Source organism: Puia sp., assembly GCF_035546395.1.
Lineage (GTDB): Bacteria > Bacteroidota > Bacteroidia > Chitinophagales > Chitinophagaceae > Puia.
Genome location: NZ_DASZXR010000015.1, coordinates 288358 through 343933 on the forward strand (window position 1 = coordinate 288358; position 55576 = coordinate 343933).

At 54.8% G+C, this 55576-nt stretch carries 59 protein-coding genes and 1 tRNA gene (1 of these 60 cut by a window edge); 25 read left to right on the plus strand and 35 right to left on the minus strand.

Annotated elements, in window-relative coordinates; genetic code table 11:
• Positions 1-75: the final stretch of a hypothetical protein gene (locus VHE34_RS19155; RefSeq protein WP_325590572.1), read on the plus strand. 174 nt of this gene lie to the left of the window's left edge; the window shows 75 of its 249 coding nt (coding positions 175-249); its start codon lies beyond the left edge, outside the window; it ends in the stop codon at positions 73-75.
• A 14-nt stretch (positions 76-89) separates the two neighbouring features.
• Here VHE34_RS19155 and VHE34_RS19160 read toward each other — a convergent pair whose 3' ends face one another.
• From VHE34_RS19160 to msrB, 3 genes are all read right to left on the minus strand, one after another.
• On the minus strand, positions 90-1346 hold the full coding sequence (locus VHE34_RS19160; RefSeq protein WP_325590574.1) for a pyridoxal phosphate-dependent aminotransferase: 1257 nt from the start codon (positions 1344-1346) through the stop codon (positions 90-92).
• Between the two features lie 5 nt (positions 1347-1351).
• Positions 1352-1424, minus strand: a tRNA-Thr gene (locus VHE34_RS19165).
• Positions 1425-1482: 58 nt separating this feature from the next.
• Complete coding sequence (gene msrB / locus VHE34_RS19170) at positions 1483-1926, minus strand: peptide-methionine (R)-S-oxide reductase MsrB (protein ID WP_325590577.1); 444 nt, start codon at positions 1924-1926, stop codon at positions 1483-1485.
• 65 nt (positions 1927-1991) lie between these two features.
• Here msrB and VHE34_RS19175 point away from each other — a divergent pair, with 65 nt between their 5' ends.
• Positions 1992-2573, plus strand: coding sequence for an adenylate kinase (locus VHE34_RS19175; protein ID WP_325590579.1), 582 nt, complete (start codon positions 1992-1994; stop codon positions 2571-2573).
• Positions 2574-2611: 38 nt separating this feature from the next.
• Here the strand turns inward: VHE34_RS19175 and VHE34_RS19180 are convergent, their stop codons facing one another.
• Positions 2612-3616: a S1C family serine protease gene (locus tag VHE34_RS19180; RefSeq protein WP_325590581.1), complete on the minus strand. Its 1005-nt coding sequence runs from the start codon at positions 3614-3616 to the stop codon at positions 2612-2614.
• Positions 3617-3785: 169 nt separating this feature from the next.
• On the opposite strand from VHE34_RS19180, the gene paaZ reads away from it, so the two are divergent.
• Both paaZ and VHE34_RS19190 read left to right on the plus strand, forming a co-directional pair.
• Positions 3786-5834: a phenylacetic acid degradation bifunctional protein PaaZ gene (gene paaZ, locus VHE34_RS19185; protein ID WP_325590583.1), complete on the plus strand. Its 2049-nt coding sequence runs from the start codon at positions 3786-3788 to the stop codon at positions 5832-5834.
• 5 nt (positions 5835-5839) lie between these two features.
• A complete protein-coding gene (locus VHE34_RS19190; protein WP_325590585.1) occupies positions 5840-6610 on the plus strand; it encodes an enoyl-CoA hydratase/isomerase family protein in 771 nt (256 codons plus the stop codon).
• A 29-nt stretch (positions 6611-6639) separates the two neighbouring features.
• On the opposite strand, the gene VHE34_RS19195 is transcribed toward VHE34_RS19190, so the two are convergent.
• The 4 genes from VHE34_RS19195 to fabG form a co-directional block, all read right to left on the minus strand.
• The gene (locus VHE34_RS19195; RefSeq protein ID WP_325590587.1) at positions 6640-7275 is read right to left on the minus strand and encodes a carbonic anhydrase; all 636 of its coding nucleotides are present in this window, start codon (positions 7273-7275) and stop codon (positions 6640-6642) included.
• A 36-nt stretch (positions 7276-7311) separates the two neighbouring features.
• Positions 7312-8781: a SulP family inorganic anion transporter gene (locus VHE34_RS19200; RefSeq protein ID WP_325590589.1), complete on the minus strand. Its 1470-nt coding sequence runs from the start codon at positions 8779-8781 to the stop codon at positions 7312-7314.
• Between the two features lie 115 nt (positions 8782-8896).
• On the minus strand, positions 8897-9196 hold the full coding sequence (locus tag VHE34_RS19205; RefSeq protein ID WP_325590591.1) for a hypothetical protein: 300 nt from the start codon (positions 9194-9196) through the stop codon (positions 8897-8899).
• Positions 9197-9312: 116 nt separating this feature from the next.
• Complete coding sequence (gene fabG, locus VHE34_RS19210) at positions 9313-10062, minus strand: 3-oxoacyl-[acyl-carrier-protein] reductase (RefSeq protein WP_325590593.1); 750 nt, start codon at positions 10060-10062, stop codon at positions 9313-9315.
• Positions 10063-10089: 27 nt separating this feature from the next.
• On the opposite strand from fabG, the gene VHE34_RS19215 reads away from it, so the two are divergent.
• Positions 10090-11316, plus strand: a complete 1227-nt coding sequence (locus VHE34_RS19215; protein ID WP_325590595.1) for a hypothetical protein — start codon at positions 10090-10092, stop codon at positions 11314-11316.
• On the opposite strand, the gene VHE34_RS19220 is transcribed toward VHE34_RS19215, so the two are convergent.
• Entirely contained in the window at positions 11261-12811 is a 1551-nt protein-coding gene (locus VHE34_RS19220) for a GH3 auxin-responsive promoter family protein (RefSeq protein ID WP_325590597.1), read from the minus strand. The genes VHE34_RS19215 and VHE34_RS19220 overlap by 56 nt on opposite strands.
• Positions 12812-12927: 116 nt before the next feature.
• The gene (gene lptB / locus VHE34_RS19225) at positions 12928-13710 is read right to left on the minus strand and encodes an LPS export ABC transporter ATP-binding protein (protein WP_325590599.1); all 783 of its coding nucleotides are present in this window, start codon (positions 13708-13710) and stop codon (positions 12928-12930) included.
• Positions 13711-13772: 62 nt separating this feature from the next.
• Between lptB and VHE34_RS19230 the strand changes: the two genes are divergently transcribed.
• Positions 13773-14726, plus strand: coding sequence for a methylenetetrahydrofolate reductase (locus VHE34_RS19230; RefSeq protein ID WP_325590601.1), 954 nt, complete (start codon positions 13773-13775; stop codon positions 14724-14726).
• A 16-nt stretch (positions 14727-14742) separates the two neighbouring features.
• Here VHE34_RS19230 and VHE34_RS19235 read toward each other — a convergent pair whose 3' ends face one another.
• Together VHE34_RS19235 and VHE34_RS19240 are read right to left on the minus strand one after the other, a co-directional pair.
• Positions 14743-16689, minus strand: coding sequence for a peptidylprolyl isomerase (locus VHE34_RS19235; RefSeq protein WP_325590603.1), 1947 nt, complete (start codon positions 16687-16689; stop codon positions 14743-14745).
• 1 nt (position 16690) lies between these two features.
• The gene (locus tag VHE34_RS19240; RefSeq protein WP_325590605.1) at positions 16691-18133 is read right to left on the minus strand and encodes a redoxin domain-containing protein; all 1443 of its coding nucleotides are present in this window, start codon (positions 18131-18133) and stop codon (positions 16691-16693) included.
• Positions 18134-18188: 55 nt separating this feature from the next.
• Between VHE34_RS19240 and rlmD the strand changes: the two genes are divergently transcribed.
• The 5 genes from rlmD to cysS all read left to right on the plus strand — a co-directional run bounded on the left by rlmD (position 18189) and on the right by cysS (position 24052).
• Positions 18189-19598, plus strand: coding sequence for a 23S rRNA (uracil(1939)-C(5))-methyltransferase RlmD (gene rlmD, locus VHE34_RS19245; protein ID WP_325590607.1), 1410 nt, complete (start codon positions 18189-18191; stop codon positions 19596-19598).
• A gap of 134 nt (positions 19599-19732) precedes the next feature.
• The gene (locus VHE34_RS19250) at positions 19733-20395 is read left to right on the plus strand and encodes a rhomboid family intramembrane serine protease (RefSeq protein ID WP_325590609.1); all 663 of its coding nucleotides are present in this window, start codon (positions 19733-19735) and stop codon (positions 20393-20395) included.
• Between the two features lie 50 nt (positions 20396-20445).
• Positions 20446-21375 carry a rhomboid family intramembrane serine protease gene (locus VHE34_RS19255; protein ID WP_325590611.1) on the plus strand — a complete coding sequence of 310 codons (930 nt, stop codon included), beginning with the start codon at positions 20446-20448 and terminating at the stop codon, positions 21373-21375.
• A gap of 10 nt (positions 21376-21385) precedes the next feature.
• Positions 21386-22525, plus strand: coding sequence for an endonuclease/exonuclease/phosphatase family protein (locus tag VHE34_RS19260; RefSeq protein WP_325590613.1), 1140 nt, complete (start codon positions 21386-21388; stop codon positions 22523-22525).
• A gap of 21 nt (positions 22526-22546) precedes the next feature.
• Positions 22547-24052 carry a cysteine--tRNA ligase gene (gene cysS / locus VHE34_RS19265; RefSeq protein WP_325590615.1) on the plus strand — a complete coding sequence of 502 codons (1506 nt, stop codon included), beginning with the start codon at positions 22547-22549 and terminating at the stop codon, positions 24050-24052.
• Between the two features lie 18 nt (positions 24053-24070).
• Here the strand turns inward: cysS and mnmD are convergent, their stop codons facing one another.
• Positions 24071-24712, minus strand: a complete 642-nt coding sequence (gene mnmD / locus VHE34_RS19270; protein ID WP_325590617.1) for a tRNA (5-methylaminomethyl-2-thiouridine)(34)-methyltransferase MnmD — start codon at positions 24710-24712, stop codon at positions 24071-24073.
• A gap of 219 nt (positions 24713-24931) precedes the next feature.
• Between mnmD and VHE34_RS19275 the strand changes: the two genes are divergently transcribed.
• The gene (locus VHE34_RS19275; RefSeq protein WP_325590619.1) at positions 24932-25471 is read left to right on the plus strand and encodes a hypothetical protein; all 540 of its coding nucleotides are present in this window, start codon (positions 24932-24934) and stop codon (positions 25469-25471) included.
• Between the two features lie 22 nt (positions 25472-25493).
• Here the strand turns inward: VHE34_RS19275 and VHE34_RS19280 are convergent, their stop codons facing one another.
• The 9 genes from VHE34_RS19280 to paaA form a co-directional block, all read right to left on the minus strand.
• The gene (locus VHE34_RS19280; RefSeq protein WP_325590621.1) at positions 25494-25886 is read right to left on the minus strand and encodes a hypothetical protein; all 393 of its coding nucleotides are present in this window, start codon (positions 25884-25886) and stop codon (positions 25494-25496) included.
• 40 nt (positions 25887-25926) lie between these two features.
• Positions 25927-26334, minus strand: coding sequence for a hypothetical protein (locus VHE34_RS19285; RefSeq protein WP_325590624.1), 408 nt, complete (start codon positions 26332-26334; stop codon positions 25927-25929).
• Positions 26335-26578: 244 nt separating this feature from the next.
• On the minus strand, positions 26579-27583 hold the full coding sequence (gene obgE / locus VHE34_RS19290) for a GTPase ObgE (protein WP_325590626.1): 1005 nt from the start codon (positions 27581-27583) through the stop codon (positions 26579-26581).
• 16 nt (positions 27584-27599) lie between these two features.
• A complete protein-coding gene (locus VHE34_RS19295; RefSeq protein WP_325590628.1) occupies positions 27600-28199 on the minus strand; it encodes a transferase hexapeptide repeat family protein in 600 nt (199 codons plus the stop codon).
• 1 nt (position 28200) lies between these two features.
• Positions 28201-28977: an enoyl-CoA hydratase-related protein gene (locus VHE34_RS19300; RefSeq protein ID WP_325590630.1), complete on the minus strand. Its 777-nt coding sequence runs from the start codon at positions 28975-28977 to the stop codon at positions 28201-28203.
• 1 nt (position 28978) lies between these two features.
• A complete protein-coding gene (gene paaD, locus VHE34_RS19305) occupies positions 28979-29467 on the minus strand; it encodes a 1,2-phenylacetyl-CoA epoxidase subunit PaaD (RefSeq protein WP_325590632.1) in 489 nt (162 codons plus the stop codon).
• A 3-nt stretch (positions 29468-29470) separates the two neighbouring features.
• Positions 29471-30241, minus strand: coding sequence for a 1,2-phenylacetyl-CoA epoxidase subunit PaaC (gene paaC / locus VHE34_RS19310; RefSeq protein WP_325590635.1), 771 nt, complete (start codon positions 30239-30241; stop codon positions 29471-29473).
• A gap of 2 nt (positions 30242-30243) precedes the next feature.
• A complete protein-coding gene (paaB, locus tag VHE34_RS19315) occupies positions 30244-30534 on the minus strand; it encodes a 1,2-phenylacetyl-CoA epoxidase subunit PaaB (RefSeq protein ID WP_325590637.1) in 291 nt (96 codons plus the stop codon).
• Positions 30518-31456 carry a 1,2-phenylacetyl-CoA epoxidase subunit PaaA gene (gene paaA / locus VHE34_RS19320; protein ID WP_325590639.1) on the minus strand — a complete coding sequence of 313 codons (939 nt, stop codon included), beginning with the start codon at positions 31454-31456 and terminating at the stop codon, positions 30518-30520. Before paaA ends, paaB begins: the two co-directional genes overlap by 17 nt.
• Positions 31457-31561: 105 nt before the next feature.
• On the opposite strand from paaA, the gene VHE34_RS19325 reads away from it, so the two are divergent.
• Positions 31562-32140 (plus strand): Yip1 family protein, encoded by a 579-nt coding sequence (locus VHE34_RS19325; RefSeq protein WP_325590641.1) that lies wholly within the window; start codon positions 31562-31564, stop codon positions 32138-32140.
• 105 nt (positions 32141-32245) lie between these two features.
• On the opposite strand, the gene paaE is transcribed toward VHE34_RS19325, so the two are convergent.
• Together paaE and VHE34_RS19335 are read right to left on the minus strand one after the other, a co-directional pair.
• A complete protein-coding gene (paaE, locus tag VHE34_RS19330; RefSeq protein ID WP_325590643.1) occupies positions 32246-33334 on the minus strand; it encodes a 1,2-phenylacetyl-CoA epoxidase subunit PaaE in 1089 nt (362 codons plus the stop codon).
• A gap of 85 nt (positions 33335-33419) precedes the next feature.
• The gene (locus VHE34_RS19335; RefSeq protein ID WP_325590646.1) at positions 33420-34010 is read right to left on the minus strand and encodes a TetR/AcrR family transcriptional regulator; all 591 of its coding nucleotides are present in this window, start codon (positions 34008-34010) and stop codon (positions 33420-33422) included.
• 142 nt (positions 34011-34152) lie between these two features.
• Here VHE34_RS19335 and VHE34_RS19340 point away from each other — a divergent pair, with 142 nt between their 5' ends.
• From VHE34_RS19340 to VHE34_RS19350, 3 genes are all read left to right on the plus strand, one after another.
• On the plus strand, positions 34153-35076 hold the full coding sequence (locus VHE34_RS19340) for a PfkB family carbohydrate kinase (protein WP_325590648.1): 924 nt from the start codon (positions 34153-34155) through the stop codon (positions 35074-35076).
• A 37-nt stretch (positions 35077-35113) separates the two neighbouring features.
• On the plus strand, positions 35114-37150 hold the full coding sequence (locus VHE34_RS19345) for a M13 family metallopeptidase (RefSeq protein ID WP_325590650.1): 2037 nt from the start codon (positions 35114-35116) through the stop codon (positions 37148-37150).
• Between the two features lie 200 nt (positions 37151-37350).
• On the plus strand, positions 37351-38340 hold the full coding sequence (locus VHE34_RS19350) for an aspartate-semialdehyde dehydrogenase (protein ID WP_325590652.1): 990 nt from the start codon (positions 37351-37353) through the stop codon (positions 38338-38340).
• A 29-nt stretch (positions 38341-38369) separates the two neighbouring features.
• On the opposite strand, the gene VHE34_RS19355 is transcribed toward VHE34_RS19350, so the two are convergent.
• The 3 genes from VHE34_RS19355 to ligA form a co-directional block, all read right to left on the minus strand.
• Positions 38370-39032, minus strand: a complete 663-nt coding sequence (locus tag VHE34_RS19355) for a DUF2461 domain-containing protein (RefSeq protein ID WP_325590654.1) — start codon at positions 39030-39032, stop codon at positions 38370-38372.
• 33 nt (positions 39033-39065) lie between these two features.
• Entirely contained in the window at positions 39066-39629 is a 564-nt protein-coding gene (locus tag VHE34_RS19360; protein ID WP_325590656.1) for an NUMOD4 domain-containing protein, read from the minus strand.
• A gap of 65 nt (positions 39630-39694) precedes the next feature.
• Positions 39695-41803 (minus strand): NAD-dependent DNA ligase LigA, encoded by a 2109-nt coding sequence (gene ligA / locus VHE34_RS19365; protein WP_325590658.1) that lies wholly within the window; start codon positions 41801-41803, stop codon positions 39695-39697.
• 63 nt (positions 41804-41866) lie between these two features.
• On the opposite strand from ligA, the gene VHE34_RS19370 reads away from it, so the two are divergent.
• Positions 41867-42634 carry an NUDIX hydrolase gene (locus VHE34_RS19370; RefSeq protein WP_325590660.1) on the plus strand — a complete coding sequence of 256 codons (768 nt, stop codon included), beginning with the start codon at positions 41867-41869 and terminating at the stop codon, positions 42632-42634.
• A gap of 2 nt (positions 42635-42636) precedes the next feature.
• Here VHE34_RS19370 and VHE34_RS19375 read toward each other — a convergent pair whose 3' ends face one another.
• Together VHE34_RS19375 and VHE34_RS19380 are read right to left on the minus strand one after the other, a co-directional pair.
• Positions 42637-43245, minus strand: a complete 609-nt coding sequence (locus VHE34_RS19375; RefSeq protein ID WP_325590662.1) for an HD domain-containing protein — start codon at positions 43243-43245, stop codon at positions 42637-42639.
• Positions 43246-43272: 27 nt separating this feature from the next.
• Positions 43273-43641 carry a helix-turn-helix domain-containing protein gene (locus VHE34_RS19380; RefSeq protein ID WP_325590664.1) on the minus strand — a complete coding sequence of 123 codons (369 nt, stop codon included), beginning with the start codon at positions 43639-43641 and terminating at the stop codon, positions 43273-43275.
• A 248-nt stretch (positions 43642-43889) separates the two neighbouring features.
• Here VHE34_RS19380 and rplM point away from each other — a divergent pair, with 248 nt between their 5' ends.
• The 7 genes from rplM (at position 43890) to pdxH (ending at position 49337) form a co-directional block, all read left to right on the plus strand.
• Positions 43890-44333, plus strand: coding sequence for a 50S ribosomal protein L13 (rplM, locus tag VHE34_RS19385; RefSeq protein ID WP_325590666.1), 444 nt, complete (start codon positions 43890-43892; stop codon positions 44331-44333).
• Between the two features lie 12 nt (positions 44334-44345).
• Positions 44346-44735, plus strand: coding sequence for a 30S ribosomal protein S9 (rpsI, locus tag VHE34_RS19390; protein WP_325590668.1), 390 nt, complete (start codon positions 44346-44348; stop codon positions 44733-44735).
• A gap of 30 nt (positions 44736-44765) precedes the next feature.
• Complete coding sequence (gene rpsB, locus VHE34_RS19395; protein ID WP_325590671.1) at positions 44766-45641, plus strand: 30S ribosomal protein S2; 876 nt, start codon at positions 44766-44768, stop codon at positions 45639-45641.
• A gap of 61 nt (positions 45642-45702) precedes the next feature.
• Positions 45703-46551 carry a translation elongation factor Ts gene (gene tsf / locus VHE34_RS19400; RefSeq protein ID WP_325590673.1) on the plus strand — a complete coding sequence of 283 codons (849 nt, stop codon included), beginning with the start codon at positions 45703-45705 and terminating at the stop codon, positions 46549-46551.
• Between the two features lie 72 nt (positions 46552-46623).
• Positions 46624-47337 carry a UMP kinase gene (pyrH, locus tag VHE34_RS19405; protein WP_325590675.1) on the plus strand — a complete coding sequence of 238 codons (714 nt, stop codon included), beginning with the start codon at positions 46624-46626 and terminating at the stop codon, positions 47335-47337.
• Positions 47338-47541: 204 nt separating this feature from the next.
• A complete protein-coding gene (locus VHE34_RS19410) occupies positions 47542-48657 on the plus strand; it encodes a hypothetical protein (RefSeq protein ID WP_325590677.1) in 1116 nt (371 codons plus the stop codon).
• Between the two features lie 35 nt (positions 48658-48692).
• On the plus strand, positions 48693-49337 hold the full coding sequence (gene pdxH / locus VHE34_RS19415) for a pyridoxamine 5'-phosphate oxidase (RefSeq protein ID WP_325590679.1): 645 nt from the start codon (positions 48693-48695) through the stop codon (positions 49335-49337).
• A gap of 69 nt (positions 49338-49406) precedes the next feature.
• On the opposite strand, the gene VHE34_RS19420 is transcribed toward pdxH, so the two are convergent.
• From VHE34_RS19420 to VHE34_RS19435, 4 genes are all read right to left on the minus strand, one after another.
• Positions 49407-49520, minus strand: a complete 114-nt coding sequence (locus VHE34_RS19420; RefSeq protein WP_325590681.1) for a 30S ribosomal protein THX — start codon at positions 49518-49520, stop codon at positions 49407-49409.
• 3 nt (positions 49521-49523) lie between these two features.
• Positions 49524-49793, minus strand: a complete 270-nt coding sequence (locus tag VHE34_RS19425; protein WP_325590683.1) for an HU family DNA-binding protein — start codon at positions 49791-49793, stop codon at positions 49524-49526.
• Between the two features lie 241 nt (positions 49794-50034).
• Positions 50035-50340 carry a DUF4286 family protein gene (locus VHE34_RS19430; RefSeq protein ID WP_325590685.1) on the minus strand — a complete coding sequence of 102 codons (306 nt, stop codon included), beginning with the start codon at positions 50338-50340 and terminating at the stop codon, positions 50035-50037.
• A gap of 4 nt (positions 50341-50344) precedes the next feature.
• Positions 50345-51130, minus strand: coding sequence for an exodeoxyribonuclease III (locus VHE34_RS19435; protein ID WP_325590687.1), 786 nt, complete (start codon positions 51128-51130; stop codon positions 50345-50347).
• A gap of 38 nt (positions 51131-51168) precedes the next feature.
• Here VHE34_RS19435 and VHE34_RS19440 point away from each other — a divergent pair, with 38 nt between their 5' ends.
• Positions 51169-51921 (plus strand): TIGR00730 family Rossman fold protein, encoded by a 753-nt coding sequence (locus VHE34_RS19440; RefSeq protein WP_325590691.1) that lies wholly within the window; start codon positions 51169-51171, stop codon positions 51919-51921.
• Here VHE34_RS19440 and VHE34_RS19445 read toward each other — a convergent pair.
• Both VHE34_RS19445 and metH read right to left on the minus strand, forming a co-directional pair.
• Positions 51902-52732, minus strand: a complete 831-nt coding sequence (locus tag VHE34_RS19445; RefSeq protein WP_325590693.1) for a hypothetical protein — start codon at positions 52730-52732, stop codon at positions 51902-51904. The two genes, VHE34_RS19440 and VHE34_RS19445, sit on opposite strands and share 20 nt — an antisense overlap.
• 85 nt (positions 52733-52817) lie before the next feature.
• Positions 52818-55511, minus strand: coding sequence for a methionine synthase (metH, locus tag VHE34_RS19450; RefSeq protein ID WP_325590695.1), 2694 nt, complete (start codon positions 55509-55511; stop codon positions 52818-52820).
• Between the last annotated feature and the right edge of the window lie 65 nt (positions 55512-55576).

A 55576-nucleotide genomic window follows, 5' to 3' on the forward strand; every position in this document is an offset into this window, starting at 1 on the left:
AAGCGCGATAGCATTCAGCGCATCGTTCGTCAGAAAGAATTGAAGCCCTTCTTCTTTATTTGTAACAAGAACTAACCTGGTTTTCTGCGCTAACCAAGCTTTCTCATAGCCGCCCTCAATTTACCGATCATTTCAGGGATGTCTTCCAGTTTGCAGGTGCCGACGCTAAGCCGGTACCACGGAGAGTTCTTTGCCGCTCCAAAGGCCGAGAACGGCACGACCGCAAGTCCCGCCTCATTGAGGAGATAAGAGGTGACCGCCATCTGGTCGCTTAGCAGGGTTCCTTCGGAAGTCCGTTTGCCGGCGAGGTCGATCTTTATCGTCAGGTAGATGGCGGCTTCAGGCGCCAGCACATCCACGTTAAATCCTTCTTTTTTCAGTGTTACAAATCCATCATGGATCTGCCGTAGCCGCTCCGACACCGCGGCCCGAAAGGCTTTGAGAAAAGCGTCGATCGCCTCCTTCCTTGTAAGGAATGCCGCCGTTGCTTTTTGTTCCGCCATCGGCGCCCAGGAACCGATATGGCTCATGATCGCATTCATCTTGCTGATGATCTCCGCCGGACCAAAGGCCCAGCCTACACGAACGCCGGTAGCGGCGAAGGCCTTGCTGATGGCGTCGATAAAGATGGTATAATCCCGCATGGCGGGATAGAGCGAAACGGGGTTATAGTGTTCGATCGATCCGTAGGTCAGCTGCCAGTACATCTGATCATACAGCACATACAGCTTCTTCCCGCTTTCGGCGCGCCGCTTGTTCTCTTCGATCACCAGCTCACAGATGGCTGAAAGGTCCTTTTTGGAGATAGTGGTCCCCGTGGGGTTCTGCGGGCTGCAAAGACAGATCAGCGTCGCTTCGCGGATATAAGGCTGCAGCGCCGCCGCCGTGGGCATAAAATTATTCTCCGCCGCCGCTTCGATGACGACATGCTCGCCCTGGTTCAGATGCGTATAGTGATTGTTGTTCCAGGAAGGAACGGCGTAGATGACTTTGTCTCCCTTGTCGACCAGCGTCCGGAACAGGGAATAGATCAGGGGACGACCGCCGCTGGCCACGAGGATCTCCTTCGTGTTATAGGACAGTCCTTCTCTTTCCTGCAGAAAGGCGGAAATGGACTCCCGCAGATCGAGATTGCCTTCGGCTGCCGGATAGTTGGTGAAATGTTTGCGGTAAGCGTCGATGATGAGGTCTTCCAGCTCCCGGGGGATGGGAAAGATAGCCGGATCGAAGTCGCCTACGGTAAAATTGTAGATCTTTTCTCCCTTTCGGATCTTCTCGCGGATCTCGCCACCTAGTTTGACGATCTCCGACCCGATAAGGGTTTCGGCAAGATGAGAGAGCTGCATAATTGAGCCAACTATCGGAATCGAACCGACGACCCTTTCATTACGAATGAAATGCTCTACCAGCTGAGCTAAGTTGGCTTTTGAGCCGTCCGGAAGAAGCCCGGACGGCTCAACGGGCTGCAAATGTAATGAAATCTTACTCGAAGTCCAAAACTACGCCGTTGATGCAGTAACGCAGCCCCGTAGGTTGCGGGCCATCATTGAAGACATGCCCGAGATGCGATTTACAGCGGCCGCAGAGTACCTCCGTCCGATCCATCCCATAGGAATGGTCGGCGGCATAGATGATGCTTCCTTTACCGACCGGCTCATAGAAGCTGGGCCAGCCGCAGCCGCTCTCGAACTTGGTATCGCTGCGAAAAAGCGGGTTGCCGCAGACGGCACAATAGTAGGTCCCGATCTCCCTGGAGCTTTCGTACGGGCTGGTCCAGGGCCGTTCCGTTCCCTTGTTCCGGGCGATATCATAGACGTTCCGGGGCAGTATCTCCTTCCATTGCTCATCGGTCATATTCACCGGGGAAGAGTCTGTATGTGAATAGACGGAGTTGTTTTCCCTTTTTGTGGGGTCTTTTGGTTCCATAATGCTTGTTTTTTAAGGCCTGTATGTTATATTTGTCAACTCACAAGGGTAAGTTAGTACGTATTATGTTCAATTTAATTCTATTTGGTCCTCCCGGCAGCGGGAAAGGGACGCAGTCTGAACGATTGATCTCCAGATATGGCCTGAAGCATCTCAGCACAGGGGACCTTCTCCGTAGCGAGATCGCCGGTCAAACGCCGCTTGGACTGGCCGCTAAAAGCTTCATGGACAAGGGACAACTGGTTCCCGACGAGGTGGTCATCGAAATGATTAGCTCCGCCCTCGATAACAATCCCCAGGCCCACGGCTTTCTCTTCGACGGATTCCCCCGTACTACTGCCCAGGCCGAAGCTCTCGATAAGCTGCTCAACCAGAAAGGGACCGCCATCGCCGTCGTCCTTGCCCTGCAGGTCAGCCAGAACGAGCTGATCAAACGACTGCTCAATCGCGGCCTTACCTCCGGCCGGGCCGACGACGTCAACGAGGAGATCATCCGCAACCGGATCAGCGAATATGAGAAAAAGACTGCTGCCGTCGCCGATCACTACAAAAAATACGACAAAGTAGTGTATGTCGAGGGCGAAGGCGATGTCGACGAGATCTTTATGTCCCTTTGCAGCGAGATCGATCTGAGAGATAGGGCCTAACGGCCCTGGAAGGGCCGCGGCCGAAGGCCAGACATTAGCTATCGGGATTCTCCCGGGGTCACCCTCAACGATTGCTTCCTCCCATTTCTCAGCACCTCCATTTCTGAAGGCCGGTTAATGACGTCCGCATGCAATTGCTTATGCAATTCGTCTACTGTTCCCACCGCATGGCCGTTAAACGAAACGATAATGTCTCCGGGGTGTATCTCATTGTTATACACCGGCTGGTCCGGCACGACCTCAAAAACATAGACGCCCGTTCGCTTTTCCAGCCGGTTGGCGGCGATCATCCTGCCCGTCAGATTGACCAGCTGTCCTGCGATACCGAGATAGGCTCGCTTGACCCGCCCTTCCATGATCAGTTTCCCTGCCACAAAGGCGGCCAGGTTCGACGAGACCGCAAAGCAGAGACCCTGTGCGGAAGCGATCGTGGCGGTATTGACGCCGATCACCTGTCCCAGCGAGTTTACCAGCGGGCCACCCGAATTCCCCGGGTTGAGCGAGGCATCGGTCTGGATGATATCGTCGATCAGCCTGCCGTTGCTGGCTCTTAGCGTCCGGCCCAGGGCGCTCACGACGCCGGCAGTGACCGTATGTTGCAATCCAAGCGGGTTACCGATGGCGATCGCGATCTGTCCCGGCTGCAGGGATTCCGAATCCGCGAAAGACAAGGACTTCAACCCCCCTACGTCGATCTTCAATACGGCGATGTCCGTGGAGGGGTCCGCGCCCGTCAGGTCGGCGTTGACCGTCCTGCTATCCGCCAATGCGACCCTGATCTCCCGGGCGCCTTCGATGACATGGTTGTTCGTGACGACAAAACCATCGGAGGAGATGATAAAACCGGAACCCGACGCCGGTACGGACCCGGATTCCCGCTGCCGGCCACGACCCGGTTCGGCGCGCTTCAGCACCTGTATATGAACGACTGCCTCCGCTACCTGGCCGACAACTCCGGTGATCGTCCGGGAGTAGCCGTCCAGCAGCTCAGCATCCTGGTTCTGCCGCGGTGCATAGTCGATAAATGAATAATTGCTTTCCATCCTGCAACAAGGACAAAATACCGACCAAACTGGATTTACTGACAGGCTGGCCGAACGGGCCGAAGCCTCGTTGGCCGAAGGCCTGACATAAGGGCTTCACGAAGGGTCGGACCGCAGGCCCGACAACATTTCTTTCGCTATCTTCGTTTACATAAACGATTGTACACTTATGCCGAAGCTTGGAAACTACGTCTATGGCCATTGGATCACCGGCGATGGAGAAGGACAGCCGCTCTTTAATGCCGCCACGGGTGATATCATCGGTCACGCCAGCACAAAAGGTCTTGATTTTGCCGCCATCCTCGACTTCGCCCGCCGGACAGGCAATCCCGCCCTGCGGCGGATGACCTTCCCCGAACGGGGCCGGATGCTTCGGGCCCTCGCACTGCACCTCCGCGAGCAAAATCGTTTAGATAGCTTTTACCGCATCAGCTACCTAACGGGCGCCACCCGGGCCGACAGCTGGATCGACCTCGAAGGCGGTATCGGAAACCTCTTCTCATACGCTTCCCTGCGCCGTAAATTGCCCGACGAAACCTTTTGTCTCGACGGCGAAGGACTGGCGCTCGGCAAGGGCGGGACCTTTATGGGTCAGCACGTGCTCGTACCCAAGGAAGGCGCCGCCATCCATATCAACGCATTCAACTTCCCCGTCTGGGGCATGCTCGAAAAGATCGCCGTCAACTTACTCGCCGGCGTGCCCGCCGTCGTAAAGCCTGCTACAGTAACTTCCTTTCTCACCGAAGCCGTGGTCCGCGAGATCATCGCCTCCGGCATCCTGCCCCCGGGCGCCCTGCAGCTCATCTGCGGAAGCGCAGGCGATCTCCTGGATCATGTCACTTCGCAGGACGTGGTCACTTTTACCGGTTCGGCTTCTACAGGGAGGATGTTAAAGGCAAATCCCCACGTCCTGGCAGAGAATACTCCGTTCAATATGGAGGCCGATTCCCTCAATTGCCTTGTCCTCGGCGAGGACGTAGAGCCGGGCATGCCGGAATGGGACTTATTCGTCAAGGAGCTGCGAAAGGAGATGACCGTAAAGGCGGGTCAGAAGTGTACGGCGGTGAGACGCATCTTCGTTCCGGCCAATAAGCTCGACGACGCCCGCAAGGCGCTGATAAAAGCCATCTCACAAACCCCTATCGGCAACCCGGAGAACGAGAAAGTGAGAATGGGCCCGCTGGCGGGACAGACCCAGCGCGAAGAGGTGAAAGCGCAGGTGTCGAAGCTGCTGGCCTCTTCCCAACTAATTTATGGGTCGCTCGACAGCGTGGAGCTGATCGACGGCGACGCCTCGCGCGGCGCCTATCTCAGCCCCTTGCTACTGCTGAACGAACATCCTTTTTCGGCCGAAGAGCCGCATTCCATCGAAGCCTTTGGCCCCGTCAGCACGCTGATGCCCTATGAGGACATGGAAGCTGCCGTCGCGCTTTCCCGGATGGGAAAAGGGTCGTTATGCAGCACGATTGTTACGGCCGACCCCGATATCGCAAGAGAGTATACACTTGGCGCCGCGACACACCATGGCCGGATACTCATTTTGGACAACCATTGCGCAAAAGAAAGCACAGGTCATGGCAGCCCCCTGCCGTTGCTGGTGCATGGCGGCCCCGGCCGCGCCGGCGGGGGAGAAGAGATGGGCGGCATCCGCGGCATAAAGCACTATATGCAGCGGGTGGCGGTACAGGGGTCCCCCTCGATGATCACCCATCTCACGAACACCTACCAACCCCATGCCTACCAGACCCTGGATGAGAAACATCCCTTCCGGAAATATTTCGAGGAATTACAGATAGGCGACACCGTTATCACCCACAAACGGACGGTCACCGAAGCGGATATCGTCAACTTTGCCAATATCAGCTGGGACCATTTCTATGCGCATACCGATCATACCTCTATAGAAGGCACCCTCTTTGAACGGCCGGTGGCCCACGGATATTTTATCCTCAGCGCCGCGGCAGGCCTCTTTGTCGATGCCGGAAAGGGCCCCGTTATGCTCAACTACGGACTGGAAGAGTGCCGGTTCCTGAAACCCGTCTACGCCGGCACGACGATCGGCGTGCGGCTTACCTGCAAGGAAAAGATCGCCCAGGAAAAAAGAGAAGAAACAGACATCCCCCGGGGCATCGTAAAGTGGTATGTGGATGTCTATGATAATACTGGTGAGTCCGTGGCTGTCGCCACGATCCTCACCATGGTAATGAGAAAACAATAATCGCTATGTTGAAACAGATCAAGGAAGGTTATGTAAAATGCGAACGCCACAACGGCGTCATGACCATCGAGTTCTTCCACCCCCAAAGTAACTCGCTTCCCGGCGCCCTGCTCGAGGCCATCACTCACGAGATCCATGCCTGCGGCAACGACCATGATACAAAGGTCATTGTGCTGCAATCCGGCGGCGAACGCGCTTTTTGCGCCGGCGCTTCCTTCGACGAGCTGCTGGCCGTCGAAACGATCGAACAGGGAACCCAGTTCTTCAGCGGGTTTGCCCATCTGATCAACGAGATGCGCAAATGCCCCAAATTCATCATCGCCCGTATCCAGGGAAAATGCGTCGGCGGCGGCGTTGGGATGGCAGCGGCAGCCGACTATGCTATCGCAGCGGACGGCGCCGACGTCAAGCTGAGCGAGCTGGCGATCGGCATCGGCCCCTTTGTCGTGGGGCCCGCCGTTGAAAGAAAGATCGGGCTTTCCAACTTCGGCAGCCTGGCTATCGACGCAACCCAATGGCGCGACGCGGAATGGGCAAGAAGGCGCGGCCTTTATGCCGAACTGCACAGCACCGTCACGGGCATGGACGAATCCATCGCGCATCTCGCGAGTCACCTCGCCCATTCGAATCCCGAAGCCATGGCGCTGCTGAAGCAGACGCTTTGGAAAGGCACCGAACACTGGGATCAGCTCCTGCCCGAGCGGGCGGCGATGAGCGGCCGGCTGGTATTAAGCGCTTTCACGAAAACGGCAATACAGAAGTTCAAAAAGAAATAAGAAAAGGCGGCCGCAGGCCGCCCTTTTGCTTATAGATCATCATACTGGTAGAGCGGATCGATGGCCGATCCGGCATCCATGTCGAAGATGGGTTTGATCAATCCATCGCGAAGCCCATATACCCACCCATGCAACTGGGGCCGGCGGTCGTTCTTCCAGGCCCGCTGGATGATGGAGGTCTTTGCCAGATGCAGCACCTGCTCCTTCACATTCAGCTCCACGAGCCGGTCGGCCCGCTTGTCGATGTCGGAAATGGCGTCCAGCTCTTTCGTATACAGCCGGTAAACGTCTTTTATATTCCGAAGCCACATATTCAGCACGTACTTGAAGTCGTGATTGGTCATCGCGGCCTTGACACCACCACAGCCATAGTGCCCGCAGACGATGACGTGGTTGACCTTCAGGTGGTTGACCGCAAAGTCAAGCACGCTGAGGAGGTTGACATCCGTATGGATGACAAGATTGGCGATATTCCGATGAACAAAGATCTCGCCCGGTTGCGTCCCGGTGATCCTATCCGCCGGCACCCGGCTGTCGCTGCACCCGATCCAAAGGAATTCAGGAGTTTGTAAATGGGAAAGCCGTTCGAAGTATTCCGGGTCGTCTCCTTTTATTTCCGAGGACCAGGCTTTGTTTTCCAGTAATAGTTTTTCTATCGGCGTCATTGATCTGATTTTTGTCGGTTACAAAGATAGTGTTTGTCAGGCTGCTTTGTGTTTTACCTCTGCCACGCTGTTCCTTCTCACCTGTACGCGTATATTTTTCAGGTGGGCATGGTGCATGAACTCGTCGATGACATCCAGTACGTCCCTGTCGATAAAGTCCGCGCGGCTCATGTCGATGAGGACGACGGAGCCCTCGGGTAAGTTTTCGAGCCGTTGTTTTACAATAGGTTTGTTGAGAAAGCTGACGTCCTTCCGAAAACGAAGGAGGTATTTGTTTTCGTCGGGCACGAACATCACCGCCGAGTGGAAATTGCTGCGTACCAGGAAAAAAAGCGCTACGCCCGTCCCGATAAGGATGCCGATGAGCAGGTCGGTCAGCAGGATGGCGCTGATGGTCACCACGAAAGGCACGAACTGATCCCAGCCTTTCCGATGAAACTCCCGGAACAGGGTCGGTTTGGCCAGTTTGTAACCTGTCATTACCAGGATCGCCGCCAGGGCGCTGAGCGGGATGGCGTTGAGCAGACCCGGAATCAGCAGCACGGACAACAATAACAGCGTGCCATGAACGATCGTCGAGAGGCGGGTCCGGGCGCCGGCATTCAGGTTGGCGCTGCTGCGGACGATCACCGAGGTGATGGGCAGACCGCCGATCATCCCCGAGATGAGGTTACCGATCCCCTGCGCTTTCAGCTCCCGGTTGGTAGGCGTGCTTCGGTTGTAAGGATCCAGTTTGTCGATCGCTTCGATACAAAGCAGGGTTTCCAGGCTGGCGACCAGCGCAATGGTGAGCCCGGTGATCCAAACCTGAGGATTGCCGAGGTACTGCCAGTCGGGGAAGCGGAAGAAGGCCGAAAAGTCTCCCAGGTCCCCGGCGACCGGCAGGTTCACGAGATGATGCGCGGCAAGGGTATGCGGTGAGCCGCCCTGTTCCAATGCCTCGCTGATGGCGATGCCGACGACGACAACGACCAACGGCGCGGGGATGTACTGGAAGATCTTCTTTTTCTTGAAGAAGGGCAGGTCCCAAAGCAAAAGGATACCGACGGAGACGAGGCCGATACCTGCCGCTGCGGGCGCAAAGCCTGCTTTATAGCCAAGGAGATGCGGCAGCTGTTTGAAGATGAGGATAAGCCCGATGGCGGCCAGCATCCCGCGGATCACGGAGTTGGGCACATAGTCGCCCAGGATACCCGCTTTTAAAAATCCAAAGACGATCTGCAGGACGCCGGCGATGACCACCGAGAGAATAAACGCTTCATAGGCCGGCATTTTGCCGATGGCTACGGCGACGATGGCAGTGAGGCCTGCCGCGGGGCCGCTGACGCTTAGCGAAGATCCGCTGAGACTGCCGATGATGATGCCGCCTACGATGCCGGCGATGATGCCGGCGAATAAGGGGGCGTTGGAGGCGAGCGCCACTCCGAGACAGAGCGGCAAGGCAACGAGGAAGACTACCAGGCCGGACGGCAGATCCGAGCCCAGGTGTTGGGATAGTTTTTTCATACTCGAATTATTTTTGAAAGAATGATGGGCAAGACGATGCCTTCTATCGCCTGCTTTGCAGGCGCATTTATGAAGCGCTAATGATGGCGCTTACGCGCAACGACCCTCCGGGTCGTTAGGAGAGAGGAGGGGGCGTAAGAACATCGTCAGCATGCCGGAGCGGCATGGCGGGCGAATGGATGGTGTGGATCGGAGTTACGGATATATAGGAAAGCTGGGAAAGGGTCGGAATAGAAACGGGCAGAAAGTCTTTTTGCCAATCATCGCCGGCACGGCTGAAATCGGGATCATCGGCATGACGGATCTCCTCCGTTGCCGTGCCGCCGAGCAGCCAGGCCATGGTCTGCTTCAAGGGTAATAGCTGTGCACTCAGCACAAGGAGAAGAAAAACAGATATGATCTTGCGGGTCTTCACGCGGGGCCAAAAATAATCAATCCCGAGCGTTTTCCTATGGGGCGGACTATTCTTTCATCTTTTCTTAACGAAAAAGAGCCGGTGGGTAACCGGCTCTCCATTAGATATTTAGTCCGTCAGATGTTTAATCCGCCACAGGCGCTGATCACCTGGCCGGTGATGTACGAGCTTAAGTCACTCGCCAGGAACAGGGTCGTGTCGGCGATCTCCTCTGCGCGGCCGAAGCGACCGAGAGGAATGCTTTCGAGAAATTTCCTGGCCCCGTCGCCATCTTTCAGATAATGCGTCATATCGGTCTCTACAAAGCCGGGAGCGATGGCATTGCAACGGATATTGCGGCTTCCCAGTTCTTTTGCAACCGATTTTGTAAACCCGAGGATACCGGCCTTCGAGGCGGCATAGCTGGCCTGTCCCGCATTGCCGCTGACCCCAACGATAGAGCTCATGTTGATGATGGACCCGCTCTTCGCCTTCATCATCGGGCGGATCACCTGTTTGGTCATATTGAACACGCTGGTCAGGTTGATCTGAATGACTTCATCCCATTGCTCGGGCGTAAGACGAAGCAGCAGGTTGTCTTTCGAGATACCTGCGTTGTTGACGCAGATATCGACGGTGCCGAACTCTTTTATCACATCGCCGACCATCGCCTCGCATTCCGCGAAGACGCCGGCATTGCTCTTGTAGGCCTTCGCCTTTACCCCGGATGCCTTCAGCCTTTCTTCCAGCGTCTTCGCCTTCTCATCGCTGCTCAGATAGGTAAAAGCCACATGCGCGCCATGCTCGGCCAGCTTGAGGGCCACCGCCTCACCGATGCCCCGGCTGGCGCCGGTGACGATCGCTACTTTGTTTTCCAATAATTTCATGGGCCAAATATATATCTTTAGCGCCTTATGTATCACCCTAAAAATTTACCGGCGGGACTGCTGCTGCTTTTTTCGGTTGAAACGCTTTGTGTCACCTGGCTCCTGAAGATCCCGGGCTGGGTCCCTTTCTTTTCGGTGTTGTACGGGCTATCGGGTATCGGTATCGCGATCGGCCTGACGCAGGCGCCGGAGTTGCACCTTCCGGCGCTTTCCCGGCGTGCCTGGACACTGCCGGTCAACCATTACCGGTCGGTCGTCGTAGGCCTGATGGCATTGGCCACCTGGTCCTGGTGTCAGTACTGGTTCGAAGAAATGCCCATCGATATCACCAATGCCGATATGCTGCCGATCATCAAAGTCATGGGCGAACGATTCATCGCCGGACAACATGGGCATGTCTATGATATTATCCCGTGGATCTGGAAGGGCACCCAGCCGATCTATCTTCCGGCGATGTGGTTGCCCTATGTGCCTGCGATATTCGTGGGTCTCGATATGCGTTGGATCGCCGTTGCGGGGCTGTTGTTTGCTTTTGCCGTCTTTATTTTTTTATACCGGCCCGGGAAATATCTTAATTTCTTCCTCGGCGTCCTTGCCTTCCTCCTGTTCTGGTGGATCGTCGCCGACAACACGGCGGGCATCGTCAGCGTCGCGGAAGAAGGTACGGTCATCGGCTATTATGTGCTGTTGGTGCTGGCGCTGGTCTCCGGCAGACCCTGGCTTACTGGCCTCGCGATCTCGCTTTGCATGCTGAGCCGCTATGCACTGGTCGGCTGGATACCCGCCTATCTCGGCTGGCTGGCGATGGAAAAGAAATGGCGGAACCTTTCGGTCATCACGCTCATGGGTATATTGTGCTTTGTCCTGCTGTTCCTGTTGCCGGTAGGGCTGGACACCTTTATCCGGCTCGCAAAGTTGCCGGGGAATTATGTGGCTTTCGCCGGGAGAGTGTGGAAGGACAGCCCGGATGTTTTTTCGACGGCGCCGGGCCTGGCCTGGTTCTTTGGGCCGGGACGCGTGGGATTGCAGCATAGCCTGCTGATCGGGCTCAGTTTTATCGTTCCGCCGCTGTTCATATTTGTGGGGCGGCGTCTGGGCGGCGCCAACCTGCCGCTGGCGGCATTAAAGCTGGCGTTGGTCGTCTTCTTCAGCTTTATCGACGTCCCCTATCTCTACCTTTTCTATACTTCTTCTTTTATCAGCCTCCTTGCGTTGACCCTGCTCCTCCGCCAGACCGATCTGACTTCAGCATAGCCTGGATCTCCTCGATGTATTTCCGGTCGTTGGCCAGGCGGGGCACCTTGTGCTGGCCGCCCAATTTTCCTTTTCGTTTCAGCCAGGCCGTGAATACGCCTTTCTCAAGGACATGCAGCCGGGGCATGCCGAGCGCAATGTCCTTATGCCGTTTGGCCTCGTAGTCGCTGTTAATGCTTTTGAGGGCCCCGTCCAGCTCTTTGACGAACCGGTCCAGGTCGTCGGGCTTCTTCTCGAATTCTACCAGCCATTCATGGGCGCCGTTACCCGATTCGCCGAAATAGACCGGCGCCGCGGTGTAGTCATTGACGATCGCGGCCGTCTTTTCACAGGCGATCGCGATGGCCTTGTCGGTGTTGTCGACAATGACCTCTTCGCCAAAGGCATTGATGAAATGCTTCAGACGGCCGCTGACCTTTATCCGGAAGGGGTCGCGGGAAGTGAATTGGATGGTATCTCCCAACAAATAACGCCAGAGACCTCCATTCGTATTGATCACCAGGGCATAGTTCGGGCCGATCTCCACGTCGCGAAGTCCGATGGTCTCGGGATGGGCCTTGCCGTATTCTTCCACCGGCATGAACTCCATGAAGATGCCATGGTCGAGAAAGAGCAGCATCCCGTCGTCGTTGGGGCTGCCCTGGGCCGCGAAGAAGCCTTCGCTGGCATTGTACATATCGAGATAGTGGATATCCTTGCCGATCAGCCGGCGGAATTGCTCACGGTAGGGGGTAAAGGCGACCCCGCCATGGATATACAATTCGAGCGAAGGCCATACTTCGGCCAGCGTGCTCTTGCCGGTGATCTCGAGGATACGGCGGATGAGCACCAACGTCCATGTGGGAACGCCGGAAATGGAGGTGACGTTCTCTACGATGGTATTTTTGGCCAGCCGCTCGATCTTGTCTTCCCATTCGTCCAACAGCGCAATGCTCAGCTCAGGGGTGCGGATCCAATTGCCCCAGAAAGGCGCGTTCTGCAGGAGGACGGCGCTGAGGTCCCCGTAATGAACCTCCTCGTTCACCTGGTTGATGGTATGGCTACCGCCGATGACCAGCCCCTTGCCGGTAAGCAGGTCGGATTCGGGATTGAAATTATAATACATGGTCAGGACGTCCTTGGCGCCCTTGTAATGACAGTCCTGCAGGCTTTCTTCGCTGACGGGAATGAATTTGCTCTTGTCGCTGGTGGTGCCGCTGCTCTTGGCGAACCAGGTGATCGGGGTGTTCCAGAGGATGTTCTGTTCCCCGTTCATGATCCGTTGGATATAAGGCTTCAGGTCGTCGTATTCGTGGATGGGAACGGCCTGTTTGAAATCGCGAATGGAAAAAGTGCGGGAGAAATTGTACTTGCGGCCAAATTCGGTATACTGGGCGGAGGTGACGAGATGCTGCAGTACTTCCCGCTGAACGGCGATCGGATGCTTCACCCATTGTTCAATGCGCTCCTGGCGCAATCTCGCCAATCTCGATATGGCCGGACTCAATAGCTTCATACGCCGACGGAGGAGGCGTGTCCGAAGGACAAACATTAGCGCTTCAATGATGGATGCCCGAAGGGCATCGACACACTGCCTACCCCCAATTGGCAATGTAGTGAATCGCCGTGAATTTAAAGCGTATTTTTTTCTTCCTGCTGGCGGGCTTCCTCGTGGAGATAGTCCTTTCTTTTCAGCTCGAAATTCCGGCCCAGATAGAGTCTTCGCACCTGCTCATCCTCGGCCAGTTCCTCGGCGGTGCCGTGCTTGAAGATCTTTCCGTCGATCAGCAGATAGGCGCGGTCGCAGATGGACAGCGTTTCATTTACATTATGGTCGGTGATCAGGATGCCGATATTGCGGAATTTGAGCCGGGCTACCACCGACTGGATGTCTTCAACCGCGATCGGGTCGACCCCGGCAAAGGGTTCGTCCAGCAGGATGAACTTGGGGTCCACGGCCAGTGCCCGGGCTATCTCGGTCCTTCGTCGCTCCCCGCCGCTGAGCGAGTCACCGTTATTCTTGCGCACGTGATGGAGGTGGAATTCATCCAGCAAGGCCTCCAGCTTTTCCTTTTGTTGCGCCTTGCTCAGCCTGGTCATCTCCAGCACGGCCTTGATATTGTCCTCTACGCTGAGCTTACGGAAAACGGAGGCTTCCTGGGGCAGATACCCGATGCCCATCTGCGCCCTTTTGAACATCGGCAGACGCGTGATGTTGGTATCATTCAGAAAGACGTCGCCTTCATCCGGTTTGATCAGGCCGACCACCATATAGAAGGTGGTGGTCTTACCGGCGCCATTCGGTCCCAGCAACCCGACGATCTCGCCCTGTTCCAACCGGACGGAGACGTGATTGACCACGGTACGGTTGTGATAGGTTTTTACAAGGTCCTGGGAATGAATGGTAATACTCAAGTTCTTCGATTTTGCCCGCAAAAATAACTAAGTTTGCAGACTAAAATGAGTTAAAATCGTATATGAAGGTTATAGATCATATCAGAAATGCGAAAAATACCCTTGTTTCCTTTGAAATCCTTCCCCCGCTGAAAGGCAAGACGATCAGTTCCATATATGAACACCTCGACCCCCTGATGGAGTTCAAGCCCTCTTTCATCAATGTCACGTATCACCGCAGCGAAACGATGTTCAAGAAAAAGACGGACGGGACCTTCGAAAAGGTGGAGGTCCGTAAACGGCCCGGCACCGTCGGCATCTGCGCCGCGATCATGAACCACTACCGCGTCGATGCCGTTCCCCACCTCATCTGCGGCGGTTTCGCCAAACGCGAGACCGAAGACGCCCTCATCGACCTCCATTTCCTCGGCATCGATAATGTACTGGTACTGCGGGGCGACGCCGCCAAAAATGAAAGCTCGTTCGAACCCGAGCCCGATGGCCATCGCTATGCTATCGATCTGCTGAAGCAGGTGGCCTGTCTCAACCAGGGCGTCTATCTCGAAGAGGATATCAAGAACGGCGGCAAGACCAACTTCTGCATCGGGGTCGCAGGCTATCCCGAAAAGCATTTCGAGGCGCCCAATCTCGAGACCGATCTCATGTATCTCAGGGCCAAGGTCGATGCGGGGGCGGAATATATCACCACCCAGATGTTCTTCGACAACCAGAAGTATTTCGACTATGTCAAGACCCTTCGGGAAGGGGGCATCACCATCCCCGTCATCCCTGGGCTGAAACCCATCACCACCAAGAAGCAGCTGAGCATGCTTCCCAAAGTGTTCCATGTCGATCTGCCTACCGAGCTTTCCAACGCGATCCTCCAATGCAAGACCGATACGGATGTAGAGCAGGTCGGTACCGAATGGCTGATCCAGCAGAGCAGGGAATTGAAGAAAGCCGGCGTGCCGGTCCTGCATTACTATACATTGGGCAAGCCCAAGGTAATCGAGGCGGTGGTAAAGGCGACACTCTAGACGCAGTGGCGACCCATTAAAGGGTCTTAAACACCGATTCTTCCACTTTTACGGGATATTTCTTTTTCAGTTCGGCGACCCACTGGTCTTCCAGGGAGCCCTGGTAGTCGTTGATCACGAACCCTCTCGCATCACGGAAATCCCGGGGCTCCCGTTGTGGATAGGTTTTGAGGATATAGGAAAAGCTGACCGAATTGTCCGTGGGGTTGTTGACGAAGGCGGTAAACATGCCGGGGGCGCCTCCTGCCTTTACTCCGCCGGGGATCTGGGCCAGCTCATAGCGGCCCGAGTCCGCCTGGACAGCCGCGGCGCCGCTGTCGGCCATTGCGCGCCAGGCCTGGATAGGATGCGTCTGAAGCCTGGATTTGAGGTCCTCCGCCGTCCGCGCATTGTTGCACGTGAATAACAGGGCGTCCGCACTGGGCTCCCACCAGTATTTATCCCTGTGCGCGTCGTAATATTTCCGCAAGCCGGCGCTGTCGGTGGAGGCCTTGTCCCAAATCCTCCGCTGCATGATCTCGAACAGCAGATTGCCCTCCCTGAATTCCGTCAGCTGGAAGGCGAAATCCTTGTTATAATCCTCCAGGTGATTGCGATAGTAGTCCTGCGCCATCCGCTCTACGAACCGGTCGAACAACTCCTTGTCCGCCTGTGGTCCGGCCGGTGGCCTGGAGCCCCTGCCCGCGCGGGCAAAGTCCAGCCACTCCTTGAGGAAATAGGACTGGTTCCCAAAGAAGAACAGCGTTGTCGTAAAACCAAGTCCTCGGAAGCTCGTAAGGCCGGGATTGCGCATGGCGCTGTCGGTATAGGCCCAGAGATCGAGATCGTTGACCTCCGCCATCCGGAATTGTGTCTGCTGCTTGATCCGGTCGAGCAGGGCCTTCCGCGACACTTCGATGCGGGGATCGTTCATCACCTGCTGTTTCACCAGGGCGGTTGCCGGCTCGTCCATAGTGGCGGGGAAAGGATTGCGGCTAAGACGTCTGATGATATGATAGCCAAACTCACTGGCGAGGGGCTTGCTGATCGCCCCGTCCCTGTCCAGCCCGAAGGCTGTAGCCTCGAAGGCCGAATCATAGCGGCCGATGCCGAACTCCGGCAGCTCTCCGCCTTGCTGGTAAGAAAGATTGTCGCCGCTGTAGCTGCGGGCCAGCGCAGCGAAATCCCCGCCCTTGCGCAACAGATCGTAGAGGGAATCTGCCTTACGATGCGCCTCCTGCCTCTGGGCTTCCGTCGCCGAAGGCGGGAACGCGATCAATATCTGGGCTACTTTTATCCGGCCAAGGGATTTCCGTTCGCCGTCGTTGCGGAAGATATGATACCCGCCCTTCGTCCGGTAGGGTTTCGAGATCTGGCCCGGCGCCAGGGAATAGGCAAGAGACTCCAATTGATACGGCAGCGTGAAGACGGTGATATAGCCGAGACTGCCTGAATTCACTTTCGCAGAAGGGTCTTCCGAATACATCCTGGCAATGTCCTCGAATTTCTTGCCCCTCTTCAGCACGGTATAGGCCGCCATCGCCTTCTCATAAGCCCGGGCCGTATCATACGGCGAGGCATTCTTCGACAGAGCAATGAGAATATGGGAGATATGGATATCCTTCTGGCCTCGCTGCCAGGCTTCTTTGACCAGGCGGTCGAGGCTTGTCTCGTCCTTTAGATAGGACTCCGCCACCTGTGACCGGAAGTTCTGAAGCTCCATGCGCTGCCCCGCCAGGGTGTCCAGCTGGGCATCCAGGGCCGCCCTTACTTTCAATTTGTAGCGGATATAAAGTTCGAGGTATTCGCGATAGGAGGCCGGGGTCGGCTTTTGCGCCGTATTATTCTTGTTGTATGCCTTCAGGAATTCCTCCTTGCTGACGGAGTAATGATCGACAGTAAATAGAGTTTGCGCGGAGACGCCTGAAAGGAACAAAAGGAAAAGAGCAACAAAAATGCAAAGCGACTTGACCGGCATGATCATATCAATTGGATTTTTTTTGACGCAGTTTCAGGTTTATGACTTCATCGATCTGTTGATAGGTCAACTTTTTGGCGACAATATGCTTGTCTTTATCCAGCAGGTAGAGAATGGGGGTTTGATACACGTCGTAAAGCTGGCGATAGTTCGGCTGGCCCGCCTTTTCGCCGGCGTCCTGGTGCTCCTTGGTCTCATAAACGTGCACCCAGTCGGTTAAATTGTGATCCTTAATGAATTGCAGCCAGGCCTCATTGCCCCCGTCCACCATGACGCCATATACCGTTACTCCCTCCTGTTTCCATTTGGCATGGTAGATGGAGTCCACCTTCGGCACGATCTCCTTGCAATGGCTGCAGGTGGGGTCCCAGAAGCAGATCACGATAAAGGGCGCGCTGATATCGTAAAGGTTTCGCGGTTTTCCCGCCGTATCCACCATTTCAAGGTTGGCGGCGGGCTGGCCTATCAAGTTGGCCATCAAGCTGTATGCACGGTTGTCAAGAAACTTCCGGTAGGTTGGAGTAAAAAATTCCGCCTGGCCGGTATTGATGTATTTTTCGAAGAGGTGGACAAAAACCGCGTCCTGGCCCATGTATTCCGGGTTGACGTATTTCTGGACAAAATACACCAGCAGGTATTGAAACATCGGTTTGCTGACCCGGGATTCCAGCAGCATCCGATCCGCTTCACGCGTTATGGAGTCCGGGTCCGGCGGCACCAGGTCATGGAAGTATTTATCCAGCCGGGGCTCGAATACCGGCGTCCGGCTCAACCGTTCGTCGGAAAAGGAAGTGCTGTCCCAGTAGTGCTCTTTGTAGTATTGATAGGCAAAGAGGCTGTCATATTTTCCGCCGGGCTGGCTGGCCGCGGGGGGGACCACCGGCTCTTTCAGGAGCCGGAAAAGGGTGGTCAGCAGGGAGCCGGGGTACTTGACCGCCAGGTTCTGTCTGAATTCCTGGATCTCCGTATTGGCTTTCTTTATCTTTTCCCGGATACGGGCCGAGTCGGCCCTGGAGTGCGTAGTTGCCAGCTCTTTTTGCGCCGCAGTGATCTCCTTGCCCTTGGTGTTGGTGTACCGGGTATAGCTCTGGAAGACGATATTGTCCGGCGATCCCGTAAAGACTACGCTTTCGGGAAGGTGTGCCGTATCGGCGGCGATGGAGAAGCGCTGAAGACTGTCCAGCAACAGCTCAAAAAGCACGGTCCTGCCGGGCGACACGATGAAGTACACTCCTCCGGGCAGCCGCTCCCTGCCGTTGAATACGCCTTCCCCGTTGGCGTCCAGCTGCGCCGAATCGGCCAGGGCCCTGATCTTTCCGTAATAATAACCCAGGTAAACCTTTCCGCCGGTATAAGGCTTCAGGTGAAGGCGGATGGAGTATCCGCTTTGCTGCGAGTTAGCGGTCAATAAAAAAAGGAAACAGGCGGCGGATAATAGGATCTTCCTCATACACAGGTAAAAATAAGAATATTTTCAGGAAGCGCATTTTCAGGATATTTGCAGCGTGAGAAAAAAGAAGAAAAACATTGAGCTACAGGGTATCAAAGTGGAAAACTATGCCGCGGAGGGGAAATCCCTCGCGCGCGTCGACGGAAAAGTGATCTTTATCGAGAACGTCGTCCCGGGAGATGTCGTCGACCTCCGGCTGGGAAAGAACAAGAAAGACTGGGCCGAGGGCTTTGTCACCGCCTTCCGGGAGTATTCCCCCCAGCGCGCAGAGCCATTCTGTTCCCATTTCGGGGTCTGCGGCGGCTGCCGCTGGCAGATGCTGCCCTATCCGCTGCAGCTGCAATACAAACAACAGCAGGTGGAAGACGTCCTGCGACGCATCGGGAAGGTTGAACTGCCCGATATAACGCCCATCCTCGGCGCTCCTGAATCCATCCATTACCGCAACAAGATCGAATACACCTTTTCCAACCGGCGCTTCCTGCTTCCCAACGAGCTGCATGACCCGGCGGTGAATCCCCAACGGAACGTGGCGGGCTTTCATGCAAGGGGGCTCTTCGACAAGGTAGTGGATATCGATACCTGTTATCTGCAGGTCGAGCCGACCAACCGTCTTCGTAAGGCCGTAAGGGATTTCGGGCTGGAACGCGATATTTCTTTTTATGACATCCGGGAGCACCAGGGCTGGCTTCGCAACCTGATGCTGCGGATCTGCACGACGGGGGAGGTCATGGCCAACCTGGTCCTCGGTTATGAGGACGAGGGGCTGACCAAAGAATTGACCGGCCACCTGCTGCAACAATTTCCCGAATTGACCACACTATTAGTGACGATCAATCCCAAGTGGAACGACAGCATCAATGATTTGGAACCCCGGGTCGTCCACGGCAGGGGATTCGTCATCGAGCAGTTGGAGGATTTCCGGTTCAAGATCGGACCCAAATCCTTCTTCCAGACGAATACCCGTCAGGGAGAAGCGTTGTATCGCGTCACCCGCGAATATGCGGAGCTTACCGGGAAAGAGACGGTCTATGACCTGTATTGCGGCACCGGCAGCATCGGCATCTTCGTCAGCCGCCATGCCGCCCGGATCGTGGGGGTGGAAGTGGTGCCCGAAGCCGTTTCGGACGCGGTCGGAAACGCTGCGCTGAACAATATTCAGCAGGCCCGGTTCTTTGCGGGCGATGTCGTCGATGTCTGTAACGATGAGTTCTTTGCCCGGGAGGGGAGACCCGATGTGATCATTACCGACCCGCCCCGCGCCGGCATGCACGAAGGCCTCGTGAACAAGATACTCGAGATAGGCGCGCCGACCGTCGTCTATGTCAGCTGTAATCCTGCCACCCAGGCGCGGGACCTGCGCCTGCTGGATGCGAAATACGCGGTCACGCGGGTCCAGCCGGTGGATATGTTCCCGCATACCCATCATATTGAAAATATCGTCCAATTGAAGTTGAAGGGTTAATTCGTAAATTGTGCGATAAAATCCGCCACAGGCGGATGGGCCGAAGGCCAGACATTAGCCATTTGCGCGAATAAGGCTATATTGCGAGCCAGACCTATTCGCGTAAATAATACCATATTAATAGACAAAGAAGAATGATGCGTTTCAACATACCCCCGGTCGTCAGGATTTTACTCATTATCAATGTTGTAGCCTTTCTCGCCCAAACATATGCAATACCTGGTCTCACGGAATGGGGGGCGCTGCACTATTGGAAATCTCCGCTGTTCAAGCCGCACCAGATCATCACCCACATGTTCCTTCATGGGGGTTGGTGGCACATCTTCGGCAATATGCTGGTCCTGTTCTTTTTTGGCAGTCATCTGGAAGCCTATTGGGGCGCCAAGCGGTTTTTGAATTTTTATCTTATCTGCGGGATCGGTGCAGCGATCACTCAAATGCTGATGATCCCCTGGGAGGTCGGCCGTGCGGTTCAGGCCGCCTATCCGCCTGAAGTCTGGCCCCAGGCCCTCGAGGTGAACATCAATGACTATTCCATGATCGGAGCCTCGGGCGCCATCATGGGAGTCATGGCCGCCATCGCCTACCTTTTTCCCAATATGGAGATCTATATCTACGGTGCGTTTCCGATAAAGGCCAAATATCTCGTCCCTGTATACGTCCTTTTCGATCTGTTTGGCGGATTCGGCCGCCAGGCGGGGGACAATGTCGGTCACTTCGCCCACCTGGGAGGAGCGCTGGTCGGCCTCCTCATCGTGATATTCACTAATCGGACCAATCGCCGGAATTTTTATTAGCCGGGATCGAACATCCGTTGGGACCGTTTTGTAATCTCATAAACAATCGTATGCCTGTAATGGAAGAAAGCAGTTATCGCAAGAAGATGGCCCTGGGGCAGGATGGCAACGCATTGGTCCGGCTGGTCGTGATCAATGCCGTATTGTTTGCGATGCTCCAGTTTGTATCCATTATTTACAAGGCCTACAGCCTTCCCGACTCGGCCTTCAACGACAAGGTCCTCTCCTGGTTTCTCCTGCCCGCTTCCCCTGATAAGCTATCCGGCCGTCCCTGGACCGTGCTGACCTATATGTTCGCCGATATGAGCATCTTCCGATTCATCGGCAACATGTTCTGGCTCTGGGGGTTCGGATATATTTTGCAGGACCTGACCGGGAACCGGAAGCTCATCCCCATCTATCTCTACGGAGGCATCGCTGGCGCGCTCATCTACCTCCTCTGTTATGCCTTTATTCCGGGACTGCACGCCAGCGTCACCATCGCCCAACTGGCCGGGGCCAACGCCTCGGTGATCGCGATCGCGATCGCCGTCACCTCAGTGGCGCCGGATTACCGCATCTTCCCAATGATTAACGGCGGCATTCCGCTCTGGATATTGACTACTCTGTATCTGGTGATCAATTTTGCAACGATGGACCGCCACGAGCCCGGCCCCTTTATCGCCAACCTGGCCGGCGCCGGCGCGGGATGGCTGTTCATCTTCTTCCTTCGGAAAGGATACGATGGCAGCCTTTGGATCAACCGGTTCTTCGATTGGTGCAATGACCTCTTCAACCCCGACCGCAAGAGAAAGATAAGATCCGCAAAGGACGAGTTCTATTATAAGGTCTCCGGCACCCAGCCGTTCAAAAAGATACCCAACGTCACCCAACAGCGCATCGACGAGATCCTCGATAAGATCAACCAACAAGGGTATCGCTTCCTTACCGACGAGGAAAAAGAAATCCTGAAAAGGGCCGCGGACGAAGAAGATTTGTAACTTAGGGCAAATGGCCCCCCTGAGAAATTACGCCCGCCGGCTGTTCATCATCCTGAACATTATTACAGCTGTGCTGTTCCTGCTGGCCTGCGCGAATTCCTTTCTGCATCCGGGCAGGTGGTGGCTCGTCTCGCTGCTGGGGCTGATCTTCCCGCTTTTGTTGCTGTTGCTGCTCATCTTTATCCTCATCGGGTTCTTTATCTCCCATTATCGACCCTGGTCACTGCTGTCGCTGGTGACCCTGCTCATCGGCTGGTCCAATATCCGCGCCTTTTTCGCCTTGCATCCCGGGGCGGGTTTCGACATGAAAAAGCCGGCCGGCGCCATCCGGGTCATGACCTGGAACATCCGCAGCTTCGATGAATACATCACCAAAAGGAAGGGCGCCTCCGGTCACCGGGCCAAAATGCTGAACTTTATCGACAGCGTCCATCCCGACATCCTTTGCCTGCAGGAGTTCACGGAATCCTATCGCTCCAACGACACCCCCAACATCCCCGTGATCGAACAAAACCTGCGATTTCCTTATCATGTTTTTTCGAAGGACTATGGCCGTTATGACGGAAAATGGGGTGCGGGAGTGATCATTTTTTCGCGGTACCCGATCGTGGACTCGCAAATAGTCCACTATTCCAAGCCCGACCGGGTTCCCGCCACCGAGAGCCTGGCTTCCGCGGATATACAGGTCGGCGATGATACGCTCAGGGCCTTTACGACCCACCTGCAGTCGGTGCTCTTTCGCAGCAAGGACTACCATGATATCGATATCATCAAAAAGGTCGATGACAGCATCGTAACGGCTTCTAAATCCATCGCAAAAAAGCTCGCCTATGCCTTCCAGCACCGGGCCGACCAGGCCGAAGAAGTGCGGGTACGGCTCGACAGAAGTCCCTATCCGGGATTCATCTGCGGAGACTTCAACGATGTTCCCAATTCCTACACCTATTTCACCATCCGCGGCTCATGGACCGACGCATTCCTGCGGCGGGGTTTCGGCATCGGCAGGACCTTTGTTCATCTTTCGCCTACGCTGCGGATCGACTACATTATCGCCGATCCGCAGTTCGAGGTTCTGCAGTGCCGGAAATTCTCCCTCCCTTGGTCGGACCATAATCCCGTCGTGACCGATCTGCGGCTGACCACACACTAAAAATCGTATCTTCGGGCCCGTATGAGTCAGCTAAAAGTTCATAATTCTTATACCCGTCAGAAGGAAGTTTTCAACCCGATCACAGCCGGTCATGTGGGCATGTACGTTTGCGGTCCGACCGTCAGCGGGGAAAGTCACCTGGGACATGCCCGTCCCACGATCACCTTCGATTTCATCTATCGCTACCTGCTACATCTTGGCTATAAGGTCAGGTACGTCCGTAATATCACCGATGCCGGTCATTTCGAAGAAGAAGGCCGCGAGGCCGAGGATAAGATTTCCAAAAAGGCCGTGCTCGAAAAGCTGGAGCCGATGGAGCTGGTGCAGAAATACACCAACCTGTTCCATTGGGCGATGCGGCAGTTCAACAATCTCAATCCAAGCATCGAACCCACTGCCACCGGCCATATCGTCGAGCAGATCGAAATGATCCGCAAGATCATCCAGGAAGGATATGCGTACGAGGTCAACGGTTCCGTCTATTTCGACGTAAAGAAATACGCCGCTCATTACCCATATGGCAAGCTGAGCGGCAGGGTGCTGGACGATCTTCTCGAGACCACCCGCGACCTGGACGGCCAGGACGAGAAACATAACCGGCAGGATTTCGCGCTGTGGAAGGCCGCTCCGCCCGAACACATCATGCGCTGGCAGAGCCCCTGGGGCGAAGGATTCCCGGGTTGGCATATCGAGTGCTCCGCGATGAGCACGAAGTATCTGGGGGCTCAGTTCGATATCCACGGCGGCGGCATGGATTTGCAGTTCCCGCATCATGAGAGTGAGATCGCGCAGAGCACGATCTGCAATCACGAGGTCCCGGCCAGGTATTGGCTTCATAACAACATGATCACCCTCAACGGTAAGAAGATGGGGAAGAGCTATGGGAACCAGATCCGGCTCACGGAGATGTTCACCGGCTCGCATCCGCTGTTGCAACAGGCTTATTCGCCGATGACCATCCGCTTCTTCATCCTGCAGACCCACTACCGCAGCACGCTCGATTTCAGCAATGAAGCCTTACAGGCCGCGGAGAAAGGGCTCAAACGCCTCTGGGAGGCTTATGACCTGCTGAAGAAGATGGGAGCCGATGAGGTGGAGAACAGTTCCGCCACTGCGGCCGATCCGGCCATCGACGACCAGGTGCGAAAGTTGCTGAACGAACTGGACGAGTTCATGAATGACGACTTCAACACCGCGAAGGTGCTGGCGAATCTCTTTGAGCTGGTGCCGATCATCAACTCCCTGAAAGGCGGCCAGATCCGCCGCGATGCGCTGAGTCCCGCCACACTTCAGTTGATGAAGCGTTATTTCACCGATTATCTCGAGAACATTCTCGGGCTGAAAGGCGAGTCGGCCGGTGATGATCAGAAGCTCAGCGGTGTTATGGAGCTGCTCATCGATATCCGCCGCGACGCCCGTTCGCGCAAGGACTATTCGACTTCGGATAAGATCCGCAACCAGCTGCAACAGTTGGGGATCGTCCTCAAGGATGAGAAGGATGGAGGAATGAGTTACACCCTTGCCTGAATGGGCAAAGGTCCACCTTTAGCGAACCCTGGCTCTAAGGAACTCTCTTTTACCCGGTGGTCCCGGCAACTTTTCGGTTTCGAACCCTGCGGCCTGCAGCGCCCGGCGGACCGCTCCCTTGCAACAATAGGTGACGAGCACCGCCCCTGCCGCAAGCTGCGCAAACAGCCTTGCAAACAACTCTTCCGTCCAAAGTTCGGGCTGCGCCACAGGATCAAAGGCATCATAATATACAAGATCGGCCGGCTCCCGAAGCGTATACCCGCGGATATCCTGCCGGCTTTTGAACAACTGAAATTCCGGCGTGATGGCAACAGGCCTTTCCCATTCGGCATCATGCAGCCGCTCAAAGACCGGGCGGCAGCCGGGCCGGCCCATTACCTCGCAGAAATTCAACTCCCGGGCAGACTGCAGCGGTTCCGTCTCCACGGTCTCATAACGCACCGGCCGCGCCTCCAAAAGGGTCAGCAGGGCATTCAGGCCTGTCCCAAATCCCATTTCAAAGATGCGCAATGGGCTGCTCTGGGCCATCTTCAGCCCCGCCTCGATAAAGATATGCCGCGACTCCTGTAAGGCGCCAAATCTCGAATGATAGGTTATGCCGCCTTTTCCCTCCAGCGTGTGAGACCCGTCGTCCGTCACAATTAGCTTCCAGTCCATGCAACAAAATTCTACATTTACCGGTAATAATTGTAAATCTTCCATGGACTACCGGCTACATGAGACCCTGCGCTGGACGCCCACCGCCGGAGTGAAAAAAAAATAGTATCTTTCGTGACCCTGCACGGCCATCGTGGCCGGCACTCCCGGCAACCTTTCACCCCGGGAATACGTATCCGGATAAAAGGGACCTATCGTTAACTTTTAAAATTAAAAATTGTGAGAAAGTTGAAAATCGTTTTTTCCGCTCTTTTCGTCGTCGTGTCTTTTGCCGCTCTTATTTCCATTTCCGGCTGTAAAAAGACATACAATACGGTCGTACAGGATAGCGTCTACTATTCTTCCTGGACGCCGTTGTCGATGAGTTTGAACGTCGGCCAGAACAACGACTCGATATACTACCAGGATTTCAACAACTCGAGGATCACGGCAAAAATTATCTCGCGTGGCGCCGTCATCGGCTATTTCGGCCAGGTGCTGAGCGGCGATACCACTCTCTCCGTCGCCTCCGACTGGGCTCCTTACTATGGCGTGGTGCAGCAACTGCAGGTTGGCGTGCTTGACCTGTCCGCCTTCGTGGATCTTAGCTATAACAATGGCGGTTTCCTTTACCGGTACGTGATCATCCCCGGGAGTGTCCTGGCGAACTCTTCGCTCAAGGATATGACGAAGGATCAGCTGAGCAAAATGAAATTCACCGATCTGCAGCAGGCGCTGAACAAGGCACAAGGCTCCGCCACCGGGAATCGCCTCAATTAATATTTACAAGTAAAGGAAGTGATTACTTCACTTCCTTTACTTCTACGTCTTCCACCAGCCGGCTATTCGTGTTCACTTCGAAACGCTGAACGGAATTGTCACTGAGATTGCGGATGACGAAAACCATCTTTCCAAAGCTTTCGGAGTCGGCCAGCTTGAACTTCTTATCAAACTTCTTCATCGAATAAACGCCCGAGTAAAGGGCGTTGCCCGCCTCGTCGAGAATAGTCACGCTGAAACGGCTGCCCGCAGCGTTGTCATACAGCACATTGAAAAAGAACGCCCCATCAGTGTTGCCGACGTATTTTACTTCGGCCGTGCTGGCATTTTTGTCTGCGACAGGATCATGCGGGCCATTGGCCAGGCTTACCAGGCTTATGCCGGCAAGAAGAAAAGAAAGAACGATCGACTTCATAAATTTTCGATTATGGATTTGAGAAATGGTTAATGGCAGGTTAGTTGACCTTCCGGACGGCAACCTCGCGGATGATCCGGCTGTTGACGTTGATGTCGAAGGCCTTTACGATGTCCGCGTCTTTGAAGTCCCGGATCACGAATACGACCCGGTCCTTATCGGACTTCGGCAACCGGAATTGTTTGTAGATGGTCTTTTCGCTGAAAGCATTCTGATACACCGGCGTTCCATCCTGGTCCTTGATGACGACCTGGAATTTGCCGGTCGTGGGATTGGTGTAGGCGAGGTCGAAGATGAGCATGTCATCCTGCGTGCCGAGGTATTTTACCGTTGCGGCGTTGTCCGTTGCAGCGGTTTCGGCGGACTGGGCCTTTGCCGAAGAAAGGACCAACATGAAAGCGGCTGCGAGAGAAAGCTTGCCAAAGAAAGCCATGAATTGAGACTTCATATAAATGGGTTTTAGTGACGATTAGGATATGGAGCAACCCGAGAGCATGTTATATGGAAAGTCAACCGATGACAAGCGCAGGCAGGCGAATCGGCTTGGGCAAGAAAGAGAGAGAAAATGGCAGGCTGGATATGAAAGAGATCAGGACGATCTCATATTTGATACTGCAAATATATATCCAAAATCGATTAATAGCAATACTTCAATATGAATTCTGTGTTAAGATTGAAATATTGTTTTTATTCTAATTCGTATTGTCCTCATTTAAAGTCTTCCAGAGCAAGTCTTTTAGGTCAACGATACCCTGGTTGGTCACCGAAGAGATAAATGTATGTGGGATATCTGCGGGTAGCTCGCGTTCGATAGCGTCTTTCAGTTCATCATCCAGCATATCGCTTTTGCTGATGGCAATGAGAAAACGTTTGTGCAGCAGCTCGGGATTGTATTTTTCGAGTTCGTTGACGAGGATGCGGAATTCCGCGGCATGGTCGGGACTGTCGGCTGGGATAAGGAACAGCAGGACGGGATTGCGTTCAATATGGCGGAGAAACCGGTGACCAAGACCCTTTCCTTCCGCGGCTCCCTCGATGATCCCCGGCAGATCGGCCATGCAGAATGAGCGGCCGTCCCGGTACTCCACCATCCCCAACTGGGGAGTAAGCGTGGTGAAAGCATAGTCGGCAATCTTGGGCTTGGCGGCTGTGATCACGGATAGCAGGGTAGACTTGCCCGCGTTTGGAAATCCAACCAGCCCGACATCTGCCAGCACTTTGAGTTCCAGGACCTTCCAGCCTTCCACGCCGGGAAGGCCCGGCTGAGCGTACTCCGGCGCCTGGTTAGTGGCGGTGGCGAAATTGGCGTTTCCAAGCCCGCCCCGGCCGCCCTTCAGCCAGATGATCTCCTGCCCGTCCTCGAGGATCTCCGCTTCTACCTTGCCGGTTTCTTCATCCCGGGCTACCGTCCCGAGCGGAACGTCGATAAAGATGTCCTTGCCGTACCGGCCCGTGCAGTTGTTCCCGCTGCCCGCCTCGCCGTCTTCCGCCAGCACGTTCTTATAGTAGCGCAGGTGCAACAGCGTCCACTGGTGTTTGCTCCCCCGGAGAATGATATGGCCGCCGCGGCCGCCGTTGCCGCCGTCGGGACCCGCCATGGCATTGAATTTGGTCTGCATAAAATGCTTGCTGCCGGCGCCGCCGTGCCCGCTCCTGCAAAAGATCCTGATCTGGTCGACAAAGTTTGATTTCTCCATTCGGGGGCAAAGATACTTACTCTGCGCCTTTCCAGGGCTTGTAGGTCTTTTCGGGGGCTTTTCCTTCTACCGGCTTTGCTTCCTCCGGCCGCAGCGGCTCACAAGGCTTCCAGTCCGCCTGCATCTCTCCCGGGAGCGCCTGGTAGATGGCTGTACCTTCAGTCTTCCAGCTGAGCATCTCATCGCTCACGGCTTTAACGATCTTTCCCGGATTACCCACCACGACGCTTCGCGGCGGAATGATCTCCCCCGTCCTGACAAGACTCAACGCCCCGACAATACATTCGTCACCGATATCGGCATTGTCCATGATGACAGCATTCATCCCGATCAGGCAGTTTCGCCCGATCCTCGCCCCATGGACGACCGCGCCATGACCGATATGCGCCCCCTCGCACAGCAGGACCGTAGCGCCGGGAAAAAGATGGATCGTACAGCTCTCCTGCACGTTGCAGCCGTCTTCGATGATGATCCGCCCCCAGTCGCCGCGGATGGCCGCGCCGGGACCGATATAGACACCTTTTCCGATCAACACATTACCCGTTACGGCAGCCTGCGGATGCACGAAAGAGGAGGGATGGACCACCGGCCGGTGGCCATTGAATTCGTAAAACATATTATTGGCCGGTAAATTTTGGAGCCCGTTTGTTCAGGAAGGCGTTGACCCCTTCCGAATAGTCCTTTGTCTGTGCGGCCTTTTGCTGCAGCTCGTCCTCCAGCAGCAGCTGGGCTTCGAGCGTATTGGTTGCCGAATAGTTCAATGCGTGTTTGGTCAGCGCCAGCGCCCGGGTAGGCATTTCGGCCAGAACGGCGGTCAATGCCCGTGAAGCGCCGGCAAATTCGTCATCGGGGTACACGGCATACACCATCCCCATCCTCTCGGCGGCCTCGGCGGGGATCTTATCCCCCAGGAAGGCGATACCCGCAGCTTTCTGCCAGCCGACCAATCTCGGCAGGAACCAGGTACCCCCCGTGTCGGGGACTAAACCGATCTTCGAAAAAGCCTGGATAAAGGAGGCCGACTTCGTCGCCAGGACCATATCACAGCAGAGCGCGAGGTTGGCCCCGGCCCCGGCCGCTACGCCATTCACCGCCGCCACTACGGGCTTTGGAAGATTGCGGATACGGGTGACGATCGGGTTATACTGCTCGATGAGGACCTTGGATAAGCCCGGCCCATTCGCATCGGTTACCTCCACGAGGTCCTGACCCGCGCAAAAGGCCTTGCCGGCGCCCGTGAGATAAATGGCACGAACTTCATGCAGACTCGCACATTCATCGAGCCGGGCCTGCAGCAACAACGCCATCTCGCGGTTAAAGGAATTCAGCTTGTCCGGCCGGTTCAACGTAATAAAGGCGACCTGATCCCGGATCTCAAAAAGGATGGAAGACATATTAGTGACATTTAAAATAATCGAAGGGCTCCCGGCAATCCTCGCATCGGTACAGCGCCTTGCAGGCCGTACTGCCGAATTCACTGATCATCGTGGTATGGTAAGAGCCGCAATGGGGGCAGGCGATGGCTTCATTATGCTGGAACAGACCCAGGTCACAAACGATGGGTACCGGTGTCGGCGGGGCGATCCCATAAGCTTTCAGCTGTTGCTTTCCCTTTTCGCTCATCCAATCCGTCGTCCAGGCCGGTGAAAGAACGGTAGTCAACCGTATATCGGGGTAGCCATTTTCCAGGAGGACCATCCGGATATTCATCCGGATCACATCCATCGCGGGGCAGCCGCTATAGGTAGGAGTGATGACGATCTCGGGATGACCGTCTGCCATCCGGACATCCCGGACGATCCCCAGGTCGACAATCGACAAGACCGGAACTTCGGGATCATATACCGTTTCCAACAGGGACCATATCGTTTTTGTCGGCTCCATCGGCTACCATTCGCAGCCCGGGTATGCGCGTTGTAGAAATTGCATTTCTGCCAGCAGATATCCCAACTGCTCGGTATGTCTGCCCTGCTTACCGCCCTTCTGCGCCATCGCCGTGGGGACGGTCAGGGTCGCCTCCTTTAATACTTCCTGTACCCGGGCGGCCCACAGCGGCTGTACCTGTGCCAGATCGACGGCGATACCCGCCGGCACAAGCCATTGTTCATAGTCGGCAGGCAGGAACAGCTCTCCCGTGTACATCCACAACTGATCGAGGGCCTTCTCCATCCGGGCATGACTTTCTTCCGTTCCATCTCCCAGGCGGATCACCCATTCCCCGCTCCAGCGAAGATGATAGGTGACCTCTTTCAATGATTTTTCGGCGATGGCCGACAGCTCGCCATCCCGGCTTCCCCGTAATTCCCGGTAAAAATAATATTGCCAGGCGCTGAAGAGGAACTGCCGTACAATGGTCGTCCCCCAATCGCCATTGGCCTGCTCGACCAGCAGGCAGTTGCGGAAATCCCAGGAGTCCCGCAAGTAGGCGAGCTGGTCTTCGGTGACGGGCGATTTCGCGTCTCCGGCGGCATTCATCAGCCGCGCGGCGTATTGGTAAAGGTACCGCGCCTGACCGATCAGGTCCAGCGCAATATTGGACAAGGCGATGTCCTGCTCGAGGATCGGACCATGACCGGTCCACTCGCTGTTGCGATGACCCAGGACAAGCGCGTTGTCGGCCAGGTGCAGGGTGTAATTGATAAGGTGTCGGGCCTTCATGCTTACATATGCTTTAGTTCGTCCGGCAGATCATAGAAGGTTGGATGGCGATAGACCTTGTCGTTGGCCGGATCATAAAAGGCGGCGGCATCGTCGGGGTTGGAGGCATGAATGTACTTGCTTTCCACCACCCAGATGCTGACCCCTTCCATCCGGCGGGTATAGACATCGCGGGCATTCTCGATGGCCATGGCCGCATCGGCGGCATGCAGGCTGCCCACATGCTTATGATCCAAACCCTGTTTGCTGCGGATAAAGATCTCCCACAGCGGCCAGCTATGCTGTTTTTCCATATTGTATCTTTTTCTCTGCATGCGCAACCGCCGCCTCGCGGACCCAGGCCCCGTCCTCATGGGCCTTCACCCGGGCTGCCAGCCGTTGCCGGTTACAAGGACCGTTGCCGTTCACGACATTCCAGAACTCTTCCCAGTTGATGCTTCCGAAATCATAGTGCTGCCGTTCTTCATTCCAGCGGAGCGCGGCATCCGGCAAGGTCATTCCAAGAAGCTTGACCTGCTCTGCGCAGACATCGACAAACTTCTGCCGCAGCTCGTCGTTGGTGAACCGCTTGATCTTCCATTGCATGCTCTGCGCCGTATGAGGGGATGCATCGTCATTCGGCCCGAACATCATCACCGAGGGCCACCACCACCGGTCGATCGCATCCTGGCACATCCGCCGTTGCGCCTCACTACCCCGGCTCAGCACCAACAGGATCTCGAATCCCTGGCGCTGGTGAAAGCTTTCTTCCTTGCAGATGCGCACCATCGCCCGGGCATAGGGGCCATAGGAAGCCCGGCACAAGGGCACCTGGTTCATGATGGCCGCGCCGTCTACCAGCCAGCCGATGGCGCCCATATCCGCCCAGGTCAGCGTGGGGTAATTGAAGATGGAGGAATATTTTGCTTTTCCGCTGTGCAGCTGGCCGATCATCTCATCCCGGCTGACGCCAAGCGTTTCGGCGGCCGAATAGAGATAGAGCCCATGGCCCGCCTCGTCCTGGACCTTGGCGATAAGGGTCGCCTTCCGCCGCAGCGAAGGGGCCCGCGTGATCCAGTTGGCCTCCGGTAACATGCCCACGATCTCGCTGTGCGCATGCTGCGAGATCTGTCGTATAAGGGTCTTGCGATAGGCCTCCGGCATCCAGTCCTTCGGCTCGATGCGAATGTCCTGGTCGACCTTATCCTGGAAGAGCTTTTCACTGGCGGAGTCCATACAGTCGTGTTTATGCCCAAAGGTACTCATTTTTTAAAAAGCTAACAAGTGTTAGCACGCCGCGGTCTTTTCTTTCCGTATATTAGAAGAGCTAATTTTTGCGGTATGTCCCTTTCACGGAGAGTTTGGAACATCCTCGTGTCGCCTGACCGGGAATGGCATGTGATCACCGGCGAGAAAAGGACCAAAAGGTCCCTGTTGGGCCGTTATGTGATCCCCCTGGCGCTGATCCCTGCCGCCGCCAGTTTCATCGGCTATGGCCTGGTCGGCGCCAACGGCATCCTCTTCCGGATGAGCGGACCGTATTGGGGCATCTCGATGGCCCTCAACAGCTTCATCACCTCGCTTTTCGTCTATTGGATCGGGACTTCGCTGATCGACCGGCTGTCGCGTGGATTTGGGGGGACCAGCAACCCCGGCCGCTCGGCGCAGCTGGTGGCCTATTCTTATACCCCCGCGTGGATCGCCGGCGTTTTTTACGCCTTGCCCGGCTGGCAGCAGGGCGTGGTGCTGGGATTATACAGCGTTTATCTTTTTTACCTGGGTGTGCCGGCGCTAAAGTCCATACCCGAAGACCAGCGGGTGGCCTATACGATCGTCAGCGCGATCCTGCTCATCATCATCCGCTTCCTGGTGGGACTCCTTCTTTCCGATCTTATTTATTCGTTCGCGTCGGCCTCCTAGACCGAAAGGAGTTCTGTCAGTCCACGAGGCCTAATGCCGAAGTGGACCGACATGATGAGCGTTGAGGCAAAAAATTATTTTTGTTCGATTTTTTGCCTCAATCCACTATTTGGAGTCAAAGTCAATAACCACTTTCTCCGTTCTGGGATGAGACTGGCAAGTGAGGATAAAACCTGCGGCCAGCTCGTCAGCCTCGAGGGCATAGTTGACATCCATCTCCACTTCTCCTTCGAGCAGCTTCGCCCGGCAGGTGCAGCAAACCCCGCCCTTACAGGCATAGGGCAGATCGACCCCTTCCAGCAGAGCGGCGTTCAGCACGCTTTCCCCGTCGTAGGGCAGCCGGAAGGCATGGCTGATGCCGTCGAGCCGGACGGTGACCTCGCTGACGCCTTTGGTCTCGACGCCTGCCTGCACCGCTGTCCGCGCCTTACCGGCGCCTGTGGGGGCATTCTCCAGCGTATGGAACAGCTCGAAATGGATATTTTTTTTCGCTACACCCTGTTGCTGGAGCCATTCGCTGACGGCGAAGATCATTTCCTGGGGTCCGCAGAGGAACACTTCGTCCACCGATGCCAGGTCGATCAGCCCCGGGCAAAACTCAGCGCATTTCCCCGCGTCGATGCGCCCCTGGTACAGCGGGATGTCCATCTGCTCCCGGCTGAGAACATGATGCACCGCCAGCCGGTGTACATGGCGGTTCTTCAGCGCCTCGAGCTGCTCGCGGAAGATGATCGAAGGCCGGTGTCGATTGCCGTATACCAGGGTGAAATGGCTCTCCGGCTCGATGGCCAGGGTCGTTTTTATCAGTGAGATAACCGGGGTGATGCCGCTGCCCGCAGCAAAGGCGAGATAGTTCTTCCGGTTCCCGGCTTTCAGTTCGGTGTAGAATTTTCCCGAGGGGGGCAACACCTCCAGTTCCTGTCCCGCTTGCAGCTGCTCATTGGCGAAGGTGGAAAAAAGGCCCCCCGGCACCCGCTTGACGGCGATGCGCAATTCATTCTCCAGCGGGCTGCTGCAGATGGAATAGCTGCGGCGCACCTCTTCGCCGCCGATCTGCATCCGGACCGTGATATTCTGGCCCTGCCGGAATTCGAACGCCTCCTTCAGCTGCGGCGGAACGGTAAACGCGATGGAGACGCAGTCGGCCGTCTCCCGGCGGATGTCTTCAACGACAAGTTTGTGGAAATGACTCATGGTTCTTTTTCGCCTTCGGGTTTAAGAAATTTACCCTCCGGCGCAAAAGGGCAAATGATGGACCTTCGGTCAATGAGCCTGTGGCTCATTTCTTTAGTCCTTCAATAAGGTATTTCACCATGTTCGATTCAAGGGTTTCGGCGTTGGTGGTCTTCCTGCTCCGCTGCCAGCTGTCGATGCCACTGATGGCGGAGAGGATCACGAGTACGGCCGTATAAGGGTCGATGGCTTTTATCTCGCCTTTGGCGATACCCGCCTCGAGGATATCGCTGAGCCGCTTGCGGTAATTGCGCCGCTGGTTGAGGAAGTTGGAGAGGTAGGGCTCCGGAAGATGCCGCCATTCATGATCGGCAATGTAGACATATTCATATTGGTCCAGCATCATCCGGATATGCAGCCGGATGATCGTCTCCATTTTCCGCAACGTCGGTTGCGGGCTTGCCTCCACCTGCTCAAGGTTGGTCATGAACTCATTGGCCACCTTGAAACAAATGGTCTGCAGGATCTCCGATTTGGACTGGATATGATTGTACAGGGAGGCGGCTTCCACGCCCACGTGCTCGGCCAGGTCGCGCATCGACGCGGCGCCGAACCCTTTTTCCCGGAACAGCCGGGAGGCTTTTTCGATGATCACCTCTTTCTTGGTGCTGTTCCTTTTGCTCTGAATTTTAGCCATTGGGAATGTAAAGATAATATAATTACTAACGAGTGTTAGTGCATTATGTCATATTTTGCAGCCCAAATCCGGCAAAACATCACGATAGCCGGATTCAGGTTCGCCATTGATAAGGCATAAACTTGAAGCTAAATTAACACGAATGTCACTTATTGTCGTTGGTTCCATGGCCTATGACGCCATTGAAACCCCTTTCGAAAAGACAGATTGGATCGTCGGCGGAGCCGCCACCTACGTCGCATATGCCGCCAGCAACTTCATAAAGCCGATCAACCAGGTCTCCATCGTCGGCTATGACTTCGCCCGGGAAGAGCTGGATCAGCTGCTATGGCGCGGGGTCAACCTGGAAGGAGTCGAAATAAAAAAGGACAAGAAATCCTTTTTCTGGCGTGGCAGATATCATCTGGACATGAACACGCGGGACACCCTGGTTACCGATCTGAATGCCTTTTTGGACTTCAACCCCGTGATCCCGGACAGCTACCAGGGTAGCGAATTCGTGATGCTTGGAAATATCACCCCGGCCCTGCAGATCAGCGTCGTCAAACAATTGAAGACGCGCCCCAAGCTCATCGCGATGGACACGATGAACTTCTGGATGGATAATGCGCTCGACGATCTTAAGAAACTGCTGACGATGGTCGATGTGCTGACTGTCAACGATAGCGAAGCCCGGCAATTGAGCGGGGAGTCCTCGCTGGTAAAGGCGGCCCGGGCCATCATGAAGATGGGTCCCCGTTTCCTGATCATCAAGAAAGGAGAACATGGCGCGCTCCTCTTCCACGAAGACAAGGTCTTTGTGGCGCCCGCCCTTCCTCTGGAAGAAGTATTCGATCCCACCGGCGCCGGCGACACCTTTGCCGGAGGATTCATCGGCTGGCTCGCGCACACCCGCGATATCTCCTTCGAGAATATGAAGACCGCCGTCATCGTCGGCTCGGCGATGGCTTCCTTCTGCGTGGAGAAGTTCGGTCCGACCCGGCTGAAAGAGATCTCTCGCGCTGATATCGATGCGCGTATCCGTCAGTTTGTCGATCTCGTCAATTTCGACATCGAGCTGGTCTGAGATTATCCTATATTTAGGGGATAAAATCAAAACAGTCATGAGAAGTCCCCTTGTTCTCTCGGCAGCAACCCTGGCGATCCTTTCGCTGGGGTTTGGCTCCTGTCATTCTTCCACAGACGGGCCGGCCGCGCCTATTTTTGATACATCGCAATTCGACAACAGGGTCAAGCCCGGTGATGACTTCTATCGTTATGCGAACGGGAAGTGGAGCGACACGGCAAAGATCCTCCCTACGGAATCGGGCGCCGGGTCATTTTACGACCTGATCCGGACGACCAACGACCGGTTGCGAATGATCCTGGACAGCCTTTCCAAAGGCAACAGCACGGCGGGCAGCATCGAGCAGCAGGTTGGGGACATGTACGCATCCGGGATGGATTCCGCGACGATCGAAAAGCGTGGCAGCGAGCCTCTCAAACCCTATCTGCTCGCGATCGACTCGATCCACGACATCAAAGGTTTAATGGGATATGTCGCTTCGGCACAAAAGCGCAACGACGATCTCCTGTTCGACGTGGGCATCGGCGCCGATGAGCGGAACAGCGCCATGAACATCGCCATCTTTTCGCAAGGCGGCCTGGGTTTGCCCGACCGGGATTACTATTTCAAGCAGGACCCCGCCACGGAAGCCGTGGTAAAGGCCTATCAGAACTTTCTGAAACACTTGTTTGTCCTTTCCGGAGTGGATTCCGCCGCCGCCGGTGACAAAGCGGTAAAGGTATTCGCATTGGAAAAGGAAATGGCCGCCGGTCACAAGACCAATGTGGAATTACGCGACCCCAACGCCAACTATCATAAAATGGCGCTGACAGCACTGGATCGTTCGATGCCGGCGTTCGGCTGGGCAAGGACATTCGAAGCGATAGGATTCCATGTTGACTCGGCGAATGTGCAGCAACCTGCGTTCTATACAAAGGTGGACCGGCTCCTCACCACTGTCCCCATCGATACCTGGAAGGACTACCTGCGGGCCCATACTCTGGCTAATTATGCCAACCGGCTCAGCAGCCCCTTCGTCGACGCCGCGTTCCAATACAACAAAGCGGTTAGCGGCCAGCAGAAGATCAAGCCGAGGGCCGAACGGATGACCCAGATGGTCAACGCTACGCTGGGCGAAGCATTGGGGCAGATATATGTAAAGCGGTGGTTCACCCCGCAGGCCAGGCAAAGGATGACGGAATTGGTGAACAATCTTCAAACTGCCTTCGCCGCCCGGATCGACAAGCTGGACTGGATGAGCGACAGCACAAAGAAGACCGCGAAAGAAAAGCTGTTTGCTTTTATAAAGAAGATCGGTTATCCCGACAAATGGCGGGACTACAGCAAGGTAAAGGTCAGCAGGGACGATTATTTCGGGAACCGGGTATCCGCCGATGTCAACGACTATCAATATGCCCTGGCGAAATTGGGCAAACCCGTCGACCGGACGGAGTGGACCATGACCCCGCCTACCATCAATGCCTATTATAATCCAACCTTCAACGAGATCGTTTTTCCGGCGGGCATCCTGCAGTCGCCTTTTTTCGATCTGTCGGCAGACGATGCGGTCAACTATGGGGGAATTGCCATGGCGATCGGTCATGAAATGACGCACGCCTTCGATGACGAGGGCTCACAGTATGATAAGAACGGCAATCTAAAGAACTGGTGGAGTAAGGAAGACAGCGCCAAATTCGCAGCGAAGACAAAAGCGGTCGTCGCCTTATACAACAGCTTTGTCGTGCTCGACACCCTGCATGTCAACGGCGCCCTGACCAATGGGGAGAATATCGCCGATATCGGCGGGCTGGCCGTGGCCTATGACGCCTTCAAACTGACCCCGCAGGGGAAGGACTCGGTAAACATCGACGGGTTTACGCCGAATGAGCGGTTCTTCCTGTCCTATGCCCGCATCTGGCGAACGAAGATGAAAGACGAGCTGACCAGGACGCTGATCAATACCAACCCGCATTCGCCTTCCGAATGGCGGGTCGACGGTCCGCTTATGAATTTCACCCCGTTCTATGAGACCTTCCACGTGGTGCAGGGCCAGAAAATGTACCGCCCTGCGGGTGACCGGATCACGATCTGGTAAATAAATTTGGATGTACAGCCTTTCGTGTTTAATTTAGCGCCGCAATGCAAATGATGAAACATACAAAGATGATTAAGAAGTGCCTCGCGCAGCGGGACAGGATCTGATCTTTTTGTATGCCAAGATATCCAGAGCCTTCCCGCAACCGGGAAGGCTCTTTTTTTGCGGCGTATATCAATAACGAAAACCAAACAAAAACAATGAAAGTTGCAGTCGTCGGCGCCACCGGTCTGGTTGGCACCAAAATGTTACAAGTCCTGGCAGAAAGAAACTTCCCCGTCACCGAGCTCCTCCCCGTAGCCTCCGAAAAGTCCGTTGGAAAGCAGGTAGAGTTCAAGGGAAAGAAATATACTGTCGTCAGTGCCGATGATGCGATTGCAGCAAAGCCCGCCCTGGCCCTCTTCTCTGCCGGCGGAAGCACCTCCCTCGAATGGGCGCCGAAGTTCGCTGCTGCGGGGATCACGGTCGTCGACAACTCCAGCGCCTGGCGGATGGACCCCAACAAGAAGCTGGTGGTGCCCGAGCTCAACGCCGACGCCCTTAGCGCCGAGGACAAGATCATTGCCAACCCAAACTGTTCTACGATCCAGATGGTCGTCGCGCTGAACCCCCTGCACAAAAGATACAAGGTGAAACGCATCGTCGTGAGCACCTACCAAAGCGTGACCGGGACCGGTGTGAAAGCCGTAACGCAATTGATGAACGAACGGAAAGGCGTTAGCGGAGAGATGGCCTATAAATACCCGATCGACCTGAACGCCATCCCGCAGATCGATGTATTCCTCGACAATGGATATACCAAGGAAGAAATGAAAATGGTCAATGAGACCCGGAAGATCATGCGCGATGATAGCATCCGTGTAACGGCTACTACGGTGCGTATTCCGGTGATGGGCGGTCACAGCGAATCGGTCAACGTGGAATTCGAGAATGAGTTCGACCTGGCTGAGGTCCGCACCTTGCTGAGCAAGGCGCCAGGCGTGATCGTCGTCGACGACCCCGGCACGCAGCAATATCCCATGCCCAAGGATGCGCACGAGCGGGATGAGGTATTTGTCGGAAGGCTGAGAAGGGATGAGACCCAACCGAAGACGCTGAACATGTGGGTGGTCAGCGACAACCTGCGCAAGGGAGCCGCCACCAATGCAGTGCAGATAGCGGAATATCTCTCGAGCAAGAAGATGCTGTAAACAGAAAGGCCCCACGGGGCCTTTTCTTCTTATTCCAGCGACCGGTTCAGAAATTGAACAAAGGCGGTCATTGAAGCAAAAGTCTTGAGGATCTCTTTCAGGAAGGTCTTTGACTGGACTTCGGCGTCCGTGAAGTTCCGGGTAACGATAAAGCTCTTCAACTTGAGGTATTCAATGGCGGGGTTCTGATCGTCATAGCCCTTGGGTGGCCGGGAAAGGATCTCTCCCTGGTCGAGGCCGTCGGGGAAATGCTTCCTGAAATTCCGGTCGCCAAGGACCTTCTTCCATTCCGCGAAGCTATAATCTATCTCCTGCCGGACCTTATTCAGCTCCGGAGCCTGGGGCATCCACAATCCACCCCCGGCCATACTACTGCCCGACTCGATATGCAGGTAATAGCCGGCCGTCGGGACTTTCTTGCCACCCTTGTTGAGGTAAGCACCCATGTGCGTTTTGTAGGGCGTCTTGTCGGGCGAGAACCGGACATCGCGGTAGATGCGGTAGGTACAATCCTTTGGATGCAGATTGGCTATCTCGGGATCGGTTTTGCCAAATCCTTCGATCACCTGCCCGACAAAGCTGTCCATGTCCTCTTTTGCCTCCAGGTAGACGGATTTGTTCTTTTCAAACCAGGGTTTATTGTTGTTCTTCTTAAGGTCTTTAAGGAATTTGAGCGTAGAAGTTTGTAACATAGTTCTGATAACAACTGATAGGCCTGTCTTGTTCTACTTGATCCTTCCCCAGTTTTCGCCACTCTTGATCCGGTACATGGTCATTTCGCTGACCTTGTACTTCTCGGCTAGTTTCTTGATGGTAAGCTGTCGGTTTTTGCTCGATAAGGTTTTCTTGATGGTCTTTACCTGGGAGGCAGTGAGTTTGAGCCCAACGGTACGATTGGCCTGCACTTTTTTGTAAGCGATCTTCGCAGGGCTCTTTTGCTGGTGGTCGATCATCTCTTCCAGCGTAGCCCATTTCAGATTCCTCGAGGCATTGTCCAGCTTGTTGTGATTCACATGGATCACATACTTGTTTTTCGGACCTGCCTTGGGCAGGAATAGGCGCGCGATCTCCCGATGAATATACAGCGTGCCGTTGTTGCCTGGCCGGTGCAGATTCAGGGTCTTATAACCGGTCGTCAGGCTGCCGTTCAGCAATTTGCCGTCGGCTAGCACATCTTCCGAGTAGCTGGCAACGCGACCCATGGAAGACAGTGCGTATTTTTTTCGGAGTTGTTTCCAGCCGGGAAACTGCAAAGGTTTCCACACTTCGCCGGTGAGTTTTCTAATCATGCCTGTCAATTTTCTTAAAGTTACGAAAAAGAATTTCGATTTACCAGTAACGTAAGAAAATATTATTATATGTTTTGGCCAATCATTTTTATGAATTCGTCCTCTGTGAGTATATGGATCGAGGATATCTTTTTCGCTTTCTCCAACTTGCTGCCGGCATCCTCGCCAACGACGAGATAGTTCAGTTTACTGCTGACGCCGCTCAGTATCTTCCCCCCGTTAGCCTCGACCGAAGCCTCGGCGTCCGAGCGTTTCAACCGGTTAAGGGTGCCGGTGAACAAGAACGTTTGCCCATCCAGGTTGCCCCCGCCGGCATTCGACTTGGATTTCTGGCTTTTCAGATTCAGTCCCAGCGCCTCCAGGTCGGATAGAAGATGCTGGTTATCGGCATTATGGAAGAAATGATATACGCTGGTCGCCACTTTGGGACCTACATCTTCCAGATTTTGAAGGTCTTCCAACGAGAAGTTCACAAAATCGGGTAACTGGTCGACCGCTGCCGCCAGGGTTTTTGCCGTCGTTTCGCCTACATAACGGATACCCAACCCGAAGATCAGCCGATGCAAGGGCTGGTGGCGCGAGGTTTCGATCGCCGCCTGCAGGTTGCTGACGCTTTTTTCCCCAAAGCCTTCCAAAGTCCTGATCTTGTCATAGGGCAGCCGGTAGATCCCGGGGATATCTTTCAGGAATCCCAGGTCATAGAACTTTTGGACGTTGGCATCCCCAAAACTGCGGATATCCATGGCGTCTTTGCTGGCGAAATGGATGATCCGCTCCACGACCTGGGCCGGGCAGTTGATGTTGACGCAACGCGTCACCGCTTCCCCTTCCGGCTTTTCCAGCAGGTGACCGCAGACGGGACAGGAAGTCGGGAATACGATGGCCGTCTCCTTGCCGGTGCGAACCTCCGCCAGCGGCTTTACGATATAAGGGATGACATCCCCTTTGCGTTCTACAAGTACCTGGTCGCCGATCCGCAGGTCCTTTTCCCGGACGACATCTTCGTTGAACAGCGAGATGGAACTGACTGTGACCCCGCTCAGCGGAACAGGGTCGATCTTGGCCACCGGGGTAACACTGCCGGTGCGGCCTACCTGGAACTCAACCTTTAGGAGGGTACTGGTGGCCTGGCGCGCCGGGAATTTGAAGGCGATCGCCCAGCGCGGATGGTGGGAGGTCATTCCCATCCGGTCCTGTAAGGCGATCGAATCCACCTTGATGACCATACCGTCTATCTCATAGGGGAGGTGATCGCGCAACTGTTCGTACTCCCGGCAGTAGTCGATCACCGCCTGGATCCCTTTGACCAGCTTTTTTTCCTTCTGCGGACTGCGGAAACCCAGATCCCAGAGCATCTTCAGGCTACCGCTATGGGTCTTCAACGCGGGGTCCGGCTCTTTCCCATCGAGCGGGATATAGTAGCTGACATGGTAAAGGAAGGCCTCCAGGTTTCGGCGGCTGACCTCCCTTGGGTCTTTGATCCGCAGGGAACCGGCTGCGGCGTTTCGGGGGTTGGCCAGCGGCGGAAGCCCCTGCTCGGCCAACTGGTCATTGTATTTTTTGAAGTTGCTCAGGTTCAATAGCACTTCCCCGCGGATTTCTATCAACTGCAGGCCATACCGGGAAAAGGCCGCCGAAAGCGGTACCGACCGGATCTGCCGGATATTGGTGGTGATCTCGTCTCCGGAGACGCCGTCACCCCGGGTAACGCCCCGCAGCAACCGGTCGTTCTCATAGATCAGGGAGATGCTGGCGCCGTCGAACTTGGGTTCGACACAATATTCCAGATTTTCCAGCCCCGTCAGTTCCCGGGCCTTGCGGTCCCAGTCCAGCAGGTCGTCCTCGTTATAGGAGTTCTCCAGAGACAGCATCGGCACGAGGTGCGGTGTATTGGGGAAATCCTTGGTAAGGCCGCTGGTGACCCGCTGGGTAGGAGAATCGGGGGTGACCCATTCGGGATGCTCCGCCTCTATCTTCTCGAGGGCCTTGTACAAAGTATCGTATTCGAAGTCCGAGATCAGGGGGTCATTGAGAATGGCATACCGGTACTCGTGGAAACGCAGCACATCCCGCAGTTCTTCCAGTTGTCCTTTTTTCGGCGGATGATCCCCGACAAGGGACAGAAGAGCGGTAGTTTGCTTTTGAAGGCGTTGCGTTTGGTCGACAGAATACATACATCAATTTTATGGCATAAAGTTAAGTGAATCGATTGTCTAAAATAGTAACTTAGTAATTGAATGAACTCTGAAAAAATATCTAACGATGCTTTGTCCTCCACGGAGGTTGCCGCTACCGGTCAGAAGAACATAAAAACGATCCTCAAGCAGCTCGAAAACGACGGGATCATCGGTATTTCCGTCGACTGCGTCATTTTCGGATTCGACGATAACGAGCTGAAGGTGCTGCTGATCAAGTCCGATTTCGAGCGGTATGAGAACAAATGGTCCCTGCTGGGCGACCTGGTCAACAACCACGAAGACCTCGACGAGGCCGCCTATCGCATCCTGCGCGAACGGACAGGCATGGACGATGTCTACCTCGAGCAGGTAAAGGCCTTTGGCGAGGTCAACCGCCACCCCGCCGCCCGCGTGGTCACTATCGCGTATTGCTCGCTGATCAATATCGAGCATCATCAGCTGAAGATACTCGACAATGAATTGCACTGGCATCGCGTGACCACCCTTTCCGATATGGCCTTCGATCACCGCAAGCTCCTCGACGCCTGCTACGAATGGCTGCAGAAAAGGATCCAGGAACATCCCCTGGGCTTTAGCCTCCTGCCGAAAAAATTCTCTCTCCGCGAATTACAGAATCTCTACGAGGCCATCCTGGACGTCAAGCTCGACCGGCGGAACTTCCGGAAGAAATTCTTTTCCATGGATCTGCTGGAAGACACCGGTGAGCTCGAATCGGACGTTCCGCACCGCCCCGGAAAGCTCTACAAGTTCAACTACGATAAATACCAGAAGAAAGAGCGGAAAAAGTGGTTCGGGATCGACTTCTAAGGTTATTGTACGTCGCGCTGATGATCGATGATGAATTGGATGATCTCCTCCAGTGGGATATCGATCCGGCTGAGGGCGTCGTTGATATCATCCCGGCTCACCTGGGCGGCAAAGGACGGGGTCTTTAATTTTTTGAGAATGCCTTTTACATCCATCCCCTCGTAGCGCATCGGCCGGATCAGCGCGGCGGCGTGGATGAATCCCGAAAGCTCGTCGAACACATAGATCATCTTGTCCATCTTCGTTTCCGGTTCTACGCCAAAATATTTCGGTCCGTGCGAGGCGATAGCATGGATCACTTCCGGGTCGACCTTCAATTCTTCCAGCTTCTCGATGATGATGCGGCAATGCGCATCCGGGTGCTTCTCCCAGTCCGCGTCGTGCAACAGGCCCGCCAGCTCCCATTTCAGGGCCGTCCGCTCATCGGCGCCTTCCCGCTTCAACGCCCATGCCCGCATCACCGCGCTCACCTGCTTCATATGCAGCCTCAACCGTTCGTTGGGCACCCACTCGTTCAGCAGCGCATGCGCTTCTTCGATCGATATCAAATTGTCTTTATTGGCCGCATCACCGAAGGTGGATCGCCCGAGCGCGAGAGGGTGGGTGGACATGGTCGTACTTTTGAGTGAAGATAAGGCTTATTGCAATGCGTACTCTTTCGTGAGGGCCTCGGCGGGGATGCGCAGCAACTTGCTGAACTTACGGATCATAGTTAGGGAAAGCGCCTGCTTATAGTTGAGCACTTTGCTGACCGTGCCCTTGTCGCCGTATTCTTTTGCCAGGTCTGTTGCCTTGTAGCCGAACTCTTCCATGCGGATCTTGATCAGCCCGACAGGGTCCACATCGGGCATTTCCCACTGTTGCTCTTCGTATTGGTTGATCAGAAAGGCGAGCAGTTGCATTTCTTTCCGTTCCATCGAACCCTTCTCCGCAACGCGGACTTCTTCATACCGGCGGGTAGCCTTACGGTAGTCTTCTTCATTCTCTATCAAATACCAGGGTTGCATCGCGCATTGCATTTATAAATCCGCCGAAATGTAAAAATTAGTTGGCAATTTGCCAACTATTGAACACGGGCGACAACAGATGAAAATTCAGAGTCAAAATTTTTATTGTAAATCAATACATTGTAAAACCATCATAAAAATTTAACCCCTTTTTTCTTGGAACATCGCATACATTCAAAGTACCTTTGCACTCCTTTCAAATAAACAAGCCGGTGGGATAGCGCCGGCAAACGCAAAAAACACAGAAAATGAGCAAACTGCATTTCACCACCAAGCATGCGAACGAGGCTACCGTTAAACGCGACTGGTACGTTGTGGACGGTACTAATCAAACCGTAGGCCGCATGTGTTCCAGGATCGCTGCCATCCTGCGCGGTAAGAACAAAGCCTACTACACGCCCCACGTCGACTGCGGCGATTTCATCATCGTGATCAACGCCGACAAGGTCGTTTTCTCTGGCAACAAGCAGGAAGACAAGATCTACATCAACTTCTCCGGTTATCCCGGCGGCAAGAAGGAAGAGATCGCCAAGGATCTTCTCAAGCGTCGTCCCGACGCAGTTATCGAGCGCGCCGTAAAGGGTATGCTCCCGAAGAACCGCCTGGGCCGCAAGATGTATAAAAAACTTTTCGTGTACGCCGGTGCCCAGCATCCGCATACTGCCCAGCAACCCAAAACTTTAACCTTCTAATTTTTCAGATAAATGGAAAAGCAAAAAAATGCAGTTGGTCGCCGTAAAGAGGCCGTAACCCGGGTGTTCCTGACACGGGGCGAAGGCAAGATTACGATCAATGATAAGGACTACAAACAGTATTTCTCTCTGGTATACCTGCAGAACCAGGTCGAGCTGCCCCTGAAAACGGTAGAAGGTCTGGACAAATATGATGTAAAGATCAACGCCGCCGGCGGTGGTATCAAGGGTCAGGCCGAAGCCGCCAAGCTCGGTATCGCCCGCGCCCTCCTCGAAGTCAACGCCGAGTTCCGTCCCGCGCTGAAGGCCGCAGGTCTCCTCCGCCGCGACCCCCGTGCCGTGGAAAGAAAGAAACCCGGCCGCAAGAAAGCGAGAAGGAGCTACCAGTTCAGCAAACGTTAATCTTTATCACAACTACTTTAAACTCATACAATGGAAAATAACACTTCATTACAACAACAACTCCTCGAAGCCGGTGTCCATTTCGGTCACCTGCGTAAGAAGTGGAACCCCAAAATGCTGCCTTACATCTTTGCTGAAAAGAAAGGTATCCATATCATCGATCTCAACAAGACCACTGAAAGCCTGCAGGAGGCCGCTGCGGCCCTGAAGCAGATCGCCAAGAGCGGGAAGAAGGTCATGTTCGTCGGCACCAAGAAGCAGGCGAAAGAGATCGTCACAGAATGCGCCCGCAAGGTAAACATGCCCTTCGTCACTGAACGCTGGCTGGGTGGCATGCTCACCAACTTCAACACGGTCCGCAAGAGCGTGAAGCAAATGCAGAGCATCGAAAAAATGCTGAACGACGGCACGTTCGACAGCATCACCAAGAAAGAGCGGCTTACCCTCTCCCGTGAGCGCGACAAGAAGGAAAAGGTCCTCGGCGGTATCGCCCAGCTGGGCCGTGTTCCTGCCGCCCTCTTCATCGTGGACATCGGTCATGAGCATATCGCGCTGGCAGAAGCCAAGCGCCTGGGTATCACCACCTTCGGGATGGTTGACACCAACTGCGACCCGAACAAGGTAGATTTCGCGATCCCGGCTAACGACGACGCAACGAAATCCATCGCCATCATCGTAAACTACGTCACCGCAGCCATCGCCGAAGGTCTTGCCGAAAGGCAGGCCGCTAAGGAGGAAGATGTGGAAGATGCAGGCGGCGACGAGAACGAGAAGAAGGCAGCCCGTCTCCAGGCGGAAGCCGAGAGCGAAGCCAGCCGGGCCCGCGGCGAGAAAGTAAGAGGCACCACCCAACCCAAACGCAGGGTCCCGAACTCCGGTCCCCGTCGTGGCCCGGGCGGTCGCTAGGAAGGATGACCGCCCCTGAACGGGGAGGCCGATCCAATTGTTCAATCTTAAATATAAGTATATGTCAACTGCAACTATCACAGCAGCAGATATCAACAAATTGCGCCAGACAACCGGCGCCGGAATGATGGACTGCCGGAAAGCACTGGTGGAAAGTGATGGCGATTTCGAAAAAGCGATCGACTACCTGCGGAAGAAAGGTCAGAAGGTTGCCGCTCTGCGCAGCGACCGCGAGGCAAAAGAAGGGGTCATCATCGCGACGACCACGGCGGACAACAAGACCGGGTTCATCGTGACCGTGGCTTGCGAGACCGACTTCGTGGCAAAAAATGCGGACTTCGTCAACTTTGCACAAAGCATCGTAGCCCAAGCCGTTAAAGGGAACGTCAAGACGCTGGAAGAGCTGTTGGCTGCTCCCCTGGATGGCGCTACAGTCGCCGATAAGATCAACGACCAGGTTGCCCGTATCGGTGAAAAGATCCAGCTCGCCCGTTTCGAACGGGTCGATGCGGATGGTGTTTCAGCCTATATCCACGGCGCCTATCGCATGGGCGTGCTGGTAGGTCTGTCGAAGAACACTCCCGCCGTCCTCGACGCCGGAAAAGACATCGCCATGCAGATCGCAGCCATGAATCCCGTGGCCGTCGACCCGGATTCCGTCCCGGCCGACGTCGTCGCCCGCGAAAAGGCGATCGTTACCGAACAGATCAAGAACGATCCAAAAATGGCCGGCAAGCCCGATGAAATGATCGACAAGATCGCCGTCGGCAAGCTGAACGCTTTCTTCAAGGAGAACACCCTTACCGCCCAGGCCTACGTAAAGGACGCCTCCAAGACAGTTGGCGACTACCTCAAGGGCGTGGACGCTTCGGCAAAGGTCACGCAGTTCAAAAGAGTTCAACTCGGATAAAAAAATAAAAAAGACCGTCTAAAGACGGTCTTTTTTTTACCTTCGCCTCAAATTATTAAGATTCATTCCGATATGGTGCCTAAGTACAAGCGTATTCTGCTCAAATTATCCGGTGAAGCCCTGATGGGAGACAAGAGTTTTGGTTTCGACAACGGCGTTATCGCACAATACGCAAAGGATATCAAGAGCATCGTAGAGCTGGGCGTACAGGTCGCCATCGTCATCGGCGGCGGCAACATCTACCGCGGAATGAATGAAGCCGAGACCGGCATCGAGCGCGCCCACGGCGATTATATGGGCATGCTCGCCACCGTAATCAACGGAATGGCCATGCAGGCCGGTTTGGAAAAGATCGGGGTCTATACCCGCCTCCAAAGCGCCATCAAAATGGAACAGATCGCCGAGCCCTACATCCGTCGCCGCGCCATCCGCCACGTCGAAAAAGGCCGGGTGGTCATCTTCGGCGCCGGCACCGGAAACCCATATTTCACCACCGACACCGCCGGCTCTCTCCGGGCGATCGAGATCAATGCCGAAGTGATCCTCAAAGGCACCCGCGTCGACGGGATCTATACCGCCGACCCCGAAAAGGTCCCCACTGCCGATAAGTTCGAATCCATCACCTTCCAGGAGTGTATCACCCGCAACCTCAAGGTAATGGACATGACTGCCTTTACCCTTTGCATGGAAAACCAACTGCCGATCATCGTATTCGACATGAACAAACCCGGCAACCTGATGCGCGTCGTTCGCGGCGAAAAGGTTGGCACACTCGTAAAGGACTAAGAACCAGAATATTAAAAAAGGCAGCTCTCTATTTGCTTATCTGCTCAAACCATAGTAATTTGGGCCTTTAACCGCCGCTGTCGCTTATTAGCTTGCTTCCTCCCCGTCAATATTCCATGAAAAGGCCTCGTTGTTTATCGAATTATCCCGGAAATCAATCACGTTGTAAAGCACTCTGTTTGGTAAATTTCGTTCCGAACCATTATGAACACCCTAAATACCTTAAACATCATATTGGGACTTCAATTGACAATGGGTCTTCCGGAAATAATTATTTGTGAGCTCGGCGCTCTCATCCTCGGATTTACGATCCATTTTTTCTGGAACTCCAAAAAGAGCATCCGCATCGACGACGAGCCCGCCGAATCATCGGGCATCAGCGAGAATGATAACTGGAAGCTGAAATATTACAACGACATGGATATGCAGGAAAGGTCGCAGCAACAGTTGCGCGAACGCCTTTCCCAATCGCAGGAAACGGAGCAGATACTCACCATCGAGCTGGAAGAAAAACGCAAAGAGCTGGAAGACGTAAGCCACGAACTGGATATCGTCCGCGCCCAGCTCGAAGAGGTGGAGCTCAAGCTGGCGCCCGCCAACGTCCCTCCCGATGAAGAGACCGCAACGGTCCATGCCGCCAGCGAGACGCTGAACGATTATACCAACGATTATTTATACCAGCTGAAGGCAGCCCAGGAAAAGCTGGTCGAGCACAATAACAGCATCTATCGCCTGCTGGAACAGACTCGCCTCGTAGAAGAATCCGAACGGCGCAACCAGGAACTGATCCGTCAGAACGAAGACCTCAACGAACAGCTCCACAATCATACCCAGCTGCTGGTCGAAAAGGAAACGGAGATCAGCAACCTGCGTCACCAGCAGAAACTCTCCGAGGAAATGACCCAGCGCCTGGACAAGGTCTACGACGAATACAACACCCTGCAGGAAAAGCTGCAAAAGCTGCAGTCCTACCTCACGCAACCCCATAATCGCGGCACCGACTACGACGGGCTGAAAGAAGCGTATTTCAAGCTCGGCAAAGAACACGATGAGATGAAGCTGAAATACATCTCGATCCGCGAAGAGAATCAACGGCTCACCCGCATCCTCGGCGACACCGAAGAAAAGCTCAAGGAAGCCAACTTCCAGCGCCTGCAATACCAGAAGCGCTCGGCCTTCCTCGAAGAGCTGAACCACGACCTGCAGGAGATCGCCGAGCATAACAAGAAGATCGAAAGTCAGCTCCGCCGTGTCACGGACATGGAGAACCTCCTGGCCAAGATCACCGGCACGCAAGGGTCTCCCGATGACGTGCAGTAGTTTTCGTACCTTCGTTGTCCAAAAATCGAGCTCCCGTGTCTACAACCATCGCCGATATACGCAAGGAATACAAGCTGCAATCCCTTTCGGAAAGAGATATTCTCAAGGACCCTTTTGCACAGTTCAATAAATGGTGGCAGGAGATCATCAGTTCCGACATCGATGAACCCAATGCGATGACCCTTGCCACCGCTTCCGCCGATGGAATGCCCGATGCCCGCATCGTGCTCCTGAAGGGATTCGATGAAAAAGGATTTGCCTTCTACACCAACTACAATAGCACCAAGGGCCAGCAGCTGCTGGAAAATCCAAGGGCAACGCTCGTGTTCTTCTGGAAAGAGCTGGAAAGGCAGGTCCGGATCAGCGGGCTCGTGTCGCTGGCGCCGGGGAATATGAGCGATGATTATTTCAACAGCCGGCCGCTGGGTAGCCGTATCGGCGCCTGGGCCTCGCCGCAAAGCGAAGCGATCGAAAGCCGGGAGTGGCTCGAAGAGAACGAACAACGCATTGCCATCGTCTGGGCCGGCAAAACGATCCCTCGCCCGGGACACTGGGGCGGTTATGTGGTGAAGCCGGTAAAGATGGAATTCTGGCAGGGGCGGCCGAGCCGGTTACATGACCGCATTCTCTATAGCCTGCAAAATTCAGGAGCCTGGAAGATCGAACGGCTCGCTCCATAATAAAATCGCCGGCCAGCGGCCGGCGATCGAGAGTTTTATTTGCCAGCGGAGCGCTCCACGCGACAAATGTTATTTGCCCTTCGCGGCGGGAGCAGATTTCTTCGCAGGCTTTGCCGGACGGCTTTTGCCGAACGAACCCTTGAAGATCTTCCCTTTCTTGGTTTTCTTATCACCTCTTCCCATAAACTATAATTTTGCAGACAGTTCTTTCCCTGCTTTGAACTTAGCTACTTTCTTCGCCTTGATCTTGATAACAGCACCAGTCTGAGGATTGCGGCCATTACGGGCAGCCCTCTTGGAGACAGAGAAAGTACCGAAGCCTACGAGCGTAACCTTTCCGTTTCCTTTCAGCGTCTTGGTAACTGCTTCAACAAAAGAATCGAGGGTAGCATTTGCCTGAGTTTTTGTTATGCCAGCGTCATCGGCAATCTTTGCGATTAATTCAGCTTTGTTCATAGTGTGAAATTTTATTTAATTAGCAGGGACAAATATACCCGCTTTTTGAATCAAACAAAATTTTTTTCATTCTCACACGCATATCACAACCTTCGCGAATCCGCGTCAGGCAAGGATTTTACGGGAATCGACGTTAGTAAAAATCCGATTCGCGTTTTTCATGAAGTCTTGAAACTCAGGATGGCAGCGGGTTCTGGTGTTTTTCCACAATTAACGCACAGGCACAATATCTTGTCGTCCGTTACCGAACCCGCTCCATCAGCGTCCGAAAAGCGAGGTAGCTGTCCCCCCATTTGTCCCATCCCTGCTGCTGAATCGCCGGTGCGAATTCGATCAGGAATTGCTCGTAGCGCTCCAGGTTACTGGTGAAATACTGGATCACGAACGTAGGGCCCTCGTCTTCTTCCTGGTCCAGCAGCCGGTAAAGCTGATAGCTGTCAAAAAGGCCCGTCTTCAGCATCGCGGGGATCTGTTCGTCCACCTGCCAGCCGAGCCAGCCTTCCATTATCTCCCAACGCACCTTACATGTGACATTATATACGATCATGATGTTAGCTTAAGGCGAGTTCAAGATATATCGGGCAATGATCGGAGTGTTTTACATCCGGATAAATGCCGGCCTTCCGCACCTGCGGCCGTAAGGGTTCGGTGACGCTGATATAATCTATCCGCCAGCCTTTGTTTTGCAATCGCACCGATGGAAACCGCTGGCTCCACCAGGTGTAACAATGAGGGTCGGCGTTCAGGTGCCGGAAGGAATCGACCCACCCGCTGGCGAGGAACCTGTCCATCCAGGCCTTTTCCCCGGGTAAAAATCCGGAGTTGTTCTTGTTGCCTTTCGGATCATGAATGTCGATATCCCGATGGGCGATATTGTAATCGCCACAAAGCACCAGCCGCGGGCGCTCCTTCTTCAATTCACCGAGATAGGCAAACATCTCGTCCAGCCACTGATATTTATAGCCCTGCCGCTCCTCGCCGCTGGTGCCCGATGGGAAATAGGCATTGATCAGCCGGAGATCACCAAATTCCAGCTGGATCACCCGGCCTTCGTCATCGCTGACGGCATGTCCCGTCCCATAGATCACGTTGTCGGGCTTGATCTTCGTAAAGACAGCGACGCCGCTGTATCCCTTCTTCTGCGCCGGGAACCAATAGTCGTGGTAGCCCAGGCCGGTAAATAAGGCATGATCGACATTATCCCGGTGGGCCTTGATCTCCTGCACGCAGAAGATATCGGCGACATCCGATCTCAGCCACTCGATCAATCCCTTGTTCATGGCGGCCCGGAGGCCATTAACATTATAACTGACGATGCGAAGGGTGGAGAGTGCCATGTTTGCGCTAAATTAGAGCCGCAATATACTACACCAGCATGGAACAATTACACCGGATCATTGCCGCTAAAGATATCCAATTTCTGGACGGCCCCAAGAGCAGGACCTACGAATTCAATTTTGCCTGGAAGATATTTCGGGAATTCATAAAAGGGTTTCGCACGCTTCACTTCGTTGGTCCCTGTATCACGGTCTTTGGATCGGCCCGCTTCAAGGAGGGTCATCCCCATTACCAGTCGGCGCGGGAGATGGGCCGGCAGATCGCATCGATGGGCTTTACAACGATGACCGGCGGCGGCCCGGGAACCATGGAAGCCGCCAACCGCGGCGCCTTCGAAGCCGGGGGAATGTCCGTTGGTTGTAATATCAAGCTGCCCTTCGAACAGGCCGCCAATCCTTATGTACAGACGTCCATCACCTTTGAACATTTCTTTGTTCGCAAGGTCATGCTCGTAAAGTATTCCTATGCCTTCGTCATCATGCCCGGCGGGTTCGGAACGATGGATGAGTTCTTCGAGACCCTTACCCTCGTGCAGACAAAGACCCTTGTCCGGTTTCCCATCGTGCTGTTTGGAAAAGAATACTATACGCCGCTGTTCGATTACATGGGATCCATGGCCGCGCAGGGGACGATCTCAAAGGAAGATCTCTCCCTCGTCCTGCTGACCGACAGTATTGCCGAAGCGGGTCAGCATATCGACACCTTCATCAAAAAGAATTATCGCGAAAAGGCCCGGAAAAGAAAATGGTGGCTCTTCGAGAAAAAGCCGGCTATCTCTTCGCAGTCGTAGGAAGGATCAGCCCGAGACTCAGGATCATCTCGTAGGTCCCGAAAGCCTGGTGCGCCTTGCCTTCGTAAACGTTTAGTCCTGAATAGCGCGCGTAATCTATCTTATTCGAATATTCCAGGTAGACATATTTAAGGAAGGTGGCCCGAAGCGAGCCTTCCAGCCCCGTATTCCAGCCCCCGAGCTGAAAGCCCTGGTGATTGAGCATGCCAAAGAGACTGTTCTGGGTGTGGGGGATCACCGGACCGACGCCGAATTTCCCAAGGAAATCCACTTTTACCTTCTCATTCCGGGTTTTCACCACGTGCCATTTTTTCGTAACGTTGAAAAGAAGGAAGTTGGCGCCGTTGTTCAGGTAGTAATAAAAGCCGTTGGCCTGGTTGAACGCGATCGTCGTATCCGCCGGCCGCCCATTGAGCGTTCCTTTCAGCTTCACGTTCTGATCGGCGAAGATATATTTGGTGTGATCGAAGTTGATCTCAAAACCCCAGCCCCGCTCCTCATCGAGCAGGAAGCCCAGCCGGTAGTTATATTGTGGAATGGACAGCGCCTTGCTGAAAAGCCCTTCATTCCAGCCCGGATGATCATGCGCCTTCACATGGACAAAATTGTAGTCGTTACCCAGCTTGGGCTGTGAGACATGGATGGTGCTGTGGGTATACCATTCTCCATTGTATCCCCAGGAAGCATACACTTCCTTGATGAATTTCTTTTTTTTCTTTTCCGGTTGCTGTTGGGAGAACGCTAAAAAAGGAACTGCGATCGCGAACAGGCTAAGGGTAAGATTGCGATAACGCGCGCCACTCATCATCATACGCTTGCTATTGTGCTTAGGTTAAGATATTGTTTAAAGCCGGCACAAAATTAGGCAAAATTTATGATTCGTCGCTGCGCGCGATCTATGCATCATATTCCAACACAGGCCTCAACCAACGCTCGACCTCTGAGACAGCCATCTCTTTCCGGGCGGCATAATCGATCACCTGGTCCTTCTCGATCTTCCCGATGCCGAAATACTTGCTTTCGGGATGGGCGAAATACCAACCGGCTACCGAGGATGCGGGATACATCGCCAGAGATTCCGTCAGGATCGTCCCTGTTTGCTTTGTCGCATCCAGCATAGCGAACAGCTTCCATTTTTCCGTATGATCGGGGCAGGCAGGGTAGCCCGGCGCGGGCCGGATCCCCAGGTATTCTTCTTTGATCAGCTGATCGTTGGCCAGGTGCTCCTCTTTTGCATAGCCCCAGAACTCCTTCCGGACTCTTTCGTGGAGCAGTTCGGTAAAGGCTTCGGCAAGCCGGTCCGCAAGCGCCTGCAGCATGATCTTGTTGTAGTCGTCGAAAGAGGCCTGGAACCGCTGGATATGCGGCTCGATCCCTTCGATGCTGACGACGAAGCCCCCGATATGATCTTTCTTCCCCGTAGCGGCAGGGGCGATAAAATCGGCAAGCGAGATATTGGGCTGACCCGGCGCTTTCTTGATCTGCTGACGCAAAAATTCGAGGTGTACGGCCTTTTCGCCTGCCTCTACCACAACGGTATCCCTGCCATCCGAATTGGCCGGCCAGAAACCGATAACGGCTCTTGGTTTCAGCCACTTCTCCCGGATGATCTGGTCCAGCAACTGGCGGGCATCGTTGTAAAGGCGGGTCGCTTCCTTCCCGACAACCTCGTCCTTCAATATCTGCGGGAATTTGCCATGCAGCTCCCAGGCGATGAAGAAAGGCCCCCAGTCGATGTATTCGGCGATGGCCGCAAGATCATAGCCGTCAAAAGCCTTCGTACCCGTAAAGCCGGGCGCCACCGGTTGAAAACCCGACCAGTCGATCGGCACATGGTTCTCCTGTGCCTTTCCAAAAGGCAGGAATTGCTTGACGGTCTTCTTATTGTTGAAGTCTTCTTTCAGCTTCCGGTATTCCGTGCCGATGGATTGCAGGAAGTCCGGCTTTTGTTCGGAGCTAAGCAGCGATCCCACCACGGTGACGCTCCGCGACGCATCCAGCACGTGTACCACGCCCTTGTCGAACTCGGGCGCGATCTTTACCGCTGTATGCATCCTCGAGGTCGTCGCTCCGCCGATCAGCAGGGGCACCTGGAAGTCCTGTCTTTTCATCTCCCGCGCGACATGCACCATCTCATCGAGGGACGGTGTGATCAGGCCGCTGAGCCCGATGACATCCACCTTTTCCCGTTTGGCGGTCTCGAGGATCTTATCCGCCGGCACCATCACTCCCATGTCGATGATATCGTATCCGTTGCAACCCAGCACAACCCCGACGATATTCTTCCCGATATCGTGAACGTCCCCTTTTACCGTGGCCAGGAGGATCTTTGCGGCTCCTGCGGTCTCTTCGCCGCCTGCCTTTTTCCGCTCTTCTTTTTCCAATTCAATGTAGGGGGTAAGGACGGCCACGGATTTCTTCATCACGCGGGCGCTTTTCACCACCTGCGGAAGGAACATCTTTCCGCTGCCGAAAAGATCGCCGACCACATCCATTCCTGCCATCAGCGGTCCTTCGATCACGTCCAGCGGTTTGGGATATTTCAGCCGGGCCTCTTCCGTATCGGCGTCGATATAGTCGGTGATGCCATTGACCAGGGCATGCTTCAACCGCTCTTCCACCGTTCCACGGCGCCAGGCCTCGTCCTTTACCTCTTCCTTGCCCTTCGCCTTGACCGTTTCCGCAAAGGCGAGCAGCTTGTCGGTGGCCTCGGCGTTGCGGTTCAGGATCACGTCTTCGCACAGCCGCCGCAGCTGCGGCTCGATCTCGTCATAGACCACCAGCTGACCCGCGTTGACGATGCCCATATCCATCCCCGCCTTAATGGCATAATACAGGAATACGCTATGCATCGCCTCCCGCACGGTCTCGTTGCCGCGGAAGGAGAAAGAGATATTGCTCACGCCACCGCTGATGCGGGTCAAGGGCATTCGTCGTTTGACTTCCCTCGTCGCCTCGATAAAGTCCACGGCGTAATTGTTATGCTCTTCGATACCGGTGGCGATGGCGAAGATGTTCAGATCGAAAATGATGTCTTCCGGCGCCATACCCACTCGTTCGGTAAGGATCTTGTAGGCGCGCTCGCTGATCTCGACCTTTCTTTGTTTCGTATCGGCCTGGCCCTGCTCGTCGAAGGCCATGACGATCACGGCCGCGCCATAGCTTTGACAGATGACTGCCTGCTCGATGAATTTCTCTTCGCCTTCTTTCATCGAGATGGAGTTGACGATACATTTCCCCTGGACACATTTCAGACCCGCCTCGATGATCGAGAATTTCGACGAGTCGATCATGATCGGGATCTTGGCGATATCCGGTTCGGCCTGCAACAGGTTGAGAAAGGTCTGCATGGCCTTTTCCCCGTCCAGCAGGGCATCGTCCATATTTACGTCCAGCACCTGGGCGCCGTTCTCCACCTGTTGGCGGGCTACGCTAAGCGCTTCTTCATAATTCCCCTCGCGAACCAGCCGGGCGAATTTCTTGCTGCCTGTAACATTGGTGCGTTCACCTACGTTGACGAAATTGGTCATGGGCCGCAGGACGAGCGGTTCGAGACCGGAAAGCCGGAGGAAGGGTTTGATCGTAGTCATAGTCATTGTGCGCCGGTTATGGGTTAACCGAAAAAATAACCCATCCCGGCGCACGGTTTATGATG

Excerpts from the sequence above, each read along its gene's own strand:
- VHE34_RS19160 (WP_325590574.1), bottom strand. The coding sequence starts at position 1,346 with ATGCAGCTCTCTCATCTTGCCGAAACCCTTATCGGGTCGGAGATCGTC.
- msrB (WP_325590577.1), bottom strand. The coding sequence starts at position 1,926 with ATGGAACCAAAAGACCCCACAAAAAGGGAAAACAACTCCGTCTATTCA.
- VHE34_RS19175 (WP_325590579.1), top strand. The coding sequence starts at position 1,992 with ATGTTCAATTTAATTCTATTTGGTCCTCCCGGCAGCGGGAAAGGGACG.
- VHE34_RS19180 (WP_325590581.1), bottom strand. The coding sequence starts at position 3,616 with ATGGAAAGCAATTATTCATTTATCGACTATGCACCGCGGCAGAACCAG.
- paaZ (WP_325590583.1), top strand. The coding sequence starts at position 3,786 with ATGCCGAAGCTTGGAAACTACGTCTATGGCCATTGGATCACCGGCGAT.
- VHE34_RS19190 (WP_325590585.1), top strand. The coding sequence starts at position 5,840 with ATGTTGAAACAGATCAAGGAAGGTTATGTAAAATGCGAACGCCACAAC.
- VHE34_RS19195 (WP_325590587.1), bottom strand. The coding sequence starts at position 7,275 with ATGACGCCGATAGAAAAACTATTACTGGAAAACAAAGCCTGGTCCTCG.
- VHE34_RS19200 (WP_325590589.1), bottom strand. The coding sequence starts at position 8,781 with ATGAAAAAACTATCCCAACACCTGGGCTCGGATCTGCCGTCCGGCCTG.
- fabG (WP_325590593.1), bottom strand. The coding sequence starts at position 10,062 with ATGAAATTATTGGAAAACAAAGTAGCGATCGTCACCGGCGCCAGCCGG.
- VHE34_RS19215 (WP_325590595.1), top strand. The coding sequence starts at position 10,090 with ATGTATCACCCTAAAAATTTACCGGCGGGACTGCTGCTGCTTTTTTCG.
- VHE34_RS19220 (WP_325590597.1), bottom strand. The coding sequence starts at position 12,811 with ATGAAGCTATTGAGTCCGGCCATATCGAGATTGGCGAGATTGCGCCAG.
- VHE34_RS19230 (WP_325590601.1), top strand. The coding sequence starts at position 13,773 with ATGAAGGTTATAGATCATATCAGAAATGCGAAAAATACCCTTGTTTCC.
- VHE34_RS19235 (WP_325590603.1), bottom strand. The coding sequence starts at position 16,689 with ATGATCATGCCGGTCAAGTCGCTTTGCATTTTTGTTGCTCTTTTCCTT.
- VHE34_RS19240 (WP_325590605.1), bottom strand. The coding sequence starts at position 18,133 with ATGAGGAAGATCCTATTATCCGCCGCCTGTTTCCTTTTTTTATTGACC.
- VHE34_RS19250 (WP_325590609.1), top strand. The coding sequence starts at position 19,733 with ATGATGCGTTTCAACATACCCCCGGTCGTCAGGATTTTACTCATTATC.
- VHE34_RS19255 (WP_325590611.1), top strand. The coding sequence starts at position 20,446 with ATGCCTGTAATGGAAGAAAGCAGTTATCGCAAGAAGATGGCCCTGGGG.
- VHE34_RS19260 (WP_325590613.1), top strand. The coding sequence starts at position 21,386 with ATGGCCCCCCTGAGAAATTACGCCCGCCGGCTGTTCATCATCCTGAAC.
- cysS (WP_325590615.1), top strand. The coding sequence starts at position 22,547 with ATGAGTCAGCTAAAAGTTCATAATTCTTATACCCGTCAGAAGGAAGTT.
- mnmD (WP_325590617.1), bottom strand. The coding sequence starts at position 24,712 with ATGGACTGGAAGCTAATTGTGACGGACGACGGGTCTCACACGCTGGAG.
- VHE34_RS19280 (WP_325590621.1), bottom strand. The coding sequence starts at position 25,886 with ATGAAGTCGATCGTTCTTTCTTTTCTTCTTGCCGGCATAAGCCTGGTA.
- VHE34_RS19285 (WP_325590624.1), bottom strand. The coding sequence starts at position 26,334 with ATGAAGTCTCAATTCATGGCTTTCTTTGGCAAGCTTTCTCTCGCAGCC.
- obgE (WP_325590626.1), bottom strand. The coding sequence starts at position 27,583 with ATGGAGAAATCAAACTTTGTCGACCAGATCAGGATCTTTTGCAGGAGC.
- VHE34_RS19295 (WP_325590628.1), bottom strand. The coding sequence starts at position 28,199 with ATGTTTTACGAATTCAATGGCCACCGGCCGGTGGTCCATCCCTCCTCT.
- VHE34_RS19300 (WP_325590630.1), bottom strand. The coding sequence starts at position 28,977 with ATGTCTTCCATCCTTTTTGAGATCCGGGATCAGGTCGCCTTTATTACG.
- paaD (WP_325590632.1), bottom strand. The coding sequence starts at position 29,467 with ATGGAGCCGACAAAAACGATATGGTCCCTGTTGGAAACGGTATATGAT.
- paaC (WP_325590635.1), bottom strand. The coding sequence starts at position 30,241 with ATGAAGGCCCGACACCTTATCAATTACACCCTGCACCTGGCCGACAAC.
- paaB (WP_325590637.1), bottom strand. The coding sequence starts at position 30,534 with ATGGAAAAACAGCATAGCTGGCCGCTGTGGGAGATCTTTATCCGCAGC.
- paaA (WP_325590639.1), bottom strand. The coding sequence starts at position 31,456 with ATGGACTCCGCCAGTGAAAAGCTCTTCCAGGATAAGGTCGACCAGGAC.
- VHE34_RS19325 (WP_325590641.1), top strand. The coding sequence starts at position 31,562 with ATGTCCCTTTCACGGAGAGTTTGGAACATCCTCGTGTCGCCTGACCGG.
- paaE (WP_325590643.1), bottom strand. The coding sequence starts at position 33,334 with ATGAGTCATTTCCACAAACTTGTCGTTGAAGACATCCGCCGGGAGACG.
- VHE34_RS19335 (WP_325590646.1), bottom strand. The coding sequence starts at position 34,010 with ATGGCTAAAATTCAGAGCAAAAGGAACAGCACCAAGAAAGAGGTGATC.
- VHE34_RS19340 (WP_325590648.1), top strand. The coding sequence starts at position 34,153 with ATGTCACTTATTGTCGTTGGTTCCATGGCCTATGACGCCATTGAAACC.
- VHE34_RS19345 (WP_325590650.1), top strand. The coding sequence starts at position 35,114 with ATGAGAAGTCCCCTTGTTCTCTCGGCAGCAACCCTGGCGATCCTTTCG.
- VHE34_RS19350 (WP_325590652.1), top strand. The coding sequence starts at position 37,351 with ATGAAAGTTGCAGTCGTCGGCGCCACCGGTCTGGTTGGCACCAAAATG.
- VHE34_RS19355 (WP_325590654.1), bottom strand. The coding sequence starts at position 39,032 with ATGTTACAAACTTCTACGCTCAAATTCCTTAAAGACCTTAAGAAGAAC.
- VHE34_RS19360 (WP_325590656.1), bottom strand. The coding sequence starts at position 39,629 with ATGATTAGAAAACTCACCGGCGAAGTGTGGAAACCTTTGCAGTTTCCC.
- ligA (WP_325590658.1), bottom strand. The coding sequence starts at position 41,803 with ATGTATTCTGTCGACCAAACGCAACGCCTTCAAAAGCAAACTACCGCT.
- VHE34_RS19370 (WP_325590660.1), top strand. The coding sequence starts at position 41,867 with ATGAACTCTGAAAAAATATCTAACGATGCTTTGTCCTCCACGGAGGTT.
- VHE34_RS19375 (WP_325590662.1), bottom strand. The coding sequence starts at position 43,245 with ATGTCCACCCACCCTCTCGCGCTCGGGCGATCCACCTTCGGTGATGCG.
- VHE34_RS19380 (WP_325590664.1), bottom strand. The coding sequence starts at position 43,641 with ATGCAACCCTGGTATTTGATAGAGAATGAAGAAGACTACCGTAAGGCT.
- rplM (WP_325590666.1), top strand. The coding sequence starts at position 43,890 with ATGAGCAAACTGCATTTCACCACCAAGCATGCGAACGAGGCTACCGTT.
- rpsI (WP_325590668.1), top strand. The coding sequence starts at position 44,346 with ATGGAAAAGCAAAAAAATGCAGTTGGTCGCCGTAAAGAGGCCGTAACC.
- rpsB (WP_325590671.1), top strand. The coding sequence starts at position 44,766 with ATGGAAAATAACACTTCATTACAACAACAACTCCTCGAAGCCGGTGTC.
- tsf (WP_325590673.1), top strand. The coding sequence starts at position 45,703 with ATGTCAACTGCAACTATCACAGCAGCAGATATCAACAAATTGCGCCAG.
- pyrH (WP_325590675.1), top strand. The coding sequence starts at position 46,624 with ATGGTGCCTAAGTACAAGCGTATTCTGCTCAAATTATCCGGTGAAGCC.
- VHE34_RS19410 (WP_325590677.1), top strand. The coding sequence starts at position 47,542 with ATGAACACCCTAAATACCTTAAACATCATATTGGGACTTCAATTGACA.
- VHE34_RS19420 (WP_325590681.1), bottom strand. The coding sequence starts at position 49,520 with ATGGGAAGAGGTGATAAGAAAACCAAGAAAGGGAAGATCTTCAAGGGT.
- VHE34_RS19425 (WP_325590683.1), bottom strand. The coding sequence starts at position 49,793 with ATGAACAAAGCTGAATTAATCGCAAAGATTGCCGATGACGCTGGCATA.
- VHE34_RS19430 (WP_325590685.1), bottom strand. The coding sequence starts at position 50,340 with ATGATCGTATATAATGTCACATGTAAGGTGCGTTGGGAGATAATGGAA.
- VHE34_RS19435 (WP_325590687.1), bottom strand. The coding sequence starts at position 51,130 with ATGGCACTCTCCACCCTTCGCATCGTCAGTTATAATGTTAATGGCCTC.
- VHE34_RS19440 (WP_325590691.1), top strand. The coding sequence starts at position 51,169 with ATGGAACAATTACACCGGATCATTGCCGCTAAAGATATCCAATTTCTG.
- VHE34_RS19445 (WP_325590693.1), bottom strand. The coding sequence starts at position 52,732 with ATGATGATGAGTGGCGCGCGTTATCGCAATCTTACCCTTAGCCTGTTC.
- metH (WP_325590695.1), bottom strand. The coding sequence starts at position 55,511 with ATGACTACGATCAAACCCTTCCTCCGGCTTTCCGGTCTCGAACCGCTC.